Raw genomic sequence first — 57,671 nt, 5'->3', positions numbered from 1 at the left:
AATTAGCGGAAGTGTGGGATAACATTACAGAAAAAAAAGATGCGCTTTCAGATGCTGATGACTGGAATGGGGTTGAAGGAAAACTTTCATACTTAGAGCGTTAAAGTTATTTTGCCCTACACTCTAGACATATTATCGGCACTACATTTTTAATTATTTTTATATGTATATTTATTAAAAAATATGCGCACTTATTTTTTAATATTTTTACGCCCCAATAAAAAACCGGGTAGTATTACCCGGTTTTTTATTGGAAACACAGCTGTCAATCACTAACTAAATAATGCGTCACTTGATAAACCCTGCTTTTCCAAAATGACTCTTAAACGCTTAAGCGCTTCAACTTGTATTTGACGCACACGTTCTCGCGTCAAACCAATTTCCCGCCCTACTTCCTCCAAGGTACTTGTTTCATAGCCTCTAAGACCAAAACGACGCGCAATGACTTCTCTTTGTTTTTCCGAAAGCTCACCTAGCCATTTATCAATACTACTGTTTAAGTCTGTTTCTTGTAAGACTTGAGCCGGGTCCGCATCATTTTCATCGGAAATAGTGTCTAGTATTGATTTATCAGAATCAGGTCCTAATGGTGTATCCACCGAAGACACACGTTCATTTAAACCTAACATTCGTTTTACATCATCAACCGGCTTATCCAATAAATCAGCAATTTCTTCTGGTGATGGCTCATGATCCAATTTTTGTGTTAATTCACGTGCAGCACGTAAATAAACATTCAACTCTTTAACCACATGAATGGGTAAGCGAATTGTTCGGGTTTGATTCATTATCGCCCGCTCGATCGTTTGACGAATCCACCATGTAGCATAAGTCGAAAAACGAAAGCCTCGTTCAGGATCAAATTTTTCTACAGCACGTATAAGTCCTAAATTACCTTCTTCAATAAGATCCAGGAGCGTTAACCCACGATTAACATAGCGTCGTGAGATTTTTACAACTAAACGCAAATTACTTTCAATCATGCGCCGTCGACCCGCCTCATCACCTTTGAGTGCTAATCGGGCATAATGAACTTCTTCTTCAGGGGTTAATAATGGAGAATATCCTATTTCATTTAAATAAAGTTGGGTCGCATCCAGACTTTTATAAAATCCCTCCTCATCCTCATTCTTTTTAGCCGCCGTAGCTGACCGGTTTTGACTGGAACTGGATTTACTCTCTTCTGCCTCAAATGACTCATTATCATCAGCTTCATCAAATTCATCAGGAACTTGAATCAATTCATGCTCGTATTCGGAAAATTCAGTGTTTTCCCTTTTTAGCGCCATAGTCATAAATCCTGCGTCTGGTTAGGTTGATATAATTATTGTTGTCTATCCATGACACACTGATTAACTCGCAGTACATGGGTTAAGATAGTTATTATTTCGGCAAATACTTCAGCGGGTTTACAGGTTTGCCTTTATTTTTATGGCGAATCTCAAAATGTAGTATCGCTTTAGCACTACCATTACTACCCAATTCTGCGATTTTTTGTCCCATTTTTACCCGGTCGCCTTCCTTGACTGCTAATGATTTTATATGTCCGTAGGTGCTTAAATATTTACTGTTATGTTCAATTATTATTAATTTTCCATACCCCAGCGGACTACTTCCCGCATAAATTACTTTTCCTTCGGCCGCTGAACTTACAGGCTGACCTAATTTTGCCTCAATATCAATACCCTTGTTAACCTTACCTTTTGTAGTAAATTGTGAAACAACTTTTCCACTCACAGGCCACTGCCACCTAAGGTTAGCTACGGATGACACTTTTTTAGTATTTAGTTTTCCAGTTGTTTTTTTGACAGGTTCACTCTTTGTTTTGTTTACAACAGTCGTTTGTTTTATTACTTTTGGCTCCTTTTTCTTAACCACTGACTTTATTTTTGACTGTTCAAATAAAATTCGCTGTCGAGGATAAATAGTATAAGGAGGCAGAATATTGTTGGCGTTTGCTAACGCTCTATAGTCCCACCCATAATGAGCTGCAATTGAGTAGAGGGTTTCGCCTGGTTTCACGATATGAAACCCAGATGTTACTTTTGGTCTTTGATTACGATCTGCTACTGGCGCATAGGGTCCACCCGAAATACACCCTTGCAATAAAATGAAGCACATCACAATAAAAATGCGATAACAAAAAACGGCAATTTTTTGACTGGTCAACGTCACAATTTTCACCTGAGATGGCTCGGTAAAACGAAAATGTTACAGTAATTATTATTCCATAACAAAATAAACAAAATTAGCCCTACGATAAAAAAGTCTAAAAAACTCATTTTTTTGAACTTCATCAACAAAAAATAGAACAAATATTCCATTCTTTGTATTATTAAAACCAACCACTGGTCACCCCAAGCTAGCCATGGGTCGGGCTTCTTAGACGATCTAAACTTATGACCAAAATGATGGCTGTAACCATGAGAATGATGGCTAGCACTAGTGAGCCTGACTGACCAGTTATTGTCTCATAGGCGAAAGGGGAAACATTTTTTTGTAAAAAAGGAACTTCATGCCCTTCACTATTTAAGCGCATACTTTCGGTGACTTTCCAGGGCCAAACTTTATTGAGTGAGCCCATCATTAACCCAGTTAAAAAGGCAAATGTTATATCTCTTACATTTTTTAATAACCATGCCAAAACATTAGAAAATAATAATAACCCTGTCACACAACCTAAACCAATCGTCGCTATGGTAAGTATGTTTAATGACTTTATGGCATCAATTACAGGGGCATACAAACCCAGCAAAAGTAAAATAAAACTACCTGATACCCCAGGTAAAATCATGGCACATACGGCAATTGCGCCACCGATAAAGAAATGCAAATAATCTGCAGATAAGGTAATGGGCGTGGCAACAGTGATCCAAAACGCAAACACTGTTCCAGAAATAGCACTCACTAAACTAGAGAGCCGCCAACGCTCAATTTGCCGAATAATAAAAAAAGCAGATACTATAATAAGTCCGAAAAAAAACGACCAAAGTTGTACAGGGTAATTTAGTAAAAAATAACCAATTACTTGGGAAAACGAGAAAATACTAACCAAAATACCTAACAAAAGCGTAAAAATAAATGAGCCATTAATATATTCCCAAGCGGCTTTCCACCCATCATTAAATAAATGACGAAGTGCTTGGTGATTTACCCGGCGAACAGATTCGATAAGCTGATCATAAATGCCGGTAATAAATGCTATGGTTCCTCCGGAAACGCCTGGCACAATGTCGGCTGCCCCCATGGCCATGCCTTTTAAAAATAACAACAGCATAATAAAGAACCTTTAATAAAATAACTGTTTCTCTCTGATTAAAAAAAGGCTAGCCCTAATTGCTTAGATATCCATTACACCGCACCTGGCAATAATGGCACAAACCTAACAGGTGCCAGCATACGTTGGGTTATTCCAGTAGACGTCTTCGTTAACAGAACTAACTGTTGCTCATAACTCTGACCAATGGGTATGACCATGCGCCCCCCATCAGCAAGCTGATCTATTAGCTTTTCTGGTACATCTTCAGGAGCCGCTGTCACGATAATGCCGTCATAAGGCGCATACCCTGGCCAGCCTTCAAATCCATCCCCATAGCGAAAACGTACGTTCCTGACGCTTAACTGTCGAAGTTTCTGCTCTGCTTTTCTTTGCAATGATTTTATCCTTTCAACAGAAAACACCTGAGAGCAAAGCTGAGATAAAATAATGGTCTGATAACCAGACCCTGTACCAATTTCCAAGACCTTTTCTAATGGCCCAGACTGCCGCAATGCCTCAGTCATTTTGGCCACAATATAGGGCTGCGAAAGGGTTTGGCTATAACCAATAGGTAATGCCGTGTCTTCATAAGCGCGATGGGAAAGGGCTTCATCAACAAACAAGTGTCGAGGAACCTCACGCATAACCTCTAACACGCGTTCATCTCGAATTCCCTCTTGTTGCAAACGCCGAATAAGACGTTCTCGAGTACGTTGGGAAGTCATGCCAATCCCGGCAACATCCAACTTTTTCACAAAATCTCCTCCAACCAGCTCCCTACATGTGAAAACACCTGGTAATGTGTTTTATCAATTTGTAATGGGGTTACTGAGACGTAGCCATCCTTTACGGCATGGAAATCCGTCCCTTCTCCAGCATCTTCACCTTTACCCACCACAGAAATCCAGTATCCCTCTTTGCCTCTGGGATCAGTTTGCTTAACAGGTTTTGCGGCTCTTGCCCTATGACCCAGCCTGGTGAGTTGAATACCCTTTATTTCTGTACGAGGGCAGTCAGGTACATTGACATTAAGAATACTGCGAGGGGGTAAAACTAAAGCATCAATATTAGCCACTAACTGATGTACAACATATGCTGCTGATTCTAAATTAGCGGCAGAACGGCTACAGAGAGAAACGGCAATAGCAGGTGTAGCTAAAAAACGCCCTTCTAAAGCAGCTGCGACAGTACCTGAATACAGTACATCATCGCCAAGATTGGCACCCAGATTTATACCACTAATGACCATATCAGGCTCTTGAGGTAACAGGCCATTTATCCCCAAATGAACACAGTCAGTAGGTGTACCATTTAAGCTGATAAAACCGTTGGTTAAGCGGGTGGGACGCAAAGGTTTATCGAGTGTTAAGGCACTACTGGCTCCACTACGATCCTGATCAGGTGCCACCACATCACACTGCCCAAACTGCGATATAGTCTCATAAAGTGCCAATAAACCAGGTGCAAAAACCCCATCATCATTAGCTAATAAAAACTTCATGTTATCTGATAATCCCCCCACTCCACTAACTCACGAATGACTGTGGTTGCAAACAACCCTTTGGCCAAGAAAAAGTTCAGTTCTAAACAGTCTTCACTAGGCCATGACCAGCTCAACTGCTTAGGCAGCAGAACAAGACTCCGACGTTGTTGCTTCAATCCAGCATGAACCAAGCCATCCGCAAACAAAGATACTGACTGTGCTATAGTCTTTTCCATTGTGGCTACTTCATGGGCTGTTAGTAGCTCCCCCTCTCCCCACAGTGGACCTGTAGCAAATAGCTCACCTGCTGCAAAGCACTTAAGAATAGCATCATCAATTGCATCCGCTTTAATTATGGTGTTACCGTCATTAAACTGTAGTACATCACCTGATAAGTATTGATTCCAGCTATGGTCTGCAACTCGACTAGCCAATACCTTATTAAACAGTACTGATCTTGCAGTTGAAAGCAATATGCTCCGCTTGTTAGGTGACATACGTGATAACGTTTGTTTGATAAAGCTTTCTTCAGCTGCTCGAATATTATCACCAGCAATACCAAAACGTTGCTCACCAAAATAATTGGGGACGCCTTGCTTCTTGATTATATCTAGCCTTTGCTCAAGACTTTGCTTTTCAGGAAATTCACCATATAAGCGAATATGAAATTCATTACCCTCATGAGTCCCTCGCTTCAGCTTACGGTGATGCCGTACAGCCCTTTCAATCTCAACGCCAGGCACCTTAAATAAACCCCAGTCCACCTCTTTTTTGATTGGAAAAGGTAAAGAAAACCACTGACGGGTAACCGCATGTCGATCTTTAAGGCCACAATAGCTGACCTGTCGTTTATTAATACCTAAAAATCGAGCGAGCTGGTCTGCAACCCATACTGTGTTTTGTCCCGTCTTTTTCACGAGCAAACAAAAGTGTTCTCCTTGACCTGAGGGTTCAAACCCTAGCACTTCATTAACAATAAAGTCTTCAGGAGAGGCTTTAAAACGAACTGTACAAAAAGGTCCACCATAGGCAAATGGTAAAGACTCAAGGGTTATTTGTTTATCTGTCATATCGATTTCAACAATACAACGGCATGTGCCGCAATACCTTCTTTACGCCCAGTAAAGCCCAATTTTTCTGTTGTTGTAGCCTTGACATTGATGCACCCAGGCAATACTCCTACATCAGCAGCAATATTGTTTTGCATTTGAGAAATATAAGCCGCCATTTTTGGAGCTTGTGCAATAATTGTCAGGTCTGCGTTACCCACTTCCCAACCCTTTGCCTTTAACTGTGACATCACATTAGCCAACAAATGGCGACTATTTGCATTAGCAAATGCCGGGTCAGTATCCGGAAAGTGACGACCAATATCGCCTAATCCTGCAGCACCTAATAAGGCATCGCATAGCGCATGGAGAAGCACATCACCATCCGAATGAGCCATTAATCCCTGGTGGTAAGGAATCGTTACTCCCCCCAATACAATAGCATCACCATCGCCAAATCGGTGCACATCATAGCCATGACCTATTCGCATGGTATCCCCTGTTGCTGTAAGTAAAATGCGGCTAGTGCCAAATCAGCAGGCCGTGTAATCTTAATATTATCTTCAGCACCTTCCACCATTAACAGTTGAAAGCCTGCATGTTCAATGGCAGAAGCCTCATCCGTTATGTCTTTTGCGTCACTTGCTAATGCCTGTTGCAAACTATCGAACAGTAACTGAAAACGAAACATTTGTGGTGTAAATGCTCGCCATAACAAATGGCGATCTACCGTTTGCTTAATAACACCCTGTTCACTGGTACGTTTGATGGTATCAACCACAGGTACACCCAATATACCACCTACAGGGTGATCACTTAGCGTTGTAATAAGTTGTTGTAAGTCGCTATGACGAATGCAAGGCCGAACCACATCATGTACCAATACCCAGTCATTTTCACTAGCCTGCGTCTGCAGCTTGTTTAAGCCTGCTAAGACTGAGTCTGCCCGCTCTTTTCCACCAACAACTTTGATAATGTTTGGCTCATCAAAAATAGAAAGCTGTTCTGCATAGGGATCATCGTCTGCCAAAGCAACAATAATCTTGGTAAACAGCGGAAATTTCAGTAGTCGACGTAATGTATGTTCCAGAATGGTGTATTGTCCAAGCTGCAGATATTGCTTTGGACATTGCTGCCCCATTCGCTTACCAACCCCTGCAGCTGGCACAATAACCCAATATTGAATGCTGTTTTGCATAGATTTTAAAACGTGAAAGGAGTTTATGGGCTGGGAATTTGGTAAAAAACTTCGCCGCGTTTAATCATACCCAGCTCAAAGCGGGCATGCTCTTCAATGGTCTCCAAGCCATTTTGCAGCTCAACCACTTCCGCTTCCAAAATGCGGTTACGGTGTTTAAGGCGCTGGTTTTCTAGACGCTGTTGACTAATGTGCTGTTTAGTTTGCCACCATCGGCTAACACTGCTATCACCCAACCATAGCTGGTATTGCAGTATTACAAACAACACAATTAAAACATAGTTAAGCCGCTTCATGTTTCATTAGTTGATCTTTTGCTCAACGAAGCAAGACAGTTTACCTGATTTTTTCCTGATAAGGTTATCGCAGACGCAGATTTTTACAATAAATCCAATAATCAGAGAAAGGTCAAAATATCCACTTTATAAAAAAAGGGAAACAGTTGTTTCCCTTTTTTTATATAACGCATGTTGAGTCAATTGCTTATGCTTTAAACTCAGCACGGCCTTTGTAAGGTGCTTTAGCGCCCAATACTTCTTCAATACGAAGCAGTTGATTGTACTTAGCCACACGATCAGAACGGCATAGTGAACCGGTTTTGATCTGGCCAGCCGCAGTACCTACAGCTAAGTCAGCAATCGTAGCATCTTCAGTTTCACCACTACGATGAGAAATCACAGCAGTGTAACCAGCATCTTTCGCCATTTTGATTGCATCTAAGGTTTCAGATAGAGAACCAATCTGGTTGAACTTGATTAGGATTGAGTTAGCAATGCTCTTATCAATACCTTCTTTCAAAATCTTGGTATTGGTTACAAATAAGTCGTCACCAACGAGTTGAACTTTATCACCAATTTTTTGAGTCAATACAGCCCAGCCATCCCAGTCACTTTCATCCATACCATCTTCAATAGAGATGATTGGGTATTTTTGTGAAAGCTCAGCAAGGTAATCAGCAAAACCTTCAGAGTCAAAGGCTTTACCTTCACCACTCAGGTCATATTTACCTTCTTTGTAGAACTCAGAAGAAGCACAGTCCAGTGCTAATGTCACGTCTTCACCCAGTTTGAAACCAGCTTTGCTGACAGCTTCAGCAATAACTTCTAATGCCGCTTCATTGGATGGCAGGTTAGGTGCAAAACCACCCTCATCACCTACAGCTGTGTTCAAACCACGCTCTTGCAATACTTTCTTCAAAGTATGGAAGATTTCAGCACCATAACGTAATGCTTCAGCAAAGGTAGGCGCGCTCACTGGCTGAATCATGAACTCTTGGATATCAACGTTATTATCAGCGTGCTCACCACCATTAAGAATGTTCATCATTGGTACAGGCATAGAGTAAACACCCGCTGTACCATTGATTTCGGCAATGTGCTGATACAAAGGTATTTTTTTCTCAACTGCTGCTGCTTTCGCGTTAGCCAAAGATACTGCCAAAATTGCATTAGCACCAAAGTTGGACTTGTTCTCAGTACCGTCCAGATCAATCATAATTTTATCGATTTCACGCTGGTTGGTGGCATCTTTACCAAGTAGCGCAGGACGAATTTTTTCATTAATAGCAGCAACGGCTTTTAAAACACCTTTGCCCAGGTAACGTGACTTATCACCATCACGTAACTCTAATGCTTCACGAGAACCGGTTGATGCACCAGAAGGCGCACACGCGCTACCTAAAGCGCCAGATGCCAAGATAACATCGGCTTCTACAGTCGGATTACCACGAGAATCCAACACCTCACGCGCTTTAATATCAACTATTTCAGCCATACCTTTTTAAACTCCAACGATTAAATTTACAGGTGAAAAAACTTATTGGGTATTCAGTGGCTCAAAGCTTTTAACCAATTCATCTAGAGCCTTCATTTGCTTAAGGAAAGGCTCTAGCAGAGAAAGACGCAGCGCTGACGGCCCATCACATTTTGCATGATTAGGATCAGGGTGCGTTTCTAAGAATAGACCCGCAATGCCTGTTGCGATACCAGCACGAGCCAATTCAACGACTTGCTCTCTGCGTCCACCAGCCGAATCACTTCGACCTCCAGGTTGCTGCAATGAGTGGGTAACATCAAATATCACCGGGTAGTTAAACTGCTTCATAACGCCAAAGCCAAGCATATCAACCACCAGATTGTTATACCCAAAGCAAGAGCCACGCTCGCATAAAATCAGTTTGTCGTTCCCTACTTGCTCACACTTAGTAAGGATGTGTTTCATCTCATGTGGCGCCAAAAATTGTGCTTTTTTAATATTAATAACAGCACCTGTCTCAGCCATGGCTACAACTAAGTCAGTTTGTCGAGAAAGAAAGGCCGGTAGCTGAATAACATCAGCAACTGCAGCGGCAGGTTTAGCTTGCTCAGGCTCATGGACATCGGTAATAACAGGAATACCAAATGTACTTTTCACCTCTTGCAGAATTTTCAGCCCTTCATCAAGCCCTGGGCCACGAAAAGAAGTAACAGAAGAGCGATTGGCTTTATCAAAAGAGGCTTTAAATACATAAGGAATACCGAGCTTTTCGGTCGCCTGAACAAAAATTTCTGCAATTTGCAGTGCCAGGTCTCGAGACTCAAGCACATTCATTCCACCAAACAGCACCATTGGGCACTGATTACCCACCTGCACATTGCCGACGGAGATTACTTTTTGTGTCATGGTGTAGATCCCCCTTACTTATTCTTTACCAGCTTGTTTAGCCAGTGCTGCTTGAATGTAATGTGTAAACAGACCATGGCCATCACGAGGTGTCGATGTAAATTCAGGGTGAAACTGACAAGCGACATACCAAGGATGGTCTGGTACTTCAACGATTTCTACTAAAGACTTATCCGCAGACCGCCCAGAAATAACCAGGCCTGCTTGCTCTAACTGAGGTAAATAATTGTTGTTTACTTCATAACGGTGACGGTGACGCTCACGAATAACGCTTTGCCCATAGGCTTGCTGAACTTTTGTTCCTTCTGTCAGCAGACAATCTTGAGCGCCAAGGCGCATTGTTCCACCAAGATCTGACTCTTCACCACGCTGCTCAACCGAACCATCACGGTTTAGCCACTCGGTAATCAAACCTATAACAGGGTGTGCACAGTTTGGCTCAAACTCAGTGGAGTAGGCTCCTTCAAGACCCGCGACATGCCGTGCATACTCAATAACAACAACCTGCATTCCCAAACAGATACCTAAGAAGGGCACGCCATTTTCACGGGCATAACGAGCCGCCATGATTTTGCCTTCAACCCCTCGCTGACCAAAGCCTCCTGGGATTAAAATCGCATCCATTTGCGCAAGTACATCAATGCCATCACGCTCAAGCTGTTCAGCATCAATAAACTTAAAATTAATTTTGGTGCGTGTTTTCAAGCCAGCGTGCTTAATTGCTTCAATCAAAGACTTGTAAGCATCGAGTAAGTCCATGTACTTACCCACCATTGCTAAGTTTATTTCGTGCAATGGATTTTTCTCTGCATCAATAACTGCTGACCACTCACTTAAATCTGCCGGATTACATTGGAGATTAAAGCGCTCCACAATAATATTATCCAAGCCCTGTTTATGGAGCATGCTAGGAATACGGTAGATCGTGTCTGCATCTTCTAAGGAAATAACAGCTCGCTCTTCTACGTTAGTGAATAGCGCAATTTTGCGACGAGCTGAGGCATCTATATGGTGATCTGATCGACAAACCAGAATGTCTGGCTGCAGACCAATTGAGCGTAACTCCTTAACAGAGTGCTGAGTTGGCTTGGTTTTTGTTTCACCAGCTGTGGCAATATAAGGCACAAGCGTTAAATGCATCAACAACGCTCGACTTGTTCCCAGCTCAACTTTTAGCTGGCGAATCGCTTCTAAAAAGGGTTGTGATTCAATATCACCAACCGTACCGCCCACTTCGACCAAGGCAACATCAACATCACCAGCACCTTCAATCACTCTGCGTTTAATTTCATCAGTGATATGAGGAATTACCTGAACCGTTGCTCCCAGGTAGTCACCACGACGCTCTTTACGTAAAACATCTTGATAAATACGGCCAGTGGTAAAGTTATTACCCTGTTTCATGGTGGTACGAATGAAGCGCTCATAATGACCTAAGTCCAGGTCAGTCTCAGCACCATCATCTGTGACGAAGACTTCTCCATGCTGATAGGGACTCATAGTACCTGGATCAACATTGATATAAGGGTCTAACTTCAGCATGGTAACCTTCAGCCCTCGAGCTTCTAAAATAGCGGCTAGAGAAGCGGCTGCTATGCCTTTACCAAGCGAAGAAACAACACCACCTGTGACGAATATATAGCGCGTCATGAAGAACCTGTAGATTTTCAGAAAAGTTGCGGTTTATGACCAAGGAGTGGAAGGGAGACTGGTCACGTCAAGATGGGATTACAGGCTACCAGAAACTACTGATAAGCTCAATCTACTCTCACTTAACTTACGTACAAACCGATCATCTTAGACACGGCTGCCACTCAATCTTCCAACCCTGCTCATCTTTCTGAGCCGCAAACTCAGCCACCACCCAAAGCCCCGCAGCAGCGACCAAGTGGCCATCTTCATTTACAATAAGAGGCACTCGATCTCGTAACCATGGCACAACATTAAATTCTTGCAACCATCTTTTTAATGTTTTTTTACCACTTCTATTGGCAACTGCAAACTTTTTTTCTGCTGACCATTGCTCACGGTAAATAATATGCAACGACTGAGAAGCAGAGCCTACCTGAATTCTAGGCTCATTGTTATTGATCGATGACAACATTAATAAGCCATTGCCTGATAAGTTGTACTGATCACTTGTAGTAATATTTAATACTTGCGCAACAACTGGAATATGACTTAGCTGTGATGGCAGCGCAAAGAGCCACTGTTTGTATCGCCTGACCTTAACATTAGCCCAGCAAACTTGTGGTGAAGCATCCGATCGAGCACTGAGTTGTTGAGTGATTTGTGCTAAATGCTCGGTTGAGGGCTTTGGCCAGTTTAGCTCTTGTAACCAGTGGCGAAGAACATTACGCTGGCGAGCCTCAGAGAGCTGGAGAAAATCGGGTATAAAAATGGGAAACCCATTCATCCCAGTTAGAAAGGGCGGCTCTTGTACAATCTGCTGCATATCTTGTATAGCCACATCATGTAAAATTTCTGCGGCAGCGGTACAGTGTTTAACTGTCTTTGTTAAAGATGAAATAGCCTTAGGCCAACGCTGTAATACCACTGGCAAAACGTTATGACGCAAGTAATTCCGGTCAAAATCCACTAAATCATTGGACTCATCATCTACCCAAACCAGCTCATGCTGAACGGCATATTGCTCAATGGCCTGACGACTAACCTGTAGCAGTGGACGAAATAATGTCCCTAAACCCACACTCCGTGAGACAGGCATAGCCGCAAGTCCTTCAACCCCCGCTCCACGAAACAGCCGATATAGCAATGTCTCTGCTTGATCTTGCGCATGATGTGCTAAGAGTAAACATTCATTATCTTGTAACTCATTCCCAAAAATCTCATAACGTGCTGCTCTTGCAGCATCTTCTAGCCCTTGTCCACTACTTTTCACCTGAAGGCTAAATACTGAAACCGGTATATTCCATTGTTCCCCCAGTGATTGACAGTGAGCAGCCCACTGCTCTGCATTCTCACTAAGCCCATGATTAATATGAACAGCTCGCAAGCTTTTTAACTGCCCCCTTAAAAAGAGACATTTACACATATGCAGTAGCACCACAGAATCAAGGCCACCACTTAAACCCACACAAAAAGAAGATGCACCTATTTTGTCTAGTTGAGAAAGAAGCCAGTCTGCTGTGAGAGTAAACGCTTTAGCCATTGTTTATTCATTAGGTCTAACAGTGGGGGAAATGGGTAGGAAGCCATCTCCGTTTACTGATAGAGATGGCTTGAGCAATCGAGTGGTGGCGAGTCTGTTAGCTAAGAAGCTAGCCTAGTGGCTTTGGTCAGACACGTTACCATAGCTCATTAATCTTTTATAACGATGCTCCAGTAAAGTATCGGTATCCATTCTTTGCAGGACATCTAACTCTTTAAGCAGGACCTCTTTGATACTAGATGTCATTTGAGTGACATTACGGTGAGCACCACCCAAAGGCTCAGGAATAAGACGATCGACAAGTCCTAAATCTAATAGCCGATCAGCAGTAATACCCATAGCTTCTGCTGCGTCTTCTGCACGCTCAGCTTTCTTCCACAGAATGGATGCGCACCCCTCTGGAGAAATAACTGAATAAGTAGAGTACTGCAGCATCATCAAATGATCACAAACACCGATTGCCAGCGCACCACCTGAACCACCCTCACCAATAACGGTTGAAATGATTGGTGTTTTTAAGCGAGACATAACAGCTAAGTTATAGGCAATTGCTTCGCTTTGTCCACGCTCTTCTGCACCAATTCCTGGGTATGCACCAGGAGTATCAATAAACGTCACAATTGGCATTTTAAAGCGCTCAGCCAATTCCATTAGTCGGCATGCTTTTCGATAGCCCTCTGGCTTGGGCATACCAAAATTACGCCTGACTTTCTCTTTAACATCCCGGCCTTTTTGGTGACCAATCACCATTACCGGTTTGTCATCCAGGCGAGCAATCCCCCCCACAATAGCCGCATCATCCGCATATTTACGGTCACCATGTAACTCGTCAAAATCAGAAAAAATATGCTGAACATAATCTAGGGTATAAGGGCGCAATGGGTGTCTTGCTAGTTGAGCAACTTGCCAAGACGACAGGTTATTAAAGATTTTTTTCGTTTCTTCCTTACTTTTTTGAAGCATCTGCTCAATTTGAACACTTACATTAAAGTCATTATCCGTGCCTTCATCTGGTCCCAGTCGAATCTGGCGCAGCTCTTCAATTTTTTCTTCAAACTCAGCAATTTTCTGCTCGAAATCTAAGTAATTTGGATTCATATCAAATGTCGTACCCCAACGTCTGGCCTACGTGGTGACTATAGCCAGCAGTAATCCAACGCTCGTTGAGTATTGTTAAAGACTACTGCTCACTTGTAAAAATTCGTCATGAGAAAAATAAAAAATAAAGCCGCCAATATTACCGTCTTGTATAACAAACAGCTAGTAGGCTATGGCCACATTTTCTTTACCAAATGTATTTTTTAGCAGCTGCATAAGCTCATCACTTGGCGTTATTTGCCACTCTTCGGCTAAAAGCAATTGCGCCTTGGCATCAGGCCGATAGTATTCCACAGCAACAGGAACAGGCCCTTGATGGTGCGTGAGAAGATGCGCTAACTGGGTAATTTGCTCAGTGTTAATGCGTTGAGCATAAAGCCTAAGCACTAACTGTCTTGCATAGTGTTGTCTAGCCTCGAGTAAGCTTACTAAACGCTTTGCCCTTACTTTAAGGCTATTGGAAAAGTCATCGTGACTCACTTCCCCCTCAACGACCACTAAGGTGTCTTTATTGATTAAATGTTGAAACTGCTGAAACTGATCAGCAAATATTGAAACCTCTATACGTGCAGTACGATCATCCAAGGTGATAAATGCCATACGGTCACCCCGTTTATTTTTCATCACCCGTAACGCAACAATCAGCCCGGCAAGCGTTTGGGTTTCCCTGCCAGGCTTCAACTCAGTAATACGCTGACGAATAAAGTGTTGTAATTCAGACTCATAACTATCAATCGGATGCCCCGTTAGATATAAACCCAGCGTGTCCTTCTCACCTTTTAGACGCTCATGATCAGACCACTCTGCAACTGATAGATACTTTTCATAAACATTAGCGGTTTCATCGACTAAAAGGTCTTCAAATAGATCACCTAACCCACTATCAGCACCTTTAACCAGCTGCTCTGCCGTTTTAACCGCCTCTTCAGTACTAGCCGCTAAGACCGCTCGAACCTTACCAAGCCCAGGCCCTTTAGCCGCTGGGTCATGACCCAGCTTATCAAGCGCACCAGAACGAATCAGCGCCTCAAGCACTCGCTTATTAATTTTCTTTCCATCAACCTGCTGGCAAAAATCAAATAGGTCTTTAAAACCAGTCTGGCCTCGCGCACTGACAATAGCTTCAATAGGACCTTCCCCTACCCCTTTGATTGCACCTAAGCCATAAACAATCTCGCCGTGTTTATTGACTGCAAATTGATAGCTACTAACATTGACATCTGGCGGCACAATAGCCAGCTTCATGGTACGGCACTCTTCTATCAGGGTTACAATCTTATCCGTATTGTGCATATCCGCCGATAATACTGCAGCCATAAATTGTGCAGGATAATGAGTTTTTAACCAGGCTGTCTGAAATGACACAAGCGCATAAGCTGCCGAGTGAGACTTGTTAAATCCATATCCAGCAAACTTTTCCATCAAGTCAAAAATATGGGTTGCTTGCTCTTCTGGAATTTTATTTTCGGCTGCCCCCTGACTAAATATCTCCCGCTGCTTAGCCATTTCTTCAGGCTTTTTCTTACCCATCGCCCGCCGGAGCATATCCGCTTGCCCCAAAGTGTAGTTCGCCAATACCTGAGCAATTTGCATAACCTGCTCTTGGTACAAAATAACACCATAGGTATTTGATAAAACAGGCTCTAAATCTTGATGTGGATATTCCACAACTGCACGCCCATGTTTCCGGTTAATGAAGTCATCTACCATTCCTGACTGAAGAGGACCAGGCCGGAACAAGGCAACTAACGCGATAATATCTTCAAAACAACTTGGTAGCAGACGCTTGATTAACTCTTTCATCCCCCTGGACTCGAGCTGGAACACGGCTGTTGTTTCTGCTCGTTGTAACAGTTGGAACGAATCCTTATCCGCTAAGTCAATGTGCATGATGTCTAATACAGGCTCTCCCTGTTTAGCCCGTTCAGCATTAATAGCATTTACTGCCCAGTTAATAATAGTCAGGGTTCTTAACCCCAAAAAGTCGAACTTAACAAGCCCGGCCTGCTCAACATCATCTTTATCAAACTGGGTAACTAAGCCATGGCCTTGTTCATCACAATAGAGTGGCGCAAAGTCAGTCAACTTGGTGGGTGCGATAACAACCCCCCCCGCATGTTTACCGACATTACGGGTAATACCTTCTAGTTTTAGCGCCATTTCCCAAATTTCTTGGGCTTGTTCATCATTCTCTAAAAACTCCCTCAGTGGCTCTTCCTGATCAAATGCCTTTTGGAGAGTCATGCCTACTTCAAAGGGAATCATTTTAGAGAGCTTATCGGCAAGGCTATAAGACTTGCCCTGAACCCGAGCCACATCACGGACTACCGCCTTAGCAGCCATCGTACCAAAGGTGATGATTTGTGATACCGCATCACGCCCATACTGATCAGCAACATAGTCAATCACCTGATCCCGACCATCCATGCAAAAGTCAACATCAAAGTCAGGCATTGACACCCGCTCGGGATTAAGAAACCGCTCAAAGAGTAAGTCATAGGCCAAGGGATCAAGATCGGTAATTTTCAAGGCATAGGCAACTAACGAGCCAGCCCCTGATCCCCGTCCAGGCCCAACAGGTATGCCGTTATTCTTCGCCCACTGGATGAAGTCCATCACTATAAGAAAATAACCTGGAAACCCCATTGAGATAATAATATCTAGCTCAAACTCCAAGCGGTCCAAATATGCCTTACGCTTTGCTTGATAGTCTTCAGACTCTGGATCAAGTATTAGTTCAAGGCGCTGTTCAAGTCCTTCGAGGCTTTGCTTGCGAAAAAAGTCATCCATTGTCATCCCATGAGGGATGGGATATTCAGGCAAAAAATATTTACCCAGTCGAACATTCAGTGTACAGCGCTTGGCAATCTCGACAGAGTTCGCCAAGGCTTCGGGTAAGTCAGCAAACAGCTCAACCATCTCTTCTTGCGTACGGAAATTCTGCTGATCACTGTAAATTCTTGGCCGACGAGGGTCATCAAGAATACGCCCTTCACCGATACAAACACGGGTTTCATGGGCTTCAAAGTCATCTTTGGCTAAAAAACGCACATCATTTGTCGCAACCAAAGGACATCCCGTTCTCTCTGCTAGGGCTACTGCTGCATGAACATAATCTTCATCATTGGGTAAGCCTGTTCGTTGAATAGCTAAATATAGACGACTGGGGAAGTACTGCTTCCAGTAATGAAGTGTGTCGAAAGCTTCCTGTTCATGTCCTGCTAGCCACTGCTGACCAACATCACTATTCTTACTAAACAGAGCAATTAAACCTTCAGCCTTTTGCTCAAGCCACTCACGTTGTACAACAGGTTTTCCATGCGTTTGCCCCTGTTGATAACCCATCGAAATGAGTTCCGTCAGATTTCGATAACCTATGTCATTTATAATTAACAACACAACACGTGAAGGGGTTGAACTGCCGTCCAAAGGTGTAAGACAAATATCAGCACCACATATGGGTTTAATACCTGCAGCCATAGCGGCTTTGTAAAACTTGACCAGCGCATATAAATTAAGCTGGTCAGTCATTGCGACCGCTGGCATTTGGTTCTGCTGAGCGGCCTTTACCAGCTCTTTAACTCTTATAAGGCCATCAACCAAAGAGTACTCTGTATGAACATGTAAATGTATAAATCGTGGCGACTGATGAGACATGAGCGATTCAAGCTGTTAAACTGTTGATTCAATTGGGGAAATATTATTAGATATGACCGCGGTTTCAGGGGATAGCATTGTAAAGCCTACCCGGTCAGTTGTCATGGCCTAAACTGTTTCCTCAGAGTAAAGAAAATCAAACCTCGAATCTTTTTACGAAGTGTGTTTAGATTATCACTTCTGTGAATGATTAATACTTATAACTTATAAAATAATTCACATAATGGATCCCGCTTTCATGAAAGATGCGCTTGTCATTGGCATGCCAGCTCATCCTATCAAGAGAAGCCAGAAATCGCTGCTAGCGCTTTTTCTTCTGTTTTTCGTCGCCTTAGATTTGTCATCGACGGCTTCTGCGGCAGAATGTAAAACGCTTACGGCAAGTGGCAACTCGGAGTATCCCCCCCTGCTATGGCGAGATCGAGAAAATCCCAAAGCACTTCTTGGCCTTTCGGTTGAAGTGTTATCTGAGGCTCTCAAAAGCAAACAAATTAATTTAAAAGCTCGCTATGTAGGTCCTTGGTCACGCGCCCAGGCACTCGCCAAAAGTGGTGATATCGATTTACTGGCAGGTGCATTTAAAACCGCAGAAAGACTTCAGTATATGGATTATGTTGAACCGCCCATACTTGAAGTACCCAGCGTGCTTTTTGTACTACACGGCAAACGTTTTCCTTTTACAACATGGGAGCATCTCAAAAGCAAACATGGCGCTACTCTTATCAATAACAGCTTTGGTGAAAAGTTTGATCGTTTTGCTGCAGAGCATTTACAAATTTATGGTGTTCGCTCTGTAAAGCTGGCATTTAATTTGTTGCTAGCGGAGCGAACCGACTATGTGCTTTATGAGTTGTATCCAGGCTTAGCGTATGCAAGAGAGATGGCAATTGAGCATAAAATTGAGTACCTACAAAAACCGGTTAACGCAGAAGGTCTCTATTTTACCATTGCCAAACGCTCTCCTTGTAACACTCCAGAACTTAAATCCTTTATCAGAAAAACAATTATCCAATTCCATCAATCCGGGGCCCAAGAAAACCTTCTTAATAAATACCTGGGCCTCTGGCAACGACAAGCTACACTGAAAGCGCCTCCACCATAAAAATTTACTGTTATCACTAACAGCCTGTTATTTTGACAGCGGAAGCAAACTAAAAGCGAAATCTTAACTTAATAAGCGTTTAACAGGTCCAAAAGAACGCCTATGAATTGCTGACGGACCAAGTGATTGCAATGCTTCTAAATGGAGTTTCGTGGGATAGCCTTTGTGTTGAGCAAGGCCATAACCTGGATACTGTTCATCCAATATGAGCATTTCCTGATCTCTTGCAACTTTTGCCAGTACTGAGGCTGCGGCAATTTCTATTATACGGCTATCGCCTTTTACTACAGCCTGACTTGGGTACGACAGTTGTGGACAGCGATTACCATCGACCAAAACGTATTCAGGTGCAATAGTCAAACCATTAACAGCACGCTGCATAGCCAGCATTGAAGCCTGTAAAATATTTATAGCGTCTATTTCTTCAACTTCAGCTCTACCTAAACACCAGCTAACCGCTTCAGCTTTTATTTGCTCTGCAAGAAGCTCTCGTTTTTGCTCGCTCAGTTTTTTCGAATCATTCAAACCTAAAATTGGTTTTTTAGGATTTAATATTACTGCCGCAGCCACCACAGCACCACATAGTGGACCTCGGCCCACCTCATCGACACCTGCAACCCTGCACTCAACTGCACCTTGCTTAGCAAGGTAATCATAACCAAACTCTATTATCATACGTTGAAAAGCCGATTTGAAAAATGCTATGAAATAAGCTTTGCGACGGCATCAGCAGCTCGTTCACTGGCATTACAACGAAGCTGTTGGTGGATTTGTCGAAAAGTGTCGTGTAATTTAGAGACTGTTTGAGGGTGGAGAGCCTTCAAAATTGCAACAGCTAAATGCTCAGGCGTTGCTTGCTGCTGCAACAACTCAGGAACCAATAATTGATTTGCTAATAGATTGGGCAACGCAACATAAGGTGTTTTAAGCATACCAGACACCAACATATGCGTTATCCTTGATACTCGATATGCAACAACCATTGGCCTTTTTACCAACATGGCTTCCAATGTTGCAGTACCTGATGCAAGTAAAATAGCATCACTGGCTGCCATTACATCTTGAGCCTGGCCCAACACCACTTTGGTTGATAAATCAGGAAAAGCCTGAGCTATTTCTTGTATTTGCTGAAAACGGTGCTTATTCGCTGCAGGGATTAATACTTGCAAATCAGGCAGTTGCCGCTGACAAAGCTTTGCCGCTTGCATAAACAACTGCGCTAACCGCTGAACCTCACTTCTCCGGCTACCAGGCAAAACGGCTAAAGTAGGGCGATTTGTATTAATGCTTAACTTTTCTTGCGCAGTCTTCTGGTCCATATCCATTGGAATATCATCCGCAAGTGGATGCCCCACAAATGTGACCGGAATATTATGTTTCTCGTAAAATGCAGCCTCAAAAGGAAATAGCGTGAGTACATAGTGAGTACTTTCAGCTACATTAAACACTCTTTTTTGACGCCATGCCCAAATAGTAGGACTCACGTAGTGTATTGTTGTGATACCAGAGCGCTTTAATTTTTTTTCTAACCCTAAATTAAAGTCAGGCGCATCTATTCCAATAAACACTGTTGGTGGTTGCTGCTGCCAATATTCAACTAAGCGACGTCTTAAGCGTAAAAGCTCAGGGACACGTCCCAACACTTCGGTCAGGCCCATCACCGCCAAGCGCTCCATTGACTCAAAGGATTCAAAACCAAGCGCTAACATGCGAGGCCCACCAATACCTTCAAATGTGGCCTGAGGAAAGCGTTGCTGCAATGCTTTAATTAAACCTGCACCCAGCAAGTCACCTGATGCCTCGCCTGCAACGATGGCTATTCTTATCTTTTTAGTTGAAGTCATGAATACTAACTAGCGGGTTATACCCCGATTAGAAGACTGTAGAGAATTGATTAAGCATTGCACTTCTTCATGTTCACTTGACCATTGCTCAAGCTCAGTAATCGCATCTTTTAACGTCAAACCCTGACGATAAATGATGCGATAGCAACGCCTTAGTACACCGATTAGCTCCGCTGAGTACCCTCGCCTCCGCATACCTTCATAGTTCATACCATGTGCAGCTGCAGGGTTACCACTCACCGTGACAAACGCAGGAATATCTTTAAAAACAGCCGTATGAGCTGCCGTCATACTAAAGGGTCCAACCTGGCAAAATTGGTGGACTGTAGAATAACCACCAAGAATAACACCGTCACTAATATGAACATGCCCAGCAATAGCTGCATTATTTGCCATAATAATATCGTTACTTAATACGCAATCATGCCCTATGTGGACATAGGCCATAAGCAAGTTATTATTACCTATTTTAGTAACGCTATTATCCTGTATGGTTCCACGATGGATAGTGCAGCCTTCACGAATGATATTATTATCACCAATCTCTAACCTAGTAGGCTCACCTTTATATTTTTTATCCTGACAATCTTCACCCACAGATGAAAACTGAAAAATTCTATTATTTTTTCCAATTTTCGTTGGGCCTTTGAGCACCACATGAGAGTGAACAACTGTACCGCTATCGATTTCGACATTTGGACCCACATAGGTCCATGGTCCAATTTCAACATCCGCAGCCAGCTTTGCACCTGGATCTATGATAGCGCGTGGATCAATCAAGGTAGTAATTCCTTCTTTGCACATAGAATTTCTGCTGAGCTGGCTAATTTACCATCAACCAATGCCTGACAAGAAAACTTCCAGATTCCACGTTTTTCCATTACAAAAGAAGCATTAAGCTGGAGCCTGTCACCTGGCACAACAGGCTGTTTAAAACGTACCTTGTCAGCACCTGCAAAATAATACACATGATTATCTTCAGGCTGCTTGCCACTCATTTTAAAGCCTAGAATTCCTGCAGCTTGTGCCATTGCCTCAATGATCAGCACACCTGGCATAATAGGATGCTCAGGAAAATGCCCATTGAAAAACTCTTCATTAACGCTAACATTTTTGTAACAAGAGATTGTGTTGGCTTCCAAATCAAGCTCTACAACTCGATCAACCAACAAAAAAGGATAACGTTGCGGGAGATACGCTTTAATCTCTTGAATATTCATCATGCTTTGATTTCGCCTGTTTCTAATATCGAGGTAATGCTAGTGACGACTGGGGCAAAACCTTAAAAAGGAGGATTACACCACTAACCTTTAGCGCTCATTACGCTTCTCAAGCTGGTGAATACGCTTAGCCAGCTCATCCAGCTGGCGAATACGTACAACCTGCTTTTTCCACTGCGCTGCAGGCATACTTGTACCTGCACCAGAAGAATACGTCCCTGGCTGATCAATTGATTTCGTAACCAGAGTCATTGCTGTAATGTGCACATTATCGGTAATTGATAGGTGCCCTGCCAAGCCAGAACCTCCAGCTATCGTACAGTTTTTTCCTACTGTTGTACTTCCAGAAATACCCACACAGCCAGCAATTGCAGTATTTTCACCGATAACCACATTGTGAGCAATCTGAATAAGGTTATCCAGCTTCACACCATTACCAATAATCGTATCACTTAAAGCCCCACGATCAATGGCTGTATTTGCACCAATTTCAACATCATCCCCAATGATGACGCTACCTAACTGTGCAATTTTGTGCCATTGGTGTTGCTCTGGTGCAAAACCAAACCCATCAGCCCCAATCACAGCGCCGCTATGAATTATAACGCGTTCACCAATAGTTACTCCGTAACAAATAGTGACATTACGCGATAAATGTGTATAAGCTCCAATTAAACTATCACGCCCCACCACAGTGCCAGACTCAATAACAGCGTGCTCACCAATGGTAACGCCTGACTCTATAACAACGTTAGGACCTACATACACAGAGTCAGATAGTTTTGCGGTAGGATGTACTACTGCTGATGGGTGAATACCCGCATCAAACTGTCGACTTGAATCAAAAAGGTGGGAAATCTTAGCATAGGCAAGGTAGGGATTGGCGACAACAATGACACTACCTGAAAATTGTGTCGCCATATCAGGCTTCAAAATAACTGCTCCAGCTTGTGTTATATCGAGGTATTTTCGGTAGGCTGGATTAGCCAAAAATGAAAGATCATTTGGCGTAGCATCCTGCAGTGTAGCTAACCCTGATAACCTTAACTGAGCATCTCCAATTAAGTCTGCTTGAAGATACTCAGCCACCTGCTTAAGTGTATAAGCTGAAGCAACTTTCATGAAACCCTACTATAGAATTAACGCATTTGATTTAACTTGAGTATAACTTTGTTGGTTATATCATGTTTTGCGTCAACATAGTAAGCTGCGGATTTCTCTAATACAATTTCGTATCCACCTGCTTTAGCCACTTGAGCAATCGCAGAGTCGAGTTTTGGTTTTAAACTTTTGATTTGGTCACGATCAGCTTTGTTCTTTTCAATTTGCAACTCTTTAGACTGCACTTGAAAGTCTTCAGCTTTACGCTTTAATTGAAGCTGAAGTTTAGTGCGCTCAGAATCACTCATTGCAGAACCATCTTTTTGCAGCTTTTGGTTCAAAGACTTAGCTTCAGCCTCAAGCGCACGCAGTGTTTTCACTTTACCACCGAATTTTGCTTCAGCCTGTTTTGCATAACGCTTTGCTTGATCAGACTCCAACATTGCCTTTTGGTAATTAATAACGGCAATTTTCATTTCAGCAGAAGCCAAAGGAGCAACCAACAGCGCAAGGCTAATACCTATAATTTTACCCAGCTTACTAGACAACATCATATCTCCTATAAATTCGCTTCAAACGCTTTTAGAAGGTTTGCCCAAGAGCAAATTGGAATACTTCAGTCTCATCATCTGAGTCAGCATTTAAGGCTTTAGCCAAGCTGAAAGTCAGTGGTCCAAGACCTGTAATCCAGGTTACTCCAAACCCTGCAGAGTAACGTAATTCTCCAAGGTCTACATTACTACAGTTGTTTTCATCACTACTACAGCTGGTGTCAAATACGTTACCTGCATCTAGAAATACGGCACTGCGTATAGAGCGCTGGTCACGAATAAACGGTAGTGGGAAAATAACTTCTGCAGTACCTTCCACTAAAACATTTCCCCCTATGGGGTCGTCGTCTGTATTATCCTTGCGTATTGCACGTGGGCCAAGGGTATTATCTTTGAAGCCGCGCACAGAACCGAAACCGCCCGCATAATAGTGTTCTATAAAGGGCATTTCAGAGGTACTTCCAATACTGTCACCGTAGCCTAAGTTGGTTTTCAGATGTAATGTCAGGCTATCCGTTAAAGGCTTAAATAGTTGCCCACGATAATTCACTTTATAAAATTGCAGATCACTCCCAGGAAGCGCCAACTCCAATCCTAAGCTTTGAGAATACCCTCGTGTTGCTAATACACCTCGGTTTAGTGTTGATTGGTTCCAGCCAATATTAAATTTGTAGTTGAGGTATTTATCGCCTTCTTCATCAATAAATTCTTGAATTTGTTTTGCAGTATTAGTACCGGTTTTAACTTCCGTCTGGTCAAGACCAAAACCAAAACTTAAATTTGAGGTCTCTGACAACGGATAGCCAAATGTCACACTACCGCCCCATACATCCGTTGAATAGTTCGAAATATCTTTCTCCTCGTAGTCTGTGGTGCGATAGAACACATCAAAACCACGACTCACACCATCAACTGTGTAATAGGGATCATAAAAGCCAAAGCGATATAAGGTTCTGGATTTACTGGTATTAAGACCCAGGTTAACTCTGTTACCTGTACCTAAAAAGTTACGCTGGCTAATGTTTCCACCCAAGATCAGACCACTGCCTTGAGAAAACCCAACACTTGCAGATACACTGCCTGAAGCTTGCTCTTCTACAGCATAATTCACATCAATCTGATCTGTTGTTCCAGCTACAGGTGTTGTTTCAACATTAACCTCTTTAAAATAACCCAGCCGGTCTAATCGGGTTTTTGACTGCTCAATTTTATGAGTTGATGCCCAAGAACCTTCCATTTGGCGCATTTCACGACGTAATACTTCATCTTCAGTTTTAGTATTACCTATAAAATTCACCCGTCGTACATAAACACGCTTACCAGGATCAACGAAAAACGTAACACTTACACTGTTATCTTCTTCGTGGGGCTGCGGGACTGTATTGACGTTAGCAAATGTATACCCATCATTACCCAAGCGCCTAGCTAAAAACTCTTCTGTTTTAGTAATAGCTTTACGCGAAAAAGTATCACCTTGTTTTACCACAATCAGCTTACGCATCTCTGGCTCAGGTACTTTAATATCACCCGCCAGCTTAACGTCTCTGATGGTATACTTCTCGCCTTCATGGATATTAACTGTGATATAAACTTCTTCTTTATCCGGTGAGATAGAAACCTGTGTAGAAGTAATATTGAAATTGATATAACCACGATCCAAATAATAGGAGCGTAAACGCTCTAAATCGCCAGATAATTTTTCACGCGAATATTTATTGTCATCCGTGTAAAAAGAAAATAAGCCTGAAGGCTGTAGCTGAAAAAGTTCAAGCAGGTCATCATTAGGGTAAATGTTGTTACCAACAATATTGATATGCTCAATTGTCGCTACTTTACCCTCTTTGATATTAATTTTAATGCCTACACGGTTACGAGGAAGTGGAGTAATTTCAGACTCAATTTTTGCACCATAGCGACCTTGTGCAACATATTGACGTTCTAGTTGTAAACGAATGGCTTCAAGGGTCGCCTGCTCATAAATCTCACCTGGAGCTAGCCCTTCTTGCTTTAATCCATCAAGTAGCTTTTCAGTATCAATTGCCTTATTACCTTCAATATCGATACTACTGATAGAGGGACGCTCAACTACAGTTATGACCAGAACATTCCCATCTCGAGCAAGCCGTATATCCTGAAAGTAACCTGTCTTAAATAGGCCACGTGTTGCTTCAGTAATTGCTTGAGCATTGACTTCATCACCAATGGTTAAAGGCAGTGCATTAAAAACCGTACCTTCAGATACACGTTGCAAACCATCAACGCGAATATCTGAGACGATAAATGAATCCGCCAAACATACGTACGGTAAAGCCGTACAGCCGAAAAGTAGAGACAACAGATATCGCTTCATGGAATCCGTTCTTCCAGAGCTGTAAGATGAAACATCACGAACCCGAAGGCAGGTTCCCCCAAAAATAAACTACAGACGGCTCAAGTCGTTATAAAAAGCAACAAACATCATCGTAATTATCAACGCGATGCCTATTCGACTACCAAATTCTTGAGCCTTTTGTGATACAGGACTACCTTTAACCCACTCAATGAGATAATAAACAAGGTGTCCACCATCAAGTATTGGTATTGGTAGCAGATTTAAAACACCTAAACTGATGCTTAATATCGCCAGAAAATTGAGAAAGCTCTCAATACCTGAACGTGCTGTATCGCCAGCAACTTTTGCAATAGTAATCGGGCCACTCAAATTTTTAACTGAGACAACCCCCTCTATCATTTTCTTTATTGAGCTTAAAGTCAATGCTGTCATTGACCATGTTTTAGACAATGCAACAATAAATGCATCATGTGGCGCATAACTTATGTCGCGAAATACATTATCTGGAAATGAAACTGCCTGTGGCGAAGCCCCTATAAATCCTATACCTCCAGCTTCACTTTGTTTTACCCCAGGAGTAACAGTCAACACTTGTCTTATACCATTACGTCGTATTTCAACCTGTAATGATTGATTTGGATGTTTTTTAACTTTTTGAACCCAGTCACCCCAATCTACGACAGGTTTATCATTTACTGACAGAATTTCATCACCTGGTTTCATTCCAGCTTTAACTGCCGGATAACCTTCCATTAACTCACCCACCACAGCTGGAATCTTAGGGTAAAACTCAGAAATACCTAAAGCAGCTAATGGCTTTGGCTGCTCGACACCTGCCAACCAGTTATCAACAGCAAGCTCATGCTGGACTAAAGCCCCTTTACTCGAAGAACTATTACCCTCAGAGAATGGACGAAGCGTTAGTGGAATTTTACCAGTATCACCAATGTAACTAAGCAGAGCAATGTTGATGTCATACCAGGAAGCTGTTTGCTCATCACCGACAGCAACAATTTCATAACCTGAACGAATATTTGCGTTTGCAGCAGGACTTTCAGGTTTAACCTCGCCAATAACGGGAATAAGGGCTTTAATCCCAATCATTAACATAAGCCAAAAAGCAATAATCGCGAGGATAAAGTTTGCCACTGGGCCAGCAACCACAATTGCAATACGTTGTGATACAGGCTTTCGCGTAAACTCAAAAGATTGATCAGACTCAGCAACAGGCCCTTCCCGGGCATCGAGCATCTTGACATACCCACCTAAAGGAAAGGCTGCAATCACAAACTCAGTGCCATGCCGGTCGTACCACGAAAGTAATGGTTTGCCAAACCCTACTGAGAAACGCAACACTTTAACGCCACAACGCCTAGCCACCCAAAAGTGTCCGTACTCATGAAATGTCACCAGCAACCCTAAGGCAACGATCATTGCTAATATTGTTTGCAACAACTCAATCATGTTTGTAGCCCAAGCATCCTTATTAAGTTATCAGTTGCTAGCGTACACTATTTGTTGAGCACACTCACGAGCAATCCTGTCCGCCTCTAACACATGCTCCAAACTATCTGCAGCACTGCAAGAGGTTTTATTGAGCACGACTTCATTAACTTGTGCAATGCCCATAAATGTCAACTTATCTGCTAAAAAGGCGTCTACTGCAACCTCATTAGCAGCATTGAGAATAGCCATTGCAGTCCCTCCTGCTTGGACAGCTTGCTTAGCTAACTTCAAACATGGGAAACGTTCTTCATTAGGCGCTTCAAAGTCAAGCTGGCCTATTTTAGCTAAGTCGAGAGGGGAAACACCTGAAGCCATCCGCTGCGGCCAAGCAAGCGCATGCGCAATGGGCGTACGCATATCTGGGTTACCAAGCTGTGCAAGGACAGAACCATCAATGTAGTCAACCATAGAATGAATAATACTTTGAGGATGAATCACAACCTCAACTTGATCTGGTGACGCAGAAAAGAGCCAGCAAGCTTCTATAAACTCCAACCCCTTATTCATAAGCGTGGCAGAGTCTACTGAAATTTTTCGCCCCATTGACCAGTTTGGATGATTACAGGCCTGCTCTGGTGTCACATGTTGTAACTCTTCGAAAGTAAAGTTGCGAAAAGGACCACCAGATGCCGTTAATAATATTTTTCGAATACCTGCCACTGAGAGCGAATCAGAAGCCGTTGGAGGCAGACATTGAAAGATGGCATTATGCTCACTATCAATAGGCAACAATGTCGAACCAGCCTGAGTTACTTCCTGCATAAACAAGGCACCAGACATAACCAGTGCCTCTTTATTGGCAAGCAACACTTTTTTCCCAGCCTTTACTGCAGCTAAAGTTGGTAATAACCCTGCGGCTCCCACAATAGCCGCCATAACAGTATCTACCTCTGCAGCAGCAGCCACCTGAGCAAGTGCCTGCTCTCCTGTTAAAACCTCTGTTTTACAGACTGTCTCATTGAGCGACTCACGAAGTTTACTTGCTGCAACGCTGTCAGCCAGAACCGCATATTTAGGTTGAAACTGCTGACACTGCATTAACATCCCAGTGACGTCTTTTTGGGCTGCTAGAGCAAACACTTGATAACGACTTGGATGTTGGGCAATAACATCTAAAGTACTACAACCAATGGAACCTGTGGATCCCAGAATAGTAATGTTTTGCACTATTAATCAGCCCGCATCTTATAAACCAATAACTACTAAAAGTAAGGCAAGTACTGGTGCTGCTGCTGTTAACGAATCAATTCGGTCAAGAACACCACCATGTCCAGGTAATAACTGGCTGCTATCTTTTAAACCTTGCTCTCGCTTAAACATACTTTCCACAAGGTCGCCCAAAACTGAGCTGGCAACAACTAACCAAGCTATAGCAGTTAGCAATAGACTATCAATCCAGTTTAACTGCCAGTACCAAGCAAAAATAAACGTAAGCAGCGTGATAACAGCCAGCCCTCCAGCAACACCTTCCCAACTTTTGCCAGGACTCACTCTTGGTGCTAGCTTATGTTTGCCAAAACGCTTACCCGCAAAGTAAGCACCACTATCTGCGCCCCAGATTAACAACAGAAGAAACACAATAAGGGAGCTACTGTTAGCTTGCATTTTAATAAGAACAAATGCCTGCCATGCAGCAAGAAGCACCAGAAAGCCTACTGCTAGCTTAATAGTGGTAGCCTCCCAAAACCATCTTATTTTAGGGTATTGAACTACCAAAAACACTGCGCCACACCACCATAGCGCACTTACTATGACGCCCCAAGTGAAAGGAATCCACATCGCACTGATAATCATAATCAGCACATAGGTAAGTGTATAACCAACTCGCTGTGGTAATTGCTGCCAGCCCGACAGATTAGCCCACTCCCAAGCACCTAGTGTGGTAATCGCACCAATAAACCAGCTAAAGTAGGGAAGATCAAGAAATAGCACTCCTACCAATACAATAGGAGCCAAAATAGCAGCGGTTAAGATACGTTGTTTTAGCACTGATCCTGAGCCTCAACTTGTTCGCTTGTACGTCCAAAACGTCGCTCTCGGCCTGCAAAATCTATCAGTGCTTGCTCAAACTCTTCGGGACCAAAGTCAGGCCAAAGTGTCTTTGTGTAGTAAAACTCTGTATAAGCAAATTGCCATAGCATAAAGTTACTTATTCTGTGCACACCACCTGTTCGAATACAAAGATCAGGTAATGGTAGGCCTTCTGTTTGCAAGTGCTGCTCAACAAGCTCTGTTGAAATCTCGCTTGCTTGCAATGTACCGGCCTTAACTTTTTCGGCAAGCTGTTGGCATGCATTCAGCATATCCCACTGGCCACCATAATTTGCAGCAATCACTAAAGTAACTTTGGCATTTTCTGCCGTTAACGCTTCAGCATCAGCAATATGTTTTTGCAATGAGGGACTGAAAGCTGAACGATCACCAATAACTTTTAAGCGAATATGGTTTTTATGTAAGCGTTTAGTTTCTCTTTTCAGCGCTCTTAAAAACAACTCCATCAGCGCTGAAACTTCTTCTTCCGGCCGACGCCAGTTTTCACTACTAAATGCAAATAAAGTTAAGACTTCAATACCATAACGACCACAAGCCTCAACAATACTTCGTGCTGCGCTCAAGCCCGCACGATGGCCTGCTATACCAGGTAGTCGTTTGCGTTTGGCCCAACGATTATTACCATCCATAATGACGGCAATATGTTTAGGGCGATTTTTTAGTTCTCCCAGGGAATCAGAAATCTCTGGTTTGAGATGATTAGACATAAATCTGGAAATAATCGGCTATTGAATTGAGGTCGAAACAATAAACATTTATTTGCTTTATGCAAACAGAGAGATGCAAATATAATTCACAAAAGTAGTGTAACGTCACCAAAAAAACAGCAGCAGTATGAAGCGTTTTTTCACACTGCTGCGACATCTGTACTACAACTGCCAACCAATTTCTCAGTTCGCACTTATATTTCCATAAGATCTTTTTCTTTACCCTGAAGCACTTTATCTATTTCACCAATAAATTTATCCGTAAGCTTTTGGATATCATCTTGTGCCTTACGCTCCTCATCCTCACTGATTTCTTTGTCTTTCAGCAAGCCTTTGAGATCATTATTTGCGTCACGACGAATATTTCGTACAGCCACTCTCGCAGACTCTGCTTCCTGACGTGCCTGTTTAATAAAACCTTTACGCGTTTCTTCTGTTAATGGAGGCAGAGGAATACGAACCACATCTCCAGATGTTGCTGGGTTCAAACCTAAATCTGACTTCAAAATGGCTTTTTCAATCTCAGGAACCAAGTGCTTTTCCCAAGGTATAACCGCCAATGTCCGTCCATCTTCAGTAGAAATATTAGCTGCTTGCGACAACTGTACTTCAGAGCCGTAGTAATTCACTTTCACATCGTCAAGCAAGCTAGGATGAGCACGGCCAGTTCGAATCTTTGCAAAAGCAACAGATAGTGCCTCTAAGCTTTTCTTCATACGGGCTGACGCTTCAGCCTTAATCTCATTAATCATTATTCACCCCACAAATCAGCGTGCCTTCATTACCACCCACAACAATATTTAGGAGCGCACCTGACTTATTCATATCAAAAACGCGAACAGGCATCAGGTGATCCCTTACCAAGCAAATGGCGGTAAGATCCATAACACCCAGCTTACGTGTCAGTATCTCGTCATAGGTCAGCGTATCATACTTGATCGCATCAGGATTTTGCACTGGATCTGCAGTATAAACACCATCAACTTTCGTCGCTTTCAGCACTAAGTCTGCTTCAATCTCAATACCTCGCAAACAGGCTGCCGAGTCAGTTGTGAAAAATGGATTTCCCGTTCCTGCAGAAAAAATAACCACATCACCATTCGTCAAGTAGCGTTGCGCCAAACGCCGGTCATAGTGTTCAACAATACCACTCATAGGTATCGCTGACATGACACTACTTTTAATATTTGAGCGCTCCAGGGCATCACGCATAGCAAGCGCATTCATCACTGTGGCCAGCATCCCCATGTGATCACCCGTGACTCTGTCCATACCCGCCTCATGCAGTGAGGCCCCACGAAACAGATTGCCGCCACCAATGACAATGCCGACTTGAACGCCAATACCCACCAACTGCCCTATTTCTAGAGCCATACGATCCAGCACTTTAGGGTCAATACCAAACTCCTCGGTACCCACTAATGCTTCACCGCTTAACTTGAGGAGAATACGTTTATACTTGGGTTGACGATCACTTATCGGCATAGAGCATTCCTTCTATCAGCGCATCTTTTTAAACGCCCAAAAGCAATTGGCCTGCAGTTGCAGGCCAATATGGTGTTACTTGTTGAGGCCTGCTTGGGCCGCAACCTCAGCAGCAAAATCCACTTCTTCTTTCTCAATACCTTCCCCAACTTCGTAACGGGTAAAACCAGTTACAGTTGCACCAGCCTCTTTAACCAGCTGCCCTACTTTGATGTCAGGGTTTTTCACAAAAGGTTGCTCGACCAAACTGTTTTCAGCCAAGAACTTATTGACTCGGCCCACAACCATTTTTTCAATGATGTCAGCTGGCTTGCCACTATCCTGAGCTTGAGCAGTATAAATTTCACGCTCTTTTTCGATAAGCTCAGCAGGCATATCTTCTTTGCTGACAACAGTTGGGTTAACCGCAGCAATATGCATTGCAACATCTTTAGCAACTTCTGCATTTCCACCGGTCAAGGCAACGAGTACACCAATCCGGTTATTGGCGTGTACATAACTGCCAACTACTTCGCCTTCAGCTGCAATGACACGACGTACAGAAATATTTTCACCAATCTTTTGTACTAACGCCTGACGTCTTTCTTCCATACCATCAGCCATCAGCTGTTCAACAGAAGAAGCTTTCGTTTCAAATGCCTTAGTAGCTATTTCTTGTACAAATGCCAAGAAGTTATCATCACGAGCCACAAAGTCAGTTTCACTGTTAACTTCGATCATGACGCCATAGCGGTTATCATCAGCCAGCTTAACGGCAATTACGCCTTCAGCGGCAATCCGTCCAGCTTTCTTTGCAGCTTTAGCCTGGCCTGATTTACGTAGCTCTTCAATGGCTTTTTCAATATCGCCCTCTGACTCAACAAGTGCTTTTTTGCACTCCATCATGCCCAGGCCAGTGCGCTCACGTAACTCTTTTACCAATGCTGCAGAAATTGCTGCCATTACATTTTCCTCTGAATTAGGTTGATTAGACTAAAACATGCTGACTGAATAAGCGTACTAACACATTATCCGCAAAAAGGGGGCCTTGCCCCCTTATTGTCATTCAGCCAATGCAATGTGCTACTTGAGGTTTAGCTTAGCCTTCAGCAGCCGCTTGTGCTTCACCTTGCTCGTCAACTTCTTCTACGAACTCATCTTTAGCACCAACATCTGAAGCAGAACGGCCTTCAACAATAGCATTTGCTACAGACTGTACATACAGTTGAATGGCGCGGATAGCATCATCATTACCAGGAATAACCACATCAACACCCTCTGGGCTGCTGTTGGTATCAACAACGCCGATTACGGGGATACCAAGCTTATTTGCTTCGCTGATGGCAATACGCTCATGATCAACATCAATTACGAACAAAGCGTCAGGCAAACCGCCCATGTCTTTGATTCCGCCAAGACTACGCTCTAGCTTTTCCATGTCACGACTACGCATCAAAGCTTCTTTTTTCGTTAGCTTTTCAAAGGTACCATCTTGACTTTGGCTTTCAAGCTCACGTAAGCGGCGAATAGACTGACGAATTGTCTTGTAGTTTGTCAGCATGCCACCCAACCAACGGTGGTCAACATAAGGCATTCCTGCACGCTGCGCTTCTTCACGAATAATCTTCCCGGCGGCACGCTTTGTCCCAACAAACAACACTTTCTTCTTCGCTTCTGCCATTTTTTGAACTGAAGCTAAAGCGCTATTGAATGCTGGAAGGGTATGCTCCAGGTTAATGATATGAATTTTGTTGCGAGAACCAAAAATGTATTTGCCCATTTTTGGGTTCCAGTAACGGGTTTGGTGACCAAAGTGAACGCCGGCTTTCAGCATTTCACGCATTGTTACTTTTGGCATACTAACTCCTATAAATGGGTTAAGCCTCCATGTACCCCATAGACCAACCTTTCGGCACCCAAGTCTATGTGACGGCACATGTGTGGGGTTAAAATTACTTACCTATTAATCAAGCGGCGCTTTATACCATAAAAGCACCTTAGTTAAAACCTTAACACTACAATTTATCTTTCAATTTTAGGTTATCTTAAAGCGACAACTATCACTTACTTAGAGTTTGCTTCCATAGAGATTTAGCCAAGCCCTCTTAAATAACGGCTGCCAGTTCTGATACACTATCGAGAACTAGAATCGTTTGCCGTTAAATACTACTGTCAGGATTTACCTCTTAGAATGAATGTTACAATTAAGACACCTGAAGAAATTGAAAAAATGCGCATTGCTGGTCGAATGGCAGCTGAAGTATTAGAAATGATCGAGCCTTATGTTGTAGCAGGTGTTACCACAGGTGAGCTGGATCGCATCTGCCATGACTATATTGTTAACACGCTGGATGCCATCCCTGCCCCCCTTAATTATAGAGGTTTTCCAAAATCTATCTGTACATCCGTCAACCATGTTGTCTGCCATGGCATTCCAAGTGATAAGAAAACACTCAAGAACGGTGACATTATCAACATTGATGTTACCGTCATTAAAGAGGGTTATCACGGTGACACCAGTAAAATGTTCTTCATTGGCAACCCACCAGAACATGCGAGAAGACTTTGCCAAGTTACTCAAGAGTGCTTATATAAAGGTATTGCTGCAGTGAGGCCTGGTGCTTTTTTAGGTGATATTGGCTTTGTCATTGCCCAACACGCACATGCTAACCATTACAGCGTGGTGGAAGAATATTGTGGTCATGGCATAGGCAAAGAGTTTCATGAAGACCCACAAGTTCTCCACTATGGTAAAGCCGGCACAGGGCTTAAATTACAAGAAGGCATGACCTTTACCATAGAACCGATGATCAATGCCGGTAAAAAATTTACCAAACTTAATAAAAACGACCATTGGACCGTAACAACTAAAGATGGCCGTCTATCAGCCCAATGGGAGCATACTATTTTGGTGACTGCGACAGGTGCAGAAATTTTTACCCAGCGCAAAGAAGAAAATATTTTGTAAAAGTACCTGTTCTCATTTCTGATTACTGAAGTATTTCACTAAGAGGCTGGTTAACATGTTTATACCACCATCCTTTGATCAATTATGTACAGAACTATTTGACAAAGGTCAGTTTCGCGCCGACTTAATACTTTCCAGTAATCCTTTACCTGCTTATAAAAAATCATTACAGCGCGCTCAACAGAAAATGGATGAGCTGTATCAAGCAGGTATTAATATAGAGCACCTGGTCCACGGCCGAGCCTGGGTAATGGACCAACTGCTCATGTTAGCGTGGGAATTTTATGTGGGACAACAGCAAGAGGATATTGTCCTGCTTGCGGTGGGCGGCTATGGTCGAGGCCAGCTTCACCCCCATTCTGACATTGACCTGCTCATTTTGCTTTCCGGAAATCAGCATAATCACTACCTGTCTGCCATTCAGTCATTCCTCACCTTATTGTGGGACTTAAATCTGGCCGTTGGTCACAGTGTACGCTCACTGGATGAATGTGTGAGTGCTGCGGCTGATGAAATAACGGTCATGACAAACATTCTCGAGGCTAGAGTGATCACTGGTTTCGCACCTTTATTAAACAAGCTTTGGCAGCGAATCGGTTATTTAGGCATCTGGCCCAGCCGCCTTTTTTTGCAAGCTAAATACGAAGAGCAACGTACTCGGCATAAAAAATATAATGAAACTGAATATAACTTAGAGCCTAATTTAAAAAGCTCACCAGGTGGTTTACGTGATATTCAAATGATTTCCTGGGTAACTCGCCGTCACTTTGGTACTACCAAACTGCATGACCTGGTTAATTGTCAGCTTTTAACCGAGAACGAATACAGTATTTTAATCTCTGGCCAAGACTTTCTCTGGCAGGTCCGATATGGGTTGCATATGCTGGCCCGTCGTGATGAAAACCGCTTATTGTTCGATTATCAACAGCAGCTGGCTACATTATTTGGCTATAAAGATCGGCCCGGCAGCTTGGCTGTTGAGCAGTTTATGCAAAAGTATTTTCGTGTTGTTATGTCCCTTGGCGAATTAAATGACTTACTTTTGCAGCACTTTGACGATTTAATCTTATCTGCAGGACAAGCTCAAACTGTCGTATCGATAAATGAGCGTTTTCAAACAAGAAATAATTATATCGAAGTCGTTACACCTGATGTTTTTCGAAAAACGCCGTCAGCACTACTCGAAATATTTGTAATCATGACGCAAAATCCTAGTATTCTCGGTGTAAAAGCAACAACTATTCGACTTATAAGAGAGCATCGCTACCTCATCAATAATGAGTTTAGAAATGATCCACATAATGCAGCACTTTTTCTCCAATTGATGGCTGCACCTTACGGCTTAACTGTAAATTTAAGACGAATGGTTCGTTATGGTTTAATGGGGCGTTATTTACCCGAGTTTGGACGAATAATTGGACAAATGCAGCATGACTTATTCCATATTTATTCAGTTGATGCTCACACATTATTATTAATAAAATTTTTGCGTCGCTTTCATTACTCCGAAAATGCAGAACAATTTCCCGTTGCCTCCGAAATCGTTCAACGCTTACCAGATCTTGCTTTACTCCATATTGCTGGACTCTATCATGACATTGCTAAAGGTCGGGGAGGAAATCACTCTGAGTTAGGTGCAGAAGATGCACGCGCCTTTTGTATACGTCACAGCATTGCCAAAGAAGACAGCAACTTGATTATATGGCTGGTACGTAATCATTTACTGATGTCTACTACAGCACAACGAAAAGACTTATCTGACCCTGAAGTTATTCACGCTTTCGCCCGACAGGTTATTGATCAAACCCACTTAGATTATCTATATGTGCTGACTGTTGCTGACATTAATGCAACCAATCCCAAACTATGGAATAGTTGGCGAGCAGCCTTATTAAGACAACTGTATCAAGAAACGAAACGAGTCTTACGTCGTGGACTTGAAAAACCTGCGGATAAAAACGAACGTATAGCATCACGACAGGAAGAAGCGCTCACACTTCTTAACACGGAGAATATTCCAACCACACAAATTTTTAATATCTGGCACTCTCTAGACGATAACTATTTCCTAAGACATTCGGTTGAAGAAATCGTGTGGCATACTCAGGGAATTCTTACTGAAAATACAACAAATGGCCCACTTGTTCTTGTGCGAGAAACAACACACCCAGGCTTTGAAGGTGCAACACAGCTCTTTATTTATACAAAAGACAGTGATAATTTATTTGCTGCCGCGACTGCTGCTATTGACCAACTTAATTTAAACATTCAGGATGCAAGAATCATCACCTCTCATAATAATTACAGCCTAGATACCTTTACTGTTTTAGAGGCCGATAGCACACCTATAGGTGATAATCCTCAAAGAATAAAACGAATTAAGCGAACGCTTACTCACAAGTTAAATAATCCTGCACGTTACCCCAGTATCATTCAGCGTCGCACACCACGACAATTAAAGCATTTTACCTATCCAGCAGAAGTAACCATTAGCAATAATCCAAACAATGGTACGACTATTTTAGAAATAATCGCACCAGATCGTCCTGGTTTATTAGCCCTGCTTGGGCGCATATTTATGGAGCTAGGTTTATTTATTCATAATGCAAAAATAGCAACACTTGGTGAGCGTGTAGAGGATGTCTTTTTTATAACAGACGCTCATGGTTGTCCTATTACTGATGCAGATAAATGCGAGCATATCAGACAAACTATATGCAAACAGCTGGATGATAGAGCATTACAAGATGCCGGCCGAAGAACCAGTCGCCGCAAAAGCCTTACGATTCAGTAATTTATTTATTGCAAAAATATGAGCGGAGAACAAAAAGTCTAATGATTACTCTATTCGGTATAAGCCAGTGTGATACCGTACGAAAAGCACGTAAATGGCTTGATGCTAATAACATAAACTATACTTTCCACGACTTCCGACGCCAAGGACTCACTCTAGAACAGGTTAGTGCCTGGTGTACCGAACTTGGATGGGAAAAAGTACTTAATAAACGGGGTACGACTTGGCGCCAATTACCTGAAGACACAAAACATACTGTCAATGAAACCTCCGTCGTACCGTTACTTGTTGCTCATCCAACATTGATTAAACGCCCGATTATTGACACGGGAAGTCAACGCTTGGTTGGTTTCAGTGAAACAAACTACCAACAGATTTTACTTTAAAATTAATGACGAGAAGTACTCATGAGTAAAAAGTTTTTTAGTTTAGCCATTGGCATTGGTTCAAAAAATAGCCGCGGAGAGTGGCTAGAAGTATATTACCCAAACCCTATTTTATCCCCTTCTTCACGACTTATTGATCATATCAGTGCTATTGTTCACTATGAACAAGGCAATACATCCATTGAGCTGACAAAAGACCAACTTCAGCAACTTGCACAGTCATTAACAGATGATGCAACAGAATTACCCGTAGCGTTCATTGAGCAGCTTATGGAGTCTGAGCAACCTATTGTACTAACGCTATTAGAAAGTGATGCTGCTCCGACTTCAACGCCTGAAGCCTATTTAAAACTTCACTTGCTTTCCCATCGTCTTGTGAAACCCCATGGTACCAATTTAAGTGGCATTTTTTCACTTCTGCCAAATGTAGCCTGGACCAATCAAGGGGCTATAGACCTTGCTGAACTACCTCAACACCAACTAAAAGCAAGACTATCAGGTCAACAGCTACAAGTCTTCTCGGTGGATAAATTCCCCAAAATGACCGATTATGTTGTGCCTAAAGGTATAAGAATTGCCGATACAGCAAGAGTCCGTCTGGGTGCTTACCTGGGAGAAGGTACCACGATAATGCATGAAGGCTTTGTTAACTTTAATGCAGGAACTGTCGGTAAAAGTATGGTTGAGGGACGTATTTCAGCCGGTGTGATCGTTGGTGAAGCAAGTGACCTTGGTGGTGGCTGCAGCACAATGGGTACTCTTTCAGGTGGTAATAACATTGTTATTGCCATTGGTGAGCAGTGCCTTATTGGCGCTAATGCTGGAGTAGGTATTCCTCTTGGAGATCGCTGTACCATCGAAGCTGGACTCTATATTACGGCTGGAGCTAAAGTCCAAGTACTCGATGAAAATAATCAACCCGTGAAAGTTGTTAAAGCAAGGGAACTTGCTGGGCAATCAGACCTATTATTCCGCCGCAATTCCTTAACAGGTGCCCTTGAGTGCAAAACTAACCGCAGTGCTATAGCACTTAATGAAGAGCTACACGCACACAATTAATATACATACACCAATGACATGGTTTAGGTTTATTACCTGTCATTGGTACACCCCAATAAATTGGGTATTAGTTGCTTAATCACAGCAACCATTTTTTTAATCCCCCCTCCTCATCATCCTCGTATAGCCTTCGTTTAGGTATAGCATCCAAATTATTCACTTTTATAACTTTTTATCTTGCTGCACTTTCCATGCTTTCTAGATCTTTAGTCTCGATAATATACAACTATTGATGTGATTTAAGGAAACACAACATTCAACGTATATTCACGACATCTTAATGAAAAGTATAATTTATGACACATGAGGCAATAAAGTTGCGGTACTCTCTTTGTCCATGCTATTGTTAGACCTATTCTATTGCATCATGGAAGTAGTTTTTCTGGATGGCTCTATCGAGTAATGAAATATCACCTATAGCAGAGACTCAGTTTATGTCTTTGATGTAGACTTATATTCAGCCTGTTACTAAATGTACTACATTTAATGTTCAGGGCAGTTATCAGAAAAATTCCGCCAGCAAAACTGCTCTCTTGTTTTGACAGTCCATACATTAGGGAGCTCCAGGTGAAAACACCTGCATTCACTTCACCAATTGCTGCGTTATTTATCAGCCTTCTTATTTTCTTTTATATACCAACCATAAGTGCTAACAATAATGCAATAAGCTTATGGGAGTTACAGCAAGGCTCACCCTATGGAACAGCGCCTAATGGCTCCCCAGCCATTTTTATCACAGCTCATGCTGATAAGCTCAACAAGATGGTTATTGGTACACAGCTTACATTACCTTTCCCTAACCAAAAAATCGTATTACAACTAACAGAGAGTGAGCAAAACAGCGGAAATATTACTATCTGGCAAGCCAATATAATTGGTCAGTCCTGTAGCGGGTCAGCCAGTCTAATTGTCACACCCAAAAGCACTCGTATTAACCTTTTTACCAATGAAGGAAGTTATGAGGTTCAAATAAATAATACTACAGGTAAAGGATTAATTGTTAGCGAAGATGATTTAATAAAAAATGTCCAAGAAGCCGAACACCCCACCCTTAAAATTTGGACGCTAAGCTCTGAGCAAAATGCAAAAGGTGATTACGCTGTTATAGCTAATACCAGTGTATTTAATAGGCTACAACTTGGCTGGCGTTTGCAGATAACACTTCCCCAAAACCATAAAACGCTTATTGCTACATTAACTCATCGTGAATCGCAACCAGGCAACATGACGATTTGGCAAGGTAAGTTTTCCGAAGCAAACGACGAAGAATTTATAACCATCGTAACGAATGAGATTGAGTCTTACATAACAATAAAATGCAGTGAGGGCACCTACGAAGCAAGACTCAGCCATGTGACTAACCAAGGTGTTATCAGTCTGGTCAATGATGATAGCATTAACCAACCCACTCAACCTGTCGTCTCTTTGTGGCAAGCCGATCTAGTAAACTACTCTCAAAGTAATCCTGTCGCTTACCTCAACGTAAATACCAGCGCTATTCAGCAACTTATGGTAGGACAACATATTTCTCTATTTATACCTCAGTTACAACAAACACTCACAGCAACGATTGACTCGTTCAATCAGCCAAATCGATATCTAAAGCTATTTAGAGCAGCCATTGATAATACCCGAAATGGTTACCTGGTCATTAAAGTTAGCCAGCAAGACGCTCGTGTTTTTGTTAGTCTTAGAAGAGGCTTACAGTATCGGGCACAAATAAATATGATATCCGGACAGGGCTATCTTACTGACTTTTTCAGTACATACTACGGAACTTACTAACTATCAACATGCTAACTATCAATATTACTAGCACGCTGTATTAGCGTGCTATTTTTTAAAAAGTAAACATTTAATTACAAGCAAAAGTCCATTTAACTCGACTTTGGCCATTTAGAAGCTAAGGCATTGCAGGTAAAGCAATACTGTTAGTGGTTATAACCTGAATTAACTCATGTCTAATGAAAACCATGATATGAATTAATTCTAACCCGTTGTTTCTAATAGCTTATTTTTAGCCGTCATGTGTATTCAATAATGGCCAAAGCCGAGTTTAAGGTAAAAAAATAAACTGCAATAGCGAAGTAGTTCTGACACGGAAAATTGTAGAATATAGCCAGACCTATAATTTAACTATAATGAAATGGCCGCTTTTAATAAATCGAGAACAGAAATAATACCTACAACTTCTTTATTTTTGGTCACCAAAACACGATGAATTTTCCCTCTCACCATAGCTTCAGCAACTTGCACCAGTGGAGTAGCAGGCTCTACCTCATACACCAAAGGTGTCATAATATCAGCAACAAGCGTTGAATTATCAACTGTTACACGAAAAGCATTACGCTCTTCACTAGACAACCTATAATTATCTAATGCCTGATAAAAGCCTGAATCACGGACAGGGGGTTCATCTGACTGTAAACTTGCATAACGAACCAAGTCCGTTAATGTAACAACACCTAACAACTTACCTGACTCGTCAATGACTGGCGCCCCAGATATTTGATGATCAACTAAAAAATCAGCCAGCTGATTAACTGACCAATCATAGTGTGCAGTACAAACCTGCGTTGTCATTAAGTCTGAAGCTTTTTGTCCCTGAAATACATCTCGCACATTATTTTCAATCGTTGACTGTTCCAACATAACAGTGCCCTATTCCTGATGGCGATTTATTATAAACTTTATGACCAAGCTTTTTTTAAAACTATATCTGCTTAAAACTATACCTGCTCAGCCTTGGCTTTGTCCTTTAATTTATCTTTACAGGCGAGTATGACCGAGCAAACATAGTATGATATTGATTGCGATCAGCAGAGAACCTAATAATTTGAAAAAATTTTACGTAAACTACCATCTGAACGCATACGCTTTATTTCTAGGTTAATATCATCTATACGCGAACTTAACTTTGAACCTTTAGAAAAAGCTATTTTATATTGACTTTTACTGATGGCTTTTCTGGCAAAACTAAATTTGTCACGCCATTTTGGATGTCGGCGAATAATATCCTGCATCACTTGCTCATCTGCAATCATTAAGTCAACTTCATTATTCATAAGTTTATCAATATTTTCCAGATGATCTGCACCATAAAAAACTTCTTTAAACTTATTTTCTTCGATCGCTTTATCCATATCCACGCCATGGCTATAACCTCGAATGGTTGCCACACGATAAGGATACAAGTCACTCATTAATTGCCACTGAACAGGCTCACCACGCCGCCGCAAATACCACACACGGTCATGAGATATAAAGACAGTCTGGCTAAATGTCATATAACCAGATCGCTCTGTGGTTTGAATAAGAGGAAAGACTATGTCAGCCGTGTGCTCATGGATCATCCTTAAGCACTCCTCCCACGGATACAACATGGTATCCATTTGAAAGCCAAGACGTTTTAACAGTTCGCGAGCAAAATTTACTGCTACTCCGCCCGTGGCTGGCCTTCCTATCTCACCAAGAATATAAGGTGGCCAGGGATCGCTGACATAAAGCACTCGGGGCATTTCTTTTTTTTCTGCCGCCACAGCCTGAGGGGAAAGTAATGCCGAAAAAAGCACGCTAATTAAAATAAAGGTTCCATAAAAAACATATAGAAAAAAGCGCGGCTTACGGCCAAGCTGTAACGTCAATATACGGTGAAAGGCTATAAACAACCCAAAAAATACATTAATGGTTCGAGAGCTCAAGGGTAAAACTCCAGCCTTTATAGTAAATTCTAAAATTCTATACTTTAACTAAAGCACAAATTCCCCGCCCTGCTGAAAAATGCCGATCAATAGTCCACAATGATTTAAAAGTTAATGGCGCTGAAATTAGAAGCAACACTCAACATCTATCTTTAACTATCACGACTAATTCGACTGGCAATCGCACTGGATTGATTGCGGTACTTAGCATCTTGTCGCTTATTATAAGGGCGCATCGCTGGACCAGTCATCGTTTCAAAATTAATGGCACCAATGGTCATATTAGGCTTTAAACCAAGAGGTAGCTTTCCGCCATTAAAAAACTCCAATACAATCTGTCCACTCCAACCAGGATCAATTCGGTGCGCAGTTACATGCACCATCAACCCAAGGCGTGCCAGGGAAGAACGACCATCAAGCCAACCAACAATGTTATCTGGTAACGTCACGGATTCTTTAGTAACAGCCAATGCCAATTCGCCAGGGTGTAAGAAGAAGGACTCTTCATCTTCCAGGATAATTTCCTTGCTCATAATCGAGTCAAGTACACGATCCATTTCTTCCCTAGGACCACTCAGGTCAACATAGGGGGCTGCATGATCATTAAACACCCGAAAGCTATTACCCAGTGTTAAGTCAACACTGACACCATTAATTCGAGATAATGGTGGCTGTGGATCGATTACAATCTCTCCTTGCTCCATCAACGCTTCAATATCACGATCACACAGTCTCATGTTGTCTACTCCAGAAAAAATCGCAAATCATCAATAACGTATGCTAATCAGTTTAGTCATCCGCAATAGAAATCGTAGGCCCAGAAGACATCGACTCGGTAATTTTATCCAGCTGTACAGCCATGTTTCTTGCAATTACTCGATAACGCTCAGCAATCTGACCATCAGGCTCGGCTAATACTGTTGGCTTACCACTATCTGTTTGTTGACGTATTTTTAAATCCAGTGGTAATGAACCTAGCAAGGGCACATGATATTCATCAGCTAACTGCGCACCACCACCCTCACCGAAGATTGCCTCCTCATGCCCACACTGACTACAAACATGCATGGCCATATTTTCTACAACACCTGCAACAGGAACTTTCACCTTATGGAACATTTCAATGCCTTTGCACACATCAAGCAAGGCAATATCTTGGGGTGTGGTGACCATCACGGCCGCTGTTACTGGCACTTTCTGGGCCAAAGTCAATTGAATATCACCCGTGCCTGGTGGCATATCAATAATAAGGTAATCTAATGACTGCCACAGTGTTTGTTGTAACAACTGCTGTAACGCGCCGCTGACCATAGGACCACGCCATACCATAGGCGTTTTGTCCGTCACCAAAAATGCCATAGACATGACTTGAATGTTATGAGCTATGAGTGGCTTAAAATATTTATCATCAATGGTTTCTGGACGTGCATCCTCAGCCACACCCAACATCATACCTTGGCTGGGTCCATAAATGTCCGCATCAAGAACACCCACTTGGGCACCTTCTTGCGCTAAAGCTAGCGCTAAGTTAGCAGCAGTTGTCGATTTGCCGACCCCTCCCTTACCTGATGCGACGGCAACAATATTTTTGACCTGCTGCAGCGCTGGTATTTGCGTTAAACGAGGAAAGGTCGGCACTGTCCAATTCACAACTATATTCAAAGTTGTTATATCAGAGAGTTCAGCAAGCCCTTGCTTAAGGGTTTCTTCTAAAGGCTGTTTGATGTCGTTTGCAGGAAAGTTGAATTCAATTGCAATATCAAGATGATCATCAATCAATTGAAAATGCTTGATGACATCGCTTGTGACTAATGGAATATCCAGATATGGCTTTAATGATTGTTGTATCAACGATTCAACACACTGGCGTATGCGTTGGGTCATACTCACTCCCACCAAAAGGGCACTAAAAGGATTAATCAGAAGATTTTTTGAGCTTTGATCGCAGCGCGAGAAATGCAGCTCGCCCGCCTTTAGGATTGATGCCTTGAGCCTGCATGGCTGCTTGAAGCTGTTTATTTGACTGTTGCTCGGCGACATCTTGAATAGATGATCTTTTGTGCTCTAACGCAAGAGCAACGGGTTCATCAAGCGACTCACCATCCAATAATCGCTGACATAATTGCTCATAGTTGTTTTTAAATAGAGGGAAAGCTACGCGCTGCTCTTCACTACGGAGCACCATCCAACCCGTGGCTTTTGCCGCTAAATACACGGCAGGATGAGACCAGCTGTAGTCAGGCGAAAACTCAGCAGCATTGCAAGCTTCATAGTAGGCCGCCAGGGGCTTTTTTAAGCCAAGCTCTTCGTAGCGTAACCGGCAATAGTAAAGAATTTCTTTTAGGTCAGGAAAAAACTCAGTGTGTCGAATAGCAAGGTCAGCAGCGTTGACTATTCGCTCAGGCGAATACTCCTTGAGCATATCAAGCCATAAAGACTTTGCTACTTCTAGGTCATCCTGCGTAGGAAAGGCAGACCGGAACTTAATCGGTGACGCTGCTCTTAACTTCCGAAAAACAGCATTAATGGCCTGATAATACTTAGTCGGATCGCTCGACGCCGCTTTCGAAGCGGAATTTGTTGGCCCAGCTGTAGTCTGTAAGTTCTTCAGCCGTTGATTGATAAGTGTTTTGCCGTCTTTCACTTTGCTGGCGCTTCCACTGATAGATCACATGGTTTTTAAATCGATTTTGCCAAGCTTTACGTGCTTCACCTGTTTCCAGCCAGTATAACTTGAAATCAGGTAGTTGCTTCCAAATAAATTCTGCCGGAATTCCATGGTGAATAGCAAGCCACTCAACATATCGAGGATCTGGCTCAAAATCCTCAGGCAAAGGTTGTACTCTTGCTCCAGATGTACCTTCCTGGTTATCTGAGCGCTGCTGATCAGCCTCCCTACCTCGACCAAAAACCGGGTGCTGAGGTGAGTCTGAAGCAGTTTCTGCAGTAACTATTTCCCAAGGTGGAACACCCTGGTTGAGTAAACGATTGTATCGTTTTCGATCATTGCTCATAACATACCTGCTTGCTATCTACCCGCTGTTACTAATGCAAAGGTCGCTCCAGCTACTTCAACGTACTATATACATCTTGTGCGTACCTACTGACTAATGTCTTTGCTTCGCACGACCACTAACCAAGGAAGACATACCCGCCAACAAAGGCCAACATATCTTACTTTAAGAGCAATGGGTGAATTCCTTTCGCCCAGCGTTCAGCCTTAACGGGCTAACCTTACAATTCCTTCCTTCAATCAATGAAGAGAAAGGGGCGACGATTATAGACATATCTGAAAATCGAGCAAGAAGAATTAGTACGTTTCACTTTATTCACAACCTATCCACTCATTAGGTGTGATTAAGGCTGTTTTATTCCAACATACTTCAGTTGAGTTCAGTGTAATTAAGGTAATCTACCATACTTAAGGCAAAACTGTTCTCTTAAACGACACCTAAAGTATGAAGCTGTAGCCATCACATGTAGCATGATTTCATTTCACCTAATTACCCAGCATGGCAGCTTATTACTTTAGTGTTGCTATTTACCTAACACTTCTGTGTAAGGGATATTACCTAATTATGGACTTACACTAGCGACACTCATACTTAAGGGACAGTCTCTAATCAAATAGAGAAACTACGCTAAAACCACTAGTAGCCTACACAAGGAAACGAGTCAGTGACTCACTCGCCAATCAATGCCTCAAACGTAGTGTATCAATATGTATACCTTTAATTGTAAAAGAGAAGGCTTGAATGATGCCAACCTTTTTCTGTCAACATTTGTTAGTTGAAGTAATACTTGACCATAACCCATAAGTGTTCGCTAACATTCTGGATTGGCAAAAACCTGAACTATTGCTGGGTGAAACCCAGCATCTTTGGCATTATAATTGGCCCCCTTATTGAACTTTAGAATTGAGATACTGGCTGACCATGACCCAAGAAGCTAAACGAAACATTCTGGTAACAAGCGCCCTACCCTATGCAAATGGTCCTTTGCATATGGGGCATTTAGTGGAATACATTCAAACTGATATTTGGGTCCGTTTTCAAAAAATGCGTGGCCACCAGTGTATTTATGTCTGTGCAGATGATGCTCATGGCACAGCCATTAGCCTTCACGCTGAAAAACTCGGCATCACGCCAGATGAGCTGGTTAAAAATATTAACGCTGAGCGTATCAAAGACTTTAGTGAGTTCTCTGTTGAGTTCGATAACTATTACTCCACACACTCAGAAGAAAACCGTGAGCTTGCAGAAACCATCTATTTAGCCCTTCGCTCTGCAGGACATATTTCCAAAAAAACCATCAGCCAGGCTTATGACCCTGAAAAGCATATGTTCTTAGCTGATCGTTATATAAAAGGGGAATGTCCTCGGTGTGGCGCGGCAGACCAGTATGGCGATAACTGTGAAGTATGCAGTGCTACTTACTCACCAGCGGAGCTCAAAAATGCAGCATCCACGTTGTCTGGCGCAAAACCAATAACGAAGCAGTCTGAGCATTACTTTTTCAAACTCAGCGAGTTCACTGACTTTTTACAGAAATGGACAACAACTGGGCACGTCCAACCAGAAATCGCTAATAAGCTTGCCGAATGGCTGGATAGTGGTTTACAAGACTGGGATATCTCTCGTGATGCCCCCTACTTTGGCTTTGAGATACCAGAAGCACCTGGCAAATACTTTTACGTTTGGCTGGATGCACCTATAGGCTACATGGCTAGCTTTAAAAACCTCTGTGACAAGCGTGATGACCTCGATTTTGATACATTCTGGAATCCAGAAAGTCGGGCCGAAGTTTACCATTTTATCGGTAAGGACATTGTCAACTTCCACTGCCTGTTTTGGCCTGCTATGCTATCTGGTGCAGGCTATCGCACCCCTACTCAAGTGTGCGTACATGGCTATCTCACCGTCAACAATGAAAAAATGTCCAAGTCCAGAGGGACGTTCATTACTGCCCGCACCTACCTTGATCACTTAAACCCTTCTTATCTGCGCTACTACTATGCCGCAAAGCTCAACAGTCGTATTGATGATATTGACCTTAACCTAGAAGATTTTTGTCAACGTGTTAATGCTGACCTCGTGGGTAAAGTAATTAACATTGCTAGCCGCTGTGCCAACTTCATCAAGAAACAGGGTGGTGTACTTTCTAGTGAAAACAGTGAGCCAGATTTAATTGCCTCATTTGCAGATCAGGCCTCAACAATCGCTTCTTTGTATGAACAGCGTGAGTTTGCCAAAGCGGTTCGCGAGATCATGGCACTGGCGGATAAAGCAAACACCTATATTAATGATCAAGCACCTTGGGTGTTGGCGAAACAACCTGGACAGGAACAACAAGTCCTTAATGTTTGTACCGTAGGTATTAACCTATTCCGCCTGATTATGCTGTATTTAAAACCTATTATTCCGGCTTTAGCTGAAGATACGGAAGCGTTCCTCAGTATAGATCCCCTTCAGTGGCATGACGTGAATACGGTTTTACTCAACCACGCGATTCAACCATTCAGTGCCATGCTAACCCGGGTTGACCCGAAAAAAGTCAGTGCAATGGTTGAAGCGTCCAAAGAAAGTCTAGCCCCCAAGCAACAGGCCATACCAGCCGATAGCCCACTTAGTAAAGAGCCCATTCTGGACGAAATCAACTTCGAAGATTTTGCCAAGATTGACTTACGCGTAGCCCTGATCGCGAACGCAGAGCATGTTGAGGGGGCAGAAAAGCTGTTAAAGCTGACATTGGATTTAGGTGGACAAACTCGTACAGTCTTTTCTGGGATAAAGAGTGCTTATAGCCCTGAACAGTTAGTTGGCAAGCACACTGTGGTTGTCGCTAACCTTAAACCAAGAAAAATGCGGTTTGGTTTATCGGAAGGAATGGTGCTTTGTGCTGGTCCTGGAGGCAAAGACCTATGGGTTATTCACCCTGACGGCGGCGCTAAGCCAGGCATGAGAGTACTCTAGTCGCTAGCCAAGATAGCGGATGGTTATGATATTGGCTGCTGTTTTTAACAAACTCAGTATGTCCATATCATGAACTTTAGTAATGGAAGTAGCCACTCCCTATAGCAATGCCAATTAAGCTTATAACATATTTGACTTAAAACTTATGCCTTATCATCTTGTATGGCATAAAAAGCTGGCTGATAATAGTCATTCAGCCATTTAGTGACAACTCCCGTTAAATCACTGCGTTTTATCGCACTTTTCCAGTAGATGGTATTTTAAGCATGCTTGATTCAGCCAGTGAAATTGCACTTATTTTGACCAGTGCAATTTTGGTGAACAACTTTGTACTTGTGCAGTTCCTGGGACTCTGCCCATTTATGGGGGTTTCCAATAAATTGGAAACAGCCATGGGCATGTCACTGGCAACCACATTTGTCCTCACCCTGGCATCAATCACTAGCTATATCACTTATGAGTACATTTTAAAGCCTCTGGACTTAACTTTTTTAAAAACCATTGCCTTTATCCTTGTCATAGCTGTTGTTGTGCAATTTACTGAAATGGTTGTCCGCAAAACCAGCCCCCTGCTTTATCGTGTACTCGGTGTGTTTCTACCACTGATCACTTCTAACTGTGCTGTGCTTGGTGTTGCCCTACTTAATAGTAACCGGCTACACAGCTCACTACTGGAGTCTGCAGCTTATGGCTTTGGTGCTGCCGTTGGCTTTTCACTGGTGTTAGTTATGTTTTCGGCAATGCGTGAACGACTAGCCTTAGCTGATGTGCCCCAGCCTTTTCGTGGTGCAGCTATAGGCATGATCACCGCAGGTTTAATGTCACTGGCCTTTATGGGCTTTACTGGACTTATCAAGCTTTAATTTGTAGTTAATCACAGGCAGTCACTCATGGAGATAATTGTCTACGCCATACTTGCTCTGCTGACATTGGCATTAATTTTTGGTGCCATACTTGGCTTTGCTTCAGTGCGGTTCAAAGTAGAAGGCGATCCACTCGTTGATCAAATCAATGCATTGTTGCCTCAAACCCAGTGTGGCCAATGTGGCTATCCTGGATGCAGGCCCTACGCCGAGGCAATTGCCGATGGTGATGTTATCAACAAGTGTCCACCAGGTGGTGAAAGCACCATTGCCTCACTTGCGGACTTGCTTGATGTCGAGCCTATGCCGCTGGATGAAGCTCATGGTGAGGAAAAACCTCGAACCGTTGCCTATATCAGAGAAGATGAGTGTATTGGCTGCACAAAGTGCATTCAGGCCTGTCCTGTTGATGCCATTCTTGGTGCAGCCAAGCAAATGCACACTGTGATTGCTAATGAATGTACTGGCTGTGACCTTTGTGTTGAGCCCTGCCCTGTTGACTGTATTGAAATGAGACCCATTGAAGTAACAACCAAAACCTGGTCATGGGAGCTACCACCCGCCCCGGTGAAATTAATAGCTACTGATGCTGGACGGGGGCATGCTGCATGACTCGTAAAACTTGGCCTTTAACCGGCGGAATTCATCCCCCCGAAAACAAGCATCAGTCAACACAGCTGCCCATCAAAATTGCCGCACTACCTGATAAGGTTGTACTGCCTTTAAGCCAGCACATAGGCGCACCCGCCGAACCTATTGTTGCTGTTGGAGACTATGTACTAACAGGACAATGTATTGCCCGCGCTAATGGTTTTGTCAGTGCACCCGTTCATGCTTCCGTATCAGGTACGGTAACCAATATAGGCCCTATGGCTGTCCCTCATGCATCGGGCATGTTTGAGCCTTGTATTGAAATCCAAAGTGATGGACTGGACCAATGGGTTGCATTAAAAACCAATGAAGACTACGCATCGTTATCTACAGAAGCCTTACTTGAAACTATTCAGCAAGCAGGTATTACAGGCTTAGGTGGTGCAGGTTTTCCTACTGCTGTGAAGTTAGCAGCTCGCGCAGAGTCTGCGATTAAGACGCTCATTATCAACGGTACGGAGTGCGAACCTTATATAACAGCAGATGACATGCTGATGAGGGAGCGAGCAGACCAAATTATTAGTGGTATTCAGATTCTTCAACATTTGGTTAAACCTACAGAGTGCTTGTTAGGCGTTGAAGATAACAAGCCTGAAGCCATTGTGGCCTTAAAAAAAGCGGCCAAGAATACCACTATAGAAATAGTGGTATTTCCAACCAAATACCCCTCTGGTGGCGAAAAACAACTTATTCAAATTCTCACGGGCAAAGAAGTACCCAGCGGTAGCTTGCCTGCAGATATCGGCATCCTTTGTCAAAATGTGGGTACTGCAGCGGCAATTCACGATGCAGTTATTCTTGGAAAACCACTTATCTCTCGAATAACAACTGTTACAGGAGAAGCTCTTCAGCAACCAGGCAACTTTGAAGTCAGGCTAGGCACTCCTGTTGACTTTCTATTAGAGCAGGCAAGCTTACACTCAGAACACCTGGGACGTTTAGTGATGGGTGGCCCCATGATGGGCTTCACCCTGCAATCACTCGCCGTACCTATTATCAAAACCACGAATTGCTTAATTGCAGCTACCCAGACTGAACTACCCCCCGCGTCTCCTGCTCAATCTTGTATTCGTTGTGGTCACTGCGCGGAGGCATGCCCTGTTTCACTACTCCCACAACAGCTGTTTTGGTTTGCTCAGGGTAAAGAGTATGCTCAACTGCAACACCATAACTTGTTTGACTGCATTGAGTGTGGTGCTTGTGCTTATGTTTGCCCAAGCCATATTCCTCTGGTGCAATATTACCGGGGGGCTAAAGGTATCATTCGCCAGCAGGAGCTGATGCAACAAAAAGCTGCACAATCTAAACAGCGCTTTGAAGCCAGACAGGATCGTCTAGCAAAAGAGACGGCAGCTAAAGAAGCTAAGCGCAAAGCCAATGCCGAAAAAGCAGCACGCCTAAAAGCAGCGGCAGCTGAAAAAGCGGCCTCTGATCAGCAACCAAAACAGGAAATTCAAGCAGCGCTGGAAAGAGCCAAAGCTAAAAAAGCGCCCAACAAGTCCAAACCTCAGCTGACTGCAGAGCAGAAAGAGTTAAAAATCCAACTGGCCATGGTCAGTGCACAATTGAAAAAGTTACAACGCAATATTGAACAAAGTGAGTCAACGCCCGATGTTAAACAACAAGAAGATTTAGATCGGTTGCAACAGCAGCAGCAATCACTTGAAACAGCCCTGGCTGCTGCCACCCCGAACGACTCGAATCAGGCTGCCCCCCCTGTAGAAAAAGCGACTACAAGCAACTCAAAGGAAAACGCAAGCTCAGGTCCTGACCTAAAAGTGCTGCAAATAAAATTGGCACAAGCGAAAGCAGCACTCAAGAAAGCGGAACGTGCTTATGCTGCAGCGGCTGAAAACAATGCAGCCGACCAAGATGCTCTCCAAGCCACTATTGCCGGAAAACAAGTTGCACTTGCTGAAGCAGAACAAGCTCTTGCCAAGGCGAAAACTTCTACTGAAGCTCCTTCCCCCTCAAAAGAGGCTGCAAGTAAAAAGCCTAAAAAACCCCCATTAGATGAAAAAACCAAAACCCTTAAAATCCAAGTGGCAATGGCCAAAGCTCAGCTCCGGAAGCTTAATAAACTGGCTGAGCATGCTGATACAGCGCCCCCAAAAGAGGAAATTGAGGCTTCAGAAAAAGCTTTATCTGAAGCCGAGTCAGCACTTGCTGAACACCAGCAACAACCATCATCTTCCCTTGCTGATGCCTAAAGAGGTTATGCTATGACACTCATTCGACAAACCTCACCGCATACTCGCAAGGCCAGCTCAACACAGGCAATCATGCTTAATGTCTTAATAGCCTTGATTCCTGGGTTATTAGTGAGTGTTTACTTTTTTGGCTGGGGAGTTCTTATCAACCTGGTATGGGCTTCACTAGTGGCTGTTGGCTGTGAAGCATTGATTATAAAACTGCGTAAGCGACCTATTCGCTTTTTCCTGCAAGACTATACGGCTGTTGTCACTGCTGCTCTTCTTGCACTGGCGATTCCTCCATCGGCTCCCTGGTGGCTGACACTTATCGGCACCAGCTTTGCCATTATTATTGGCAAGCACCTTTATGGGGGCATGGGGCAAAACCTCTTTAATCCTGCCATGTTGGGTTATGTGTTATTGCTCGTATCATTTCCCTTGGAAATGAGCGCCTGGCTTCCAGCATTAGGCGTGCGCGAAGGTCAAGGTGTTCTCGACCTTATAGCCTCAATCCAGCTGTTTGCTGGTAACATGCCTGTTAGCTCGCTGGATGCAATGACCATGGCCACACCTTTAGATATCTTTCGTGAAAATACTAGCCTGACCATCGAAGAGTTGTGGGCAACCAACCCCGTTTTTTCTGACTGGGCAGGCAAAGGCTGGCAATGGGTCAGTTTAGCTTACATGTTGGGTGGATGCTGGCTTCTATATAAGCGTGTTTTCACCTGGCATGCACCTGCAGGCATGCTGCTTATGCTGGGTGTAATGGCTACCTTATTTTATGGTGGTGAAGGCTCAGACAGTCACGGCTCTCCACTTTTTCACTGGTTAAGCGGCGCCACGATGCTAGGTGCATTTTTTATTATTACTGATCCCGTGACTTCTGCAACCAGTAATAAAGGGCGCTTCATTTTTGGTGCAGGCATTGGTGCACTGACCTATATCATCCGCACTTGGGGGGGGTACCCTGACGGCGTTGCCTTTGCGGTCCTTCTGATGAACATGGCAGCCCCCACCATTGACTACTACACCCAACCTAGAACCTATGGCCATAAAAAGCCTAATCGTGGCTTAGCCAAACCGGATTAACGACCCATGAATGTAATAGGGATTGCCATTACCCGTAACAGCTTGCTACTAGGTGTTTTTGCGACACTGACGGTTGGTGTTATTGCTGTTACTTATGCATTAACCAAAGACCGAATTGCAGACCAAATTCGTCAGGCAGAAGCCAAAGCATTATATGAAATTCTGCCTGAAGAAAGTCATGACAATGACTTACTTAAAACCACAGTCACTATTGCCCCCAATGAAGACCTGGGCAATGAAAAGGCTACTCATGGCTACGTAGCCTTTCAAAAGCAGCAACCCACAGCCATCATCCTGCCTGCAACAGCACCTGATGGTTATAATGGCCGAATTTTATTGCTTGTCGGCATCTACGCTGATGGCTCACTGAGTGGTGTACGCGTCATATCTCATAAAGAAACACCTGGTCTAGGCGATGCCATTGACACCAAAGTATCAGACTGGATTCTTGGCTTTTCTGGAAAGTCATTAACTAATCCCGACCAAGATCGATGGGCAGTCAAAAAAGATGGTGGTGATTTTGATCAATTCACAGGCGCTACGATTACCCCTAGAGCAGTAGTTGGCTCGATTAAGCGCACCTTAAGTTACTTTAACAAGCATCAAGACACCCTATTTCAACAAGGTCTGCAACAACTGAGGACTCATGATGGCGAGTAAACCACTGTCCACTGTCGCGGCTGATGGCTTTTGGAAAAATAACCCAGCCATTGTTCAACTATTAGGGCTTTGCCCCCTACTTGGTGTATCAAATAGTGTTGTTAACGCTTTAGGATTAGGGTTAGCAACAACCGTAGTATTAACCTGCTCAAACCTGGTAGTATCCCTCATCCGCAAACAGGTAACCGATGCCATCCGTTTACCTGCGTTCGTCATGATCATTGCTTCATTTACCACCTGTGTTGAGCTGCTAATGCAAGCCTTCACTTATGAGCTATACCAAATCCTGGGTATTTTTATCCCGCTCATAGTTACCAACTGTATTATTCTGGGCCGAGCTGACAGTTTTGCCGCTAAAAGTGCGTTAGTACCATCTGTAGTCGATGGCTTTACAATGGGGCTTGGTTTCGCATCAATCCTGCTTTTACTGGGTGCCATGAGAGAGCTAATTGGTCAAGGTACCTTATTCAGTAATATGCATCTTCTGCTGGGTGATGTTGCTCGCAACTGGGAGATAACCTTAATTACTGACTATAAAAAGTTTCTGTTTGCTATCCTGCCGCCTGGCGCCTTTGTTTTTATGGGCTTTTTGATCGCACTCAAAAATATCATTGACCAAAACCTGGCTGAGCGGGCTAAACAAAAGTCGGCGCCCGTTGAAAAAGGTAGCAAACGTGTTAGGGTAACGGGCCAGATAAATTAACTCCTGTCATAGCGCAGTTTCATTACCTATGAAAGTAAAATGAATAAAGAAAAACGACAGCAAATATTTTCTCGACTCAAGGCCCAAAACCCCAACCCAGCCACCGAGTTAAACTACACTACGCCTTTTGAGCTCCTGATTGCGGTTATACTTTCGGCACAGGCAACGGATGTAGGTGTCAATAAGGCTACCGTTAAGCTGTTTCCTGTTGCCAACACACCAGAAAAAATACTTGCCCTCGGTTTAACCAAGCTTAAGTCGTATATTAAAACCATTGGTTTATACAATGCGAAAGCCGAAAATATCATCAAAACCTGTCAAATTCTTATAGAAAAATATAACGCAGAAGTACCTGATACCCGAGAAGCATTGGAGTCGCTCCCAGGCGTAGGGAGAAAAACAGCTAATGTTGTGTTAAATACCGCATTTCAACAGCCCACTATGGCAGTTGATACCCATATCTTTCGCCTGTCTAACCGAACAGGCATTGCACCAGGTAAGAATGTACATGAAGTAGAAAAGCGTTTACTGCGCCTTGTACCCAAGGAGTTTTTAATGGAAGCCCATCACTGGTTAATTTTACATGGTCGCTATGTATGCAAAGCCCGAAAACCTCAATGTGGCTCCTGTATTATTGAAGACTTATGTGAATACAAAGAAAAAACGATAGCTTAGGACGACTTGCCCAACTATTTTTTTATCCAATTCCATAATATACCCAAAACGAAGGTTTTTTAGGGGCGGCCGTCAAGCGATGCCCCCCCCGGAGCTTATATTAATAAGTGACTGGGGTGAAGAGCGCTGACAACAAACCCTAAAAATGATTCGTGAAGGGTATAAAAGAAAGTCGACACTCACAAACTCTCTGATCTGACCAGTATGTATGGAGGGGTAACAAAAACTGATGCGCATATTATGTGTGTTCCCCCCATTTCAATGGGAGCAATAGCTGCTTTATGACAACCACATCACCCACTTTAGCATTAGCCTGTGACCTAATTGCCCGACCGTCTATCACTCCAGAAGATGCTGACTGTCAAACCCTCCTCATTAGTCGCCTGCAACCTTTGGGTTTTCATGTCGAGCGTTTACGCTTTGGCGAAGTTGATAATATTTGGTTACGCAAAGGAAACGGTGGACCTGTCCTTGCCTTTGCTGGGCATACCGATGTTGTACCGACAGGCCCTAAAGAAGAATGGCATACACCGCCTTTCACTCCAACAATTAAAGATGATTACTTATATGGACGTGGTGCGGCTGATATGAAAGGTAGCTTAGCCGCCATGGTGACGGCTACTGAGCGCTTTCTTAACGCCTACCCCAATCACCAGGGATCGCTAGCATGGTTAATTACCAGTGATGAAGAAGGCCCTGCCGTCAATGGTACACGCAAAGTAATGGAATACCTGAGTGACCGCAATGACTACATCGATTGGTGTATTGTTGGTGAGCCATCAAGTACCGCACATGTCGGCGATGTCATTAAAAATGGTCGTCGAGGCTCATTGACTGGCGAACTGACCATTCGAGGTATTCAGGGTCACGTGGCTTACCCTCACCTGGTCAAGAATCCCATTCATCTTGCCGCACCTGCACTTGCAGCCTTATCCACTACCCACTGGGATAAAGGCAATGACTTTTTCCCAGCTACCAGTTTTCAAATTTCGAACATTCATGCTGGCACTGGTGCAGGTAATGTTGTGCCTGGTGAACTACAAGTGATGTTTAATTTTCGCTTTTCCACAGAGTCTTCTGCAGAAGAGCTTCAAGCCAGAACCCATCATATTCTGCAACAACACCACTTGGACTACCACATTGACTGGACGTTGTTCGGCAGTCCCTTTTTAACAGAACGAGGACGTTTAATTGATGCCGCCCAAGCAGCCATTCACGCGGAGGTTGGCACTCACTCTACACTATCCACTTCAGGTGGCACATCAGATGGACGTTTTATAGCTCCCTATGGTACCGAGGTTATCGAGTTAGGCCCTTGTAACGACACCATCCATAAAGTCAATGAGTGCACACGTATTTCTGAGCTTGAAACCCTTTCCTCAATTTACGAACGCATCATGACTAACCTATTGGGCTAACCACACTGATAGGTAAATACATCTAAGTTCAGTGTGAATCATACGGTTAGCCTAGTATAAGGCTAGCCGTATGATTTCATTACTTGTATACACATAACCTCAATTTGTAACGATAAGCTCAATAATACAAACAGCGTTTGGTGTATAACGCATTAACTCTCTTTTCATTATCACAATTCGACAGATTAAAAGCATTGGGTATAAAGATTAACTGGTTAGTAGCATTGCTAGGTCTATACTACCCGTGTTAGCTTAGGTGCTCTTGACAGGGTTGGATAACGAGTTTTCCCAAGAGAGTAACAACCATGCAATTACCTGATATTGAAATCTATGTAAAAAACACCACGCCAGAGCTTATTGAAGAATGGCTGGATGATCGTTTTGATAACATTGAGTTACTCAATAAAGAAGGACGCACCCATCAATATAATGCTGATTGGGAAGGTATGAGCATCCCCATTATGGTAGTTGAGCGAGCAGCTGGCCGGGCCTTTACGAGTATTTGGTTTAACTCAGCTGAAACACCTTGGGAAACAGATATTGAGTGTGCTCGTGACGCTTTTGATTTTTTTAACACTGAGATACGTTGTAATGGCACATTCTGGCAGGAAGAGGAAGCTGCAGATAATGACTGGTGGCAAATAACACATCAAGGTGAAGGCATTATAAGCTGGCAAGAATAAATAAGTTTACACTCTCTCCTTTCATAAAATACTCGTGTTTTATAAATAATACTGACTTTTTATCTTACAGCAGCCAATCACCACTAAATACTGTCTTTAAGCGTAACAGAGTAGTAGATAGTAATAACATGCTATGTTAATAATCTTCCCGTAGCTCATTACACAGCATACATACTAAAATGCTTACCTAAGTCACTATCTGTACTTTAACGCGATGCTCGACTTTTTAGCCTATTAATTTAGCTAACTGAAGAGGAGCATTGCCTTGGTTCCTATTAAATAATACACACAAACTGTGTGATAATAGCTTGCGGGTAATTCGATTAGTCAAGCTCCATAGTGTTCTGCCTTTGGTTCGCTGAATATTAAACCTTTCTACTAGCTGACCAATCGTTGTCTCC

The 57,671-nt window shown here is 43.0% G+C and carries 53 protein-coding genes and 1 pseudogene (1 of these 54 running past the window's edge); 17 read left to right on the top strand and 37 right to left on the bottom strand.

The annotated features are described in order from the left end of the window. Positions 1–104, top strand: the final stretch of a protein-coding gene (gene fdxA / locus F607_RS0105110) for a ferredoxin FdxA (protein ID WP_027707215.1). Its footprint begins 220 nt before the window's first position; the window shows 104 of its 324 coding nt (coding positions 221–324); its start codon lies off the left edge, out of view; it ends in the stop codon at positions 102–104. 168 nt (positions 105–272) lie between these two features. On the opposite strand, the gene rpoS is transcribed toward fdxA, so the two are convergent. The 15 genes from rpoS to dnaE all read right to left on the bottom strand — a co-directional run bounded on the left by rpoS (position 273) and on the right by dnaE (position 17,577). Continuing rightward, positions 273–1,295: an RNA polymerase sigma factor RpoS gene (gene rpoS / locus F607_RS0105105; RefSeq protein ID WP_407704217.1), complete on the bottom strand. Its 1,023-nt coding sequence runs from the start codon at positions 1,293–1,295 to the stop codon at positions 273–275. An 88-nt stretch (positions 1,296–1,383) separates the two neighbouring features. Continuing rightward, positions 1,384–2,184 (bottom strand): peptidoglycan DD-metalloendopeptidase family protein, encoded by an 801-nt coding sequence (locus tag F607_RS0105100; RefSeq protein ID WP_211233596.1) that lies wholly within the window; start codon positions 2,182–2,184, stop codon positions 1,384–1,386. Positions 2,185–2,362: 178 nt separating this feature from the next. After that, positions 2,363–3,277, bottom strand: a complete 915-nt coding sequence (locus F607_RS0105095) for a polyprenyl-phosphate transporter (RefSeq protein WP_038290148.1) — start codon at positions 3,275–3,277, stop codon at positions 2,363–2,365. A 74-nt stretch (positions 3,278–3,351) separates the two neighbouring features. Further along, complete coding sequence (locus tag F607_RS0105090; RefSeq protein WP_027707211.1) at positions 3,352–4,014, bottom strand: protein-L-isoaspartate(D-aspartate) O-methyltransferase; 663 nt, start codon at positions 4,012–4,014, stop codon at positions 3,352–3,354. Then, entirely contained in the window at positions 4,011–4,760 is a 750-nt protein-coding gene (gene surE, locus F607_RS0105085) for a 5'/3'-nucleotidase SurE (RefSeq protein WP_027707210.1), read from the bottom strand. The genes F607_RS0105090 and surE overlap by 4 nt, the downstream gene beginning before the upstream one ends. Next, positions 4,757–5,812 carry a tRNA pseudouridine(13) synthase TruD gene (gene truD, locus F607_RS0105080; RefSeq protein ID WP_027707209.1) on the bottom strand — a complete coding sequence of 352 codons (1,056 nt, stop codon included), beginning with the start codon at positions 5,810–5,812 and terminating at the stop codon, positions 4,757–4,759. Before truD ends, surE begins: the two co-directional genes overlap by 4 nt. Then, on the bottom strand, positions 5,809–6,282 hold the full coding sequence (ispF, locus tag F607_RS0105075) for a 2-C-methyl-D-erythritol 2,4-cyclodiphosphate synthase (RefSeq protein WP_027707208.1): 474 nt from the start codon (positions 6,280–6,282) through the stop codon (positions 5,809–5,811). Before ispF ends, truD begins: the two co-directional genes overlap by 4 nt. Beyond that, on the bottom strand, positions 6,273–6,989 hold the full coding sequence (gene ispD, locus F607_RS0105070) for a 2-C-methyl-D-erythritol 4-phosphate cytidylyltransferase (RefSeq protein ID WP_027707207.1): 717 nt from the start codon (positions 6,987–6,989) through the stop codon (positions 6,273–6,275). The genes ispF and ispD overlap by 10 nt, the downstream gene beginning before the upstream one ends. Before the next feature lie 23 nt (positions 6,990–7,012). Continuing rightward, positions 7,013–7,285 carry a cell division protein FtsB gene (gene ftsB / locus F607_RS0105065; RefSeq protein WP_027707206.1) on the bottom strand — a complete coding sequence of 91 codons (273 nt, stop codon included), beginning with the start codon at positions 7,283–7,285 and terminating at the stop codon, positions 7,013–7,015. A gap of 187 nt (positions 7,286–7,472) precedes the next feature. Next, on the bottom strand, positions 7,473–8,762 hold the full coding sequence (gene eno, locus F607_RS0105060) for a phosphopyruvate hydratase (RefSeq protein ID WP_027707205.1): 1,290 nt from the start codon (positions 8,760–8,762) through the stop codon (positions 7,473–7,475). A gap of 42 nt (positions 8,763–8,804) precedes the next feature. Beyond that, the gene (gene kdsA, locus F607_RS0105055; RefSeq protein ID WP_027707204.1) at positions 8,805–9,650 is read right to left on the bottom strand and encodes a 3-deoxy-8-phosphooctulonate synthase; all 846 of its coding nucleotides are present in this window, start codon (positions 9,648–9,650) and stop codon (positions 8,805–8,807) included. Positions 9,651–9,668: 18 nt separating this feature from the next. Beyond that, entirely contained in the window at positions 9,669–11,300 is a 1,632-nt protein-coding gene (locus F607_RS0105050) for a CTP synthase (RefSeq protein WP_027707203.1), read from the bottom strand. Positions 11,301–11,442: 142 nt separating this feature from the next. Further along, on the bottom strand, positions 11,443–12,822 hold the full coding sequence (gene tilS / locus F607_RS0105045) for a tRNA lysidine(34) synthetase TilS (protein WP_027707202.1): 1,380 nt from the start codon (positions 12,820–12,822) through the stop codon (positions 11,443–11,445). Between the two features lie 114 nt (positions 12,823–12,936). Next, positions 12,937–13,920: an acetyl-CoA carboxylase carboxyltransferase subunit alpha gene (locus F607_RS0105040; protein ID WP_027707201.1), complete on the bottom strand. Its 984-nt coding sequence runs from the start codon at positions 13,918–13,920 to the stop codon at positions 12,937–12,939. Positions 13,921–14,082: 162 nt separating this feature from the next. After that, entirely contained in the window at positions 14,083–17,577 is a 3,495-nt protein-coding gene (dnaE, locus tag F607_RS0105035; protein ID WP_027707200.1) for a DNA polymerase III subunit alpha, read from the bottom strand. 238 nt (positions 17,578–17,815) lie between these two features. On the opposite strand from dnaE, the gene F607_RS0105030 reads away from it, so the two are divergent. Next, a complete protein-coding gene (locus tag F607_RS0105030) occupies positions 17,816–18,679 on the top strand; it encodes a substrate-binding periplasmic protein (protein ID WP_051310920.1) in 864 nt (287 codons plus the stop codon). Between the two features lie 63 nt (positions 18,680–18,742). On the opposite strand, the gene rnhB is transcribed toward F607_RS0105030, so the two are convergent. The 15 genes from rnhB to rpsB form a co-directional block, all read right to left on the bottom strand. Beyond that, entirely contained in the window at positions 18,743–19,354 is a 612-nt protein-coding gene (gene rnhB / locus F607_RS0105025) for a ribonuclease HII (RefSeq protein WP_157365382.1), read from the bottom strand. Between the two features lie 26 nt (positions 19,355–19,380). Next, positions 19,381–20,523: a lipid-A-disaccharide synthase gene (lpxB, locus tag F607_RS0105020; protein ID WP_027707197.1), complete on the bottom strand. Its 1,143-nt coding sequence runs from the start codon at positions 20,521–20,523 to the stop codon at positions 19,381–19,383. Between the two features lie 9 nt (positions 20,524–20,532). After that, a complete protein-coding gene (gene lpxA, locus F607_RS0105015) occupies positions 20,533–21,327 on the bottom strand; it encodes an acyl-ACP--UDP-N-acetylglucosamine O-acyltransferase (protein ID WP_038290145.1) in 795 nt (264 codons plus the stop codon). Continuing rightward, the gene (gene fabZ / locus F607_RS0105010; protein WP_027707195.1) at positions 21,300–21,746 is read right to left on the bottom strand and encodes a 3-hydroxyacyl-ACP dehydratase FabZ; all 447 of its coding nucleotides are present in this window, start codon (positions 21,744–21,746) and stop codon (positions 21,300–21,302) included. Before fabZ ends, lpxA begins: the two co-directional genes overlap by 28 nt. Positions 21,747–21,833: 87 nt before the next feature. After that, on the bottom strand, positions 21,834–22,865 hold the full coding sequence (gene lpxD / locus F607_RS0105005; protein ID WP_027707194.1) for a UDP-3-O-(3-hydroxymyristoyl)glucosamine N-acyltransferase: 1,032 nt from the start codon (positions 22,863–22,865) through the stop codon (positions 21,834–21,836). Between the two features lie 17 nt (positions 22,866–22,882). Further along, on the bottom strand, positions 22,883–23,398 hold the full coding sequence (locus tag F607_RS0105000; RefSeq protein ID WP_027707193.1) for an OmpH/Skp family outer membrane protein: 516 nt from the start codon (positions 23,396–23,398) through the stop codon (positions 22,883–22,885). A gap of 28 nt (positions 23,399–23,426) precedes the next feature. Next, a complete protein-coding gene (gene bamA / locus F607_RS0104995) occupies positions 23,427–25,745 on the bottom strand; it encodes an outer membrane protein assembly factor BamA (RefSeq protein ID WP_027707192.1) in 2,319 nt (772 codons plus the stop codon). A 69-nt stretch (positions 25,746–25,814) separates the two neighbouring features. Next, entirely contained in the window at positions 25,815–27,191 is a 1,377-nt protein-coding gene (gene rseP / locus F607_RS0104990) for an RIP metalloprotease RseP (protein WP_338112602.1), read from the bottom strand. 30 nt (positions 27,192–27,221) lie between these two features. Beyond that, complete coding sequence (ispC, locus tag F607_RS0104985) at positions 27,222–28,400, bottom strand: 1-deoxy-D-xylulose-5-phosphate reductoisomerase (protein WP_027707190.1); 1,179 nt, start codon at positions 28,398–28,400, stop codon at positions 27,222–27,224. Between the two features lie 18 nt (positions 28,401–28,418). Further along, a complete protein-coding gene (locus F607_RS0104980) occupies positions 28,419–29,222 on the bottom strand; it encodes a phosphatidate cytidylyltransferase (protein WP_027707189.1) in 804 nt (267 codons plus the stop codon). Next, positions 29,216–29,992 carry a polyprenyl diphosphate synthase gene (uppS, locus tag F607_RS0104975; protein ID WP_027707188.1) on the bottom strand — a complete coding sequence of 259 codons (777 nt, stop codon included), beginning with the start codon at positions 29,990–29,992 and terminating at the stop codon, positions 29,216–29,218. Before uppS ends, F607_RS0104980 begins: the two co-directional genes overlap by 7 nt. Positions 29,993–30,186: 194 nt before the next feature. Beyond that, entirely contained in the window at positions 30,187–30,744 is a 558-nt protein-coding gene (frr, locus tag F607_RS0104970; RefSeq protein ID WP_027707187.1) for a ribosome recycling factor, read from the bottom strand. Beyond that, positions 30,737–31,477: a UMP kinase gene (gene pyrH, locus F607_RS0104965; RefSeq protein WP_027707186.1), complete on the bottom strand. Its 741-nt coding sequence runs from the start codon at positions 31,475–31,477 to the stop codon at positions 30,737–30,739. The genes frr and pyrH overlap by 8 nt, the downstream gene beginning before the upstream one ends. A gap of 75 nt (positions 31,478–31,552) precedes the next feature. Continuing rightward, positions 31,553–32,419: a translation elongation factor Ts gene (gene tsf, locus F607_RS0104960; protein WP_027707185.1), complete on the bottom strand. Its 867-nt coding sequence runs from the start codon at positions 32,417–32,419 to the stop codon at positions 31,553–31,555. Positions 32,420–32,555: 136 nt separating this feature from the next. Next, positions 32,556–33,314, bottom strand: coding sequence for a 30S ribosomal protein S2 (gene rpsB, locus F607_RS0104955; protein ID WP_027707184.1), 759 nt, complete (start codon positions 33,312–33,314; stop codon positions 32,556–32,558). 258 nt (positions 33,315–33,572) lie between these two features. Between rpsB and map the strand changes: the two genes are divergently transcribed. The 5 genes from map (at position 33,573) to F607_RS0104930 (ending at position 40,448) form a co-directional block, all read left to right on the top strand. Continuing rightward, entirely contained in the window at positions 33,573–34,424 is an 852-nt protein-coding gene (gene map, locus F607_RS0104950; protein ID WP_338112603.1) for a type I methionyl aminopeptidase, read from the top strand. 55 nt (positions 34,425–34,479) lie between these two features. Further along, positions 34,480–37,218 (top strand): [protein-PII] uridylyltransferase, encoded by a 2,739-nt coding sequence (locus F607_RS28215; RefSeq protein WP_051310918.1) that lies wholly within the window; start codon positions 34,480–34,482, stop codon positions 37,216–37,218. A gap of 41 nt (positions 37,219–37,259) precedes the next feature. Beyond that, positions 37,260–37,604 carry an ArsC family reductase gene (locus F607_RS0104940; RefSeq protein WP_027707182.1) on the top strand — a complete coding sequence of 115 codons (345 nt, stop codon included), beginning with the start codon at positions 37,260–37,262 and terminating at the stop codon, positions 37,602–37,604. A 21-nt stretch (positions 37,605–37,625) separates the two neighbouring features. Then, positions 37,626–38,663: a 2,3,4,5-tetrahydropyridine-2,6-dicarboxylate N-succinyltransferase gene (dapD, locus tag F607_RS0104935; protein WP_027707181.1), complete on the top strand. Its 1,038-nt coding sequence runs from the start codon at positions 37,626–37,628 to the stop codon at positions 38,661–38,663. 567 nt (positions 38,664–39,230) lie between these two features. Further along, positions 39,231–40,448: a hypothetical protein gene (locus F607_RS0104930; RefSeq protein ID WP_027707180.1), complete on the top strand. Its 1,218-nt coding sequence runs from the start codon at positions 39,231–39,233 to the stop codon at positions 40,446–40,448. A gap of 351 nt (positions 40,449–40,799) precedes the next feature. Here F607_RS0104930 and F607_RS0104925 read toward each other — a convergent pair whose 3' ends face one another. The 6 genes from F607_RS0104925 to F607_RS0104900 form a co-directional block, all read right to left on the bottom strand. Further along, positions 40,800–41,315 (bottom strand): CBS domain-containing protein, encoded by a 516-nt coding sequence (locus F607_RS0104925; RefSeq protein WP_027707179.1) that lies wholly within the window; start codon positions 41,313–41,315, stop codon positions 40,800–40,802. A gap of 176 nt (positions 41,316–41,491) precedes the next feature. Continuing rightward, positions 41,492–42,364: a substrate-binding periplasmic protein gene (locus F607_RS0104920; protein WP_027707178.1), complete on the bottom strand. Its 873-nt coding sequence runs from the start codon at positions 42,362–42,364 to the stop codon at positions 41,492–41,494. Between the two features lie 152 nt (positions 42,365–42,516). Then, entirely contained in the window at positions 42,517–43,101 is a 585-nt protein-coding gene (gene dcd, locus F607_RS0104915) for a dCTP deaminase (protein WP_027707177.1), read from the bottom strand. A gap of 52 nt (positions 43,102–43,153) precedes the next feature. Further along, entirely contained in the window at positions 43,154–44,248 is a 1,095-nt protein-coding gene (gene apbC / locus F607_RS0104910; RefSeq protein WP_027707176.1) for an iron-sulfur cluster carrier protein ApbC, read from the bottom strand. A gap of 31 nt (positions 44,249–44,279) precedes the next feature. Beyond that, positions 44,280–45,008 carry a replication protein P gene (locus F607_RS28210; RefSeq protein ID WP_157365381.1) on the bottom strand — a complete coding sequence of 243 codons (729 nt, stop codon included), beginning with the start codon at positions 45,006–45,008 and terminating at the stop codon, positions 44,280–44,282. Continuing rightward, positions 44,905–45,378, bottom strand: a complete 474-nt coding sequence (locus tag F607_RS0104900; RefSeq protein ID WP_027707175.1) for a DnaT-like ssDNA-binding domain-containing protein — start codon at positions 45,376–45,378, stop codon at positions 44,905–44,907. Before F607_RS0104900 ends, F607_RS28210 begins: the two co-directional genes overlap by 104 nt. Positions 45,379–46,299: 921 nt before the next feature. Here F607_RS0104900 and metG point away from each other — a divergent pair. The 10 genes from metG to F607_RS0104850 all read left to right on the top strand — a co-directional run bounded on the left by metG (position 46,300) and on the right by F607_RS0104850 (position 57,270). Then, positions 46,300–48,336 (top strand): methionine--tRNA ligase, encoded by a 2,037-nt coding sequence (gene metG / locus F607_RS0104895; protein ID WP_027707174.1) that lies wholly within the window; start codon positions 46,300–46,302, stop codon positions 48,334–48,336. Between the two features lie 266 nt (positions 48,337–48,602). After that, positions 48,603–49,199, top strand: a complete 597-nt coding sequence (rsxA, locus tag F607_RS0104890) for an electron transport complex subunit RsxA (RefSeq protein WP_038290133.1) — start codon at positions 48,603–48,605, stop codon at positions 49,197–49,199. A 27-nt stretch (positions 49,200–49,226) separates the two neighbouring features. Beyond that, positions 49,227–49,811 carry an electron transport complex subunit RsxB gene (gene rsxB, locus F607_RS0104885; protein ID WP_027707172.1) on the top strand — a complete coding sequence of 195 codons (585 nt, stop codon included), beginning with the start codon at positions 49,227–49,229 and terminating at the stop codon, positions 49,809–49,811. Continuing rightward, on the top strand, positions 49,808–52,060 hold the full coding sequence (gene rsxC / locus F607_RS0104880; RefSeq protein WP_027707171.1) for an electron transport complex subunit RsxC: 2,253 nt from the start codon (positions 49,808–49,810) through the stop codon (positions 52,058–52,060). The genes rsxB and rsxC overlap by 4 nt, the downstream gene beginning before the upstream one ends. Positions 52,061–52,072: 12 nt before the next feature. Next, positions 52,073–53,131 carry an electron transport complex subunit RsxD gene (gene rsxD / locus F607_RS0104875; protein ID WP_027707170.1) on the top strand — a complete coding sequence of 353 codons (1,059 nt, stop codon included), beginning with the start codon at positions 52,073–52,075 and terminating at the stop codon, positions 53,129–53,131. A 6-nt stretch (positions 53,132–53,137) separates the two neighbouring features. Then, on the top strand, positions 53,138–53,791 hold the full coding sequence (gene rsxG, locus F607_RS0104870; RefSeq protein ID WP_027707169.1) for an electron transport complex subunit RsxG: 654 nt from the start codon (positions 53,138–53,140) through the stop codon (positions 53,789–53,791). Further along, complete coding sequence (locus tag F607_RS0104865) at positions 53,781–54,494, top strand: electron transport complex subunit E (RefSeq protein ID WP_027707168.1); 714 nt, start codon at positions 53,781–53,783, stop codon at positions 54,492–54,494. The genes rsxG and F607_RS0104865 overlap by 11 nt, the downstream gene beginning before the upstream one ends. A 39-nt stretch (positions 54,495–54,533) precedes the next feature. Further along, positions 54,534–55,169, top strand: a complete 636-nt coding sequence (gene nth, locus F607_RS0104860; RefSeq protein WP_027707167.1) for an endonuclease III — start codon at positions 54,534–54,536, stop codon at positions 55,167–55,169. A gap of 281 nt (positions 55,170–55,450) precedes the next feature. After that, the gene (dapE, locus tag F607_RS0104855) at positions 55,451–56,587 is read left to right on the top strand and encodes a succinyl-diaminopimelate desuccinylase (RefSeq protein WP_027707166.1); all 1,137 of its coding nucleotides are present in this window, start codon (positions 55,451–55,453) and stop codon (positions 56,585–56,587) included. Positions 56,588–56,892: 305 nt separating this feature from the next. Beyond that, on the top strand, positions 56,893–57,270 hold the full coding sequence (locus tag F607_RS0104850; RefSeq protein WP_027707165.1) for a hypothetical protein: 378 nt from the start codon (positions 56,893–56,895) through the stop codon (positions 57,268–57,270). Between the two features lie 226 nt (positions 57,271–57,496). Here F607_RS0104850 and F607_RS35960 read toward each other — a convergent pair. Then, positions 57,497–57,671 (bottom strand): annotated as a pseudogene (locus F607_RS35960) (IS982 family transposase); the annotation flags it as partial.

Origin of the sequence: Zooshikella ganghwensis DSM 15267, assembly GCF_000428585.1 — a bacterium.
GTDB classification, from domain to species: domain Bacteria; phylum Pseudomonadota; class Gammaproteobacteria; order Pseudomonadales; family Zooshikellaceae; genus Zooshikella; species Zooshikella ganghwensis.
The sequence above is the reverse complement of the archived record's forward strand: the minus strand, read 5'-3'. Positions and strand labels throughout refer to the sequence as shown.

Coding starts and splice junctions, on each gene's coding strand:
- F607_RS0104850 (WP_027707165.1), top strand. CDS start 56,893: ATGCAATTACCTGATATTGAAATCTATGTAAAAAACACCACGCCAGAG.
- rsxB (WP_027707172.1), top strand. CDS start 49,227: ATGGAGATAATTGTCTACGCCATACTTGCTCTGCTGACATTGGCATTA.
- dcd (WP_027707177.1), bottom strand. CDS start 43,101: ATGAGACTGTGTGATCGTGATATTGAAGCGTTGATGGAGCAAGGAGAG.
- F607_RS0104900 (WP_027707175.1), bottom strand. CDS start 45,378: ATGAGCAATGATCGAAAACGATACAATCGTTTACTCAACCAGGGTGTT.
- rsxC (WP_027707171.1), top strand. CDS start 49,808: ATGACTCGTAAAACTTGGCCTTTAACCGGCGGAATTCATCCCCCCGAA.
- metG (WP_027707174.1), top strand. CDS start 46,300: ATGACCCAAGAAGCTAAACGAAACATTCTGGTAACAAGCGCCCTACCC.
- dnaE (WP_027707200.1), bottom strand. CDS start 17,577: ATGTCTCATCAGTCGCCACGATTTATACATTTACATGTTCATACAGAG.
- lpxB (WP_027707197.1), bottom strand. CDS start 20,523: ATGACTTCAACTAAAAAGATAAGAATAGCCATCGTTGCAGGCGAGGCA.
- rpoS (WP_407704217.1), bottom strand. CDS start 1,295: ATGACTATGGCGCTAAAAAGGGAAAACACTGAATTTTCCGAATACGAG.
- F607_RS0105030 (WP_051310920.1), top strand. CDS start 17,816: ATGAAAGATGCGCTTGTCATTGGCATGCCAGCTCATCCTATCAAGAGA.
- F607_RS0104940 (WP_027707182.1), top strand. CDS start 37,260: ATGATTACTCTATTCGGTATAAGCCAGTGTGATACCGTACGAAAAGCA.
- bamA (WP_027707192.1), bottom strand. CDS start 25,745: ATGAAGCGATATCTGTTGTCTCTACTTTTCGGCTGTACGGCTTTACCG.
- F607_RS0104925 (WP_027707179.1), bottom strand. CDS start 41,315: ATGTTGGAACAGTCAACGATTGAAAATAATGTGCGAGATGTATTTCAG.
- tsf (WP_027707185.1), bottom strand. CDS start 32,419: ATGGCAGCAATTTCTGCAGCATTGGTAAAAGAGTTACGTGAGCGCACT.
- ftsB (WP_027707206.1), bottom strand. CDS start 7,285: ATGAAGCGGCTTAACTATGTTTTAATTGTGTTGTTTGTAATACTGCAA.
- eno (WP_027707205.1), bottom strand. CDS start 8,762: ATGGCTGAAATAGTTGATATTAAAGCGCGTGAGGTGTTGGATTCTCGT.
- tilS (WP_027707202.1), bottom strand. CDS start 12,822: ATGGCTAAAGCGTTTACTCTCACAGCAGACTGGCTTCTTTCTCAACTA.
- surE (WP_027707210.1), bottom strand. CDS start 4,760: ATGAAGTTTTTATTAGCTAATGATGATGGGGTTTTTGCACCTGGTTTA.
- ispD (WP_027707207.1), bottom strand. CDS start 6,989: ATGCAAAACAGCATTCAATATTGGGTTATTGTGCCAGCTGCAGGGGTT.
- rsxA (WP_038290133.1), top strand. CDS start 48,603: ATGCTTGATTCAGCCAGTGAAATTGCACTTATTTTGACCAGTGCAATT.
- lpxA (WP_038290145.1), bottom strand. CDS start 21,327: ATGTGCAAAGAAGGAATTACTACCTTGATTGATCCACGCGCTATCATA.
- lpxD (WP_027707194.1), bottom strand. CDS start 22,865: ATGAAAGTTGCTTCAGCTTATACACTTAAGCAGGTGGCTGAGTATCTT.
- rnhB (WP_157365382.1), bottom strand. CDS start 19,354: ATGATAATAGAGTTTGGTTATGATTACCTTGCTAAGCAAGGTGCAGTT.
- truD (WP_027707209.1), bottom strand. CDS start 5,812: ATGACAGATAAACAAATAACCCTTGAGTCTTTACCATTTGCCTATGGT.
- fabZ (WP_027707195.1), bottom strand. CDS start 21,746: ATGATGAATATTCAAGAGATTAAAGCGTATCTCCCGCAACGTTATCCT.
- dapE (WP_027707166.1), top strand. CDS start 55,451: ATGACAACCACATCACCCACTTTAGCATTAGCCTGTGACCTAATTGCC.
- dapD (WP_027707181.1), top strand. CDS start 37,626: ATGAGTAAAAAGTTTTTTAGTTTAGCCATTGGCATTGGTTCAAAAAAT.
- rsxG (WP_027707169.1), top strand. CDS start 53,138: ATGAATGTAATAGGGATTGCCATTACCCGTAACAGCTTGCTACTAGGT.
- F607_RS0105040 (WP_027707201.1), bottom strand. CDS start 13,920: ATGAATCCAAATTACTTAGATTTCGAGCAGAAAATTGCTGAGTTTGAA.
- F607_RS0105000 (WP_027707193.1), bottom strand. CDS start 23,398: ATGATGTTGTCTAGTAAGCTGGGTAAAATTATAGGTATTAGCCTTGCG.
- frr (WP_027707187.1), bottom strand. CDS start 30,744: ATGATTAATGAGATTAAGGCTGAAGCGTCAGCCCGTATGAAGAAAAGC.
- rseP (WP_338112602.1), bottom strand. CDS start 27,191: ATGATTGAGTTGTTGCAAACAATATTAGCAATGATCGTTGCCTTAGGG.
- kdsA (WP_027707204.1), bottom strand. CDS start 9,650: ATGACACAAAAAGTAATCTCCGTCGGCAATGTGCAGGTGGGTAATCAG.
- rpsB (WP_027707184.1), bottom strand. CDS start 33,314: ATGCCAAAAGTAACAATGCGTGAAATGCTGAAAGCCGGCGTTCACTTT.
- F607_RS0105095 (WP_038290148.1), bottom strand. CDS start 3,277: ATGCTGTTGTTATTTTTAAAAGGCATGGCCATGGGGGCAGCCGACATT.
- rsxD (WP_027707170.1), top strand. CDS start 52,073: ATGACACTCATTCGACAAACCTCACCGCATACTCGCAAGGCCAGCTCA.
- uppS (WP_027707188.1), bottom strand. CDS start 29,992: ATGTCTAATCATCTCAAACCAGAGATTTCTGATTCCCTGGGAGAACTA.
- F607_RS0104865 (WP_027707168.1), top strand. CDS start 53,781: ATGGCGAGTAAACCACTGTCCACTGTCGCGGCTGATGGCTTTTGGAAA.
- apbC (WP_027707176.1), bottom strand. CDS start 44,248: ATGACCCAACGCATACGCCAGTGTGTTGAATCGTTGATACAACAATCA.
- ispF (WP_027707208.1), bottom strand. CDS start 6,282: ATGCGAATAGGTCATGGCTATGATGTGCACCGATTTGGCGATGGTGAT.
- F607_RS0105050 (WP_027707203.1), bottom strand. CDS start 11,300: ATGACGCGCTATATATTCGTCACAGGTGGTGTTGTTTCTTCGCTTGGT.
- pyrH (WP_027707186.1), bottom strand. CDS start 31,477: ATGCCGATAAGTGATCGTCAACCCAAGTATAAACGTATTCTCCTCAAG.
- nth (WP_027707167.1), top strand. CDS start 54,534: ATGAATAAAGAAAAACGACAGCAAATATTTTCTCGACTCAAGGCCCAA.
- F607_RS28215 (WP_051310918.1), top strand. CDS start 34,480: ATGTTTATACCACCATCCTTTGATCAATTATGTACAGAACTATTTGAC.